51 protein-coding genes and 1 riboswitch (1 of these 52 running past the window's edge) are annotated in these 56,372 nt (G+C 69.7%); of the genes, 20 read left to right on the top strand and 31 right to left on the bottom strand.

Annotated features, from left to right (window positions below):
* A protein-coding gene (locus RBS12_RS17925) for an MFS transporter (protein WP_307967515.1) crosses the window boundary here: on the bottom strand, positions 1-713 show its 5' portion. The gene continues 526 nt to the left of window position 1, outside the view; the window shows 713 of its 1,239 coding nt (coding positions 1-713); its start codon is at positions 711-713; its stop codon lies off the left edge, out of view.
* Between the two features lie 179 nt (positions 714-892).
* Complete coding sequence (locus RBS12_RS17920) at positions 893-1,351, bottom strand: DUF4383 domain-containing protein (protein ID WP_307967514.1); 459 nt, start codon at positions 1,349-1,351, stop codon at positions 893-895.
* A 219-nt stretch (positions 1,352-1,570) separates the two neighbouring features.
* Here RBS12_RS17920 and RBS12_RS17915 point away from each other — a divergent pair, with 219 nt between their 5' ends.
* The 3 genes from RBS12_RS17915 to purN all read left to right on the top strand — a co-directional run bounded on the left by RBS12_RS17915 (position 1,571) and on the right by purN (position 4,874).
* On the top strand, positions 1,571-2,734 hold the full coding sequence (locus RBS12_RS17915; protein ID WP_307967513.1) for a 12-oxophytodienoate reductase: 1,164 nt from the start codon (positions 1,571-1,573) through the stop codon (positions 2,732-2,734).
* Between the two features lie 191 nt (positions 2,735-2,925).
* A complete protein-coding gene (locus tag RBS12_RS17910; protein WP_307967532.1) occupies positions 2,926-4,245 on the top strand; it encodes a DUF6350 family protein in 1,320 nt (439 codons plus the stop codon).
* Positions 4,246-4,286: 41 nt separating this feature from the next.
* Positions 4,287-4,874: a phosphoribosylglycinamide formyltransferase gene (purN, locus tag RBS12_RS17905; protein WP_307967512.1), complete on the top strand. Its 588-nt coding sequence runs from the start codon at positions 4,287-4,289 to the stop codon at positions 4,872-4,874.
* Positions 4,875-4,964: 90 nt separating this feature from the next.
* Here purN and RBS12_RS17900 read toward each other — a convergent pair whose 3' ends face one another.
* On the bottom strand, positions 4,965-5,429 hold the full coding sequence (locus RBS12_RS17900) for a DoxX family protein (protein WP_307967511.1): 465 nt from the start codon (positions 5,427-5,429) through the stop codon (positions 4,965-4,967).
* A gap of 458 nt (positions 5,430-5,887) precedes the next feature.
* Here RBS12_RS17900 and purH point away from each other — a divergent pair, with 458 nt between their 5' ends.
* Positions 5,888-7,561, top strand: a complete 1,674-nt coding sequence (gene purH / locus RBS12_RS17895; protein ID WP_307967531.1) for a bifunctional phosphoribosylaminoimidazolecarboxamide formyltransferase/IMP cyclohydrolase — start codon at positions 5,888-5,890, stop codon at positions 7,559-7,561.
* Between the two features lie 416 nt (positions 7,562-7,977).
* Here purH and RBS12_RS17890 read toward each other — a convergent pair whose 3' ends face one another.
* From RBS12_RS17890 to RBS12_RS17870, 5 genes are all read right to left on the bottom strand, one after another.
* Positions 7,978-8,169, bottom strand: a complete 192-nt coding sequence (locus RBS12_RS17890; protein WP_307967510.1) for a hypothetical protein — start codon at positions 8,167-8,169, stop codon at positions 7,978-7,980.
* 124 nt (positions 8,170-8,293) lie between these two features.
* Positions 8,294-8,485: a hypothetical protein gene (locus RBS12_RS17885; RefSeq protein WP_307967509.1), complete on the bottom strand. Its 192-nt coding sequence runs from the start codon at positions 8,483-8,485 to the stop codon at positions 8,294-8,296.
* Between the two features lie 69 nt (positions 8,486-8,554).
* Complete coding sequence (locus tag RBS12_RS17880; protein ID WP_307967508.1) at positions 8,555-8,746, bottom strand: hypothetical protein; 192 nt, start codon at positions 8,744-8,746, stop codon at positions 8,555-8,557.
* 60 nt (positions 8,747-8,806) lie between these two features.
* Positions 8,807-10,150 (bottom strand): hypothetical protein, encoded by a 1,344-nt coding sequence (locus tag RBS12_RS17875; protein ID WP_307967507.1) that lies wholly within the window; start codon positions 10,148-10,150, stop codon positions 8,807-8,809.
* Positions 10,151-10,314: 164 nt separating this feature from the next.
* A complete protein-coding gene (locus RBS12_RS17870; protein ID WP_307967506.1) occupies positions 10,315-10,506 on the bottom strand; it encodes a hypothetical protein in 192 nt (63 codons plus the stop codon).
* A gap of 302 nt (positions 10,507-10,808) precedes the next feature.
* Here RBS12_RS17870 and RBS12_RS17865 point away from each other — a divergent pair, with 302 nt between their 5' ends.
* Complete coding sequence (locus RBS12_RS17865; RefSeq protein WP_307967505.1) at positions 10,809-11,852, top strand: ABC transporter substrate-binding protein; 1,044 nt, start codon at positions 10,809-10,811, stop codon at positions 11,850-11,852.
* An 89-nt stretch (positions 11,853-11,941) separates the two neighbouring features.
* Here RBS12_RS17865 and RBS12_RS17860 read toward each other — a convergent pair whose 3' ends face one another.
* The 6 genes from RBS12_RS17860 to RBS12_RS17835 all read right to left on the bottom strand — a co-directional run bounded on the left by RBS12_RS17860 (position 11,942) and on the right by RBS12_RS17835 (position 18,453).
* Positions 11,942-13,327, bottom strand: coding sequence for an NtaA/DmoA family FMN-dependent monooxygenase (locus RBS12_RS17860; protein WP_307967504.1), 1,386 nt, complete (start codon positions 13,325-13,327; stop codon positions 11,942-11,944).
* A gap of 10 nt (positions 13,328-13,337) precedes the next feature.
* Positions 13,338-14,453: an LLM class flavin-dependent oxidoreductase gene (locus RBS12_RS17855; protein WP_307967503.1), complete on the bottom strand. Its 1,116-nt coding sequence runs from the start codon at positions 14,451-14,453 to the stop codon at positions 13,338-13,340.
* Positions 14,450-15,583, bottom strand: coding sequence for an LLM class flavin-dependent oxidoreductase (locus tag RBS12_RS17850; protein ID WP_307967502.1), 1,134 nt, complete (start codon positions 15,581-15,583; stop codon positions 14,450-14,452). Before RBS12_RS17850 ends, RBS12_RS17855 begins: the two co-directional genes overlap by 4 nt.
* A gap of 1 nt (position 15,584) precedes the next feature.
* Positions 15,585-16,559 (bottom strand): ABC transporter substrate-binding protein, encoded by a 975-nt coding sequence (locus tag RBS12_RS17845; protein ID WP_307967530.1) that lies wholly within the window; start codon positions 16,557-16,559, stop codon positions 15,585-15,587.
* A gap of 149 nt (positions 16,560-16,708) precedes the next feature.
* Positions 16,709-17,491: an amino acid ABC transporter ATP-binding protein gene (locus RBS12_RS17840; RefSeq protein ID WP_307967501.1), complete on the bottom strand. Its 783-nt coding sequence runs from the start codon at positions 17,489-17,491 to the stop codon at positions 16,709-16,711.
* Complete coding sequence (locus tag RBS12_RS17835) at positions 17,488-18,453, bottom strand: amino acid ABC transporter permease (RefSeq protein WP_307967500.1); 966 nt, start codon at positions 18,451-18,453, stop codon at positions 17,488-17,490. Before RBS12_RS17835 ends, RBS12_RS17840 begins: the two co-directional genes overlap by 4 nt.
* 251 nt (positions 18,454-18,704) lie before the next feature.
* Between RBS12_RS17835 and RBS12_RS17830 the strand changes: the two genes are divergently transcribed.
* Together RBS12_RS17830 and RBS12_RS17825 are read left to right on the top strand one after the other, a co-directional pair.
* On the top strand, positions 18,705-20,648 hold the full coding sequence (locus RBS12_RS17830) for an FAD/NAD(P)-binding protein (RefSeq protein ID WP_307967499.1): 1,944 nt from the start codon (positions 18,705-18,707) through the stop codon (positions 20,646-20,648).
* 20 nt (positions 20,649-20,668) lie between these two features.
* The gene (locus RBS12_RS17825; protein WP_307967498.1) at positions 20,669-21,184 is read left to right on the top strand and encodes a GNAT family N-acetyltransferase; all 516 of its coding nucleotides are present in this window, start codon (positions 20,669-20,671) and stop codon (positions 21,182-21,184) included.
* Positions 21,185-21,527: 343 nt separating this feature from the next.
* Here the strand turns inward: RBS12_RS17825 and RBS12_RS17820 are convergent, their stop codons facing one another.
* The 9 genes from RBS12_RS17820 to RBS12_RS17780 form a co-directional block, all read right to left on the bottom strand.
* A complete protein-coding gene (locus RBS12_RS17820; RefSeq protein WP_307967497.1) occupies positions 21,528-22,856 on the bottom strand; it encodes an LLM class flavin-dependent oxidoreductase in 1,329 nt (442 codons plus the stop codon).
* The gene (locus RBS12_RS17815) at positions 22,853-23,785 is read right to left on the bottom strand and encodes a TauD/TfdA family dioxygenase (protein WP_307967496.1); all 933 of its coding nucleotides are present in this window, start codon (positions 23,783-23,785) and stop codon (positions 22,853-22,855) included. Before RBS12_RS17815 ends, RBS12_RS17820 begins: the two co-directional genes overlap by 4 nt.
* Before the next feature lie 58 nt (positions 23,786-23,843).
* Entirely contained in the window at positions 23,844-24,764 is a 921-nt protein-coding gene (locus RBS12_RS17810) for an ABC transporter permease (RefSeq protein ID WP_307967495.1), read from the bottom strand.
* Positions 24,748-25,629: an ABC transporter ATP-binding protein gene (locus tag RBS12_RS17805; RefSeq protein ID WP_307967494.1), complete on the bottom strand. Its 882-nt coding sequence runs from the start codon at positions 25,627-25,629 to the stop codon at positions 24,748-24,750. The genes RBS12_RS17810 and RBS12_RS17805 overlap by 17 nt, the downstream gene beginning before the upstream one ends.
* Before the next feature lie 3 nt (positions 25,630-25,632).
* Positions 25,633-26,643, bottom strand: coding sequence for an ABC transporter substrate-binding protein (locus RBS12_RS17800; protein ID WP_307967493.1), 1,011 nt, complete (start codon positions 26,641-26,643; stop codon positions 25,633-25,635).
* Positions 26,644-26,851: 208 nt separating this feature from the next.
* Positions 26,852-27,337 (bottom strand): flavin reductase family protein, encoded by a 486-nt coding sequence (locus RBS12_RS17795; RefSeq protein ID WP_307967492.1) that lies wholly within the window; start codon positions 27,335-27,337, stop codon positions 26,852-26,854.
* Between the two features lie 40 nt (positions 27,338-27,377).
* A riboswitch (SAM riboswitch) is annotated at positions 27,378-27,489 on the bottom strand.
* A 112-nt stretch (positions 27,490-27,601) separates the two neighbouring features.
* Positions 27,602-28,354, bottom strand: coding sequence for a hypothetical protein (locus RBS12_RS17790; RefSeq protein ID WP_307967491.1), 753 nt, complete (start codon positions 28,352-28,354; stop codon positions 27,602-27,604).
* Positions 28,355-28,374: 20 nt separating this feature from the next.
* Positions 28,375-29,127: a BTAD domain-containing putative transcriptional regulator gene (locus RBS12_RS17785; RefSeq protein ID WP_307967490.1), complete on the bottom strand. Its 753-nt coding sequence runs from the start codon at positions 29,125-29,127 to the stop codon at positions 28,375-28,377.
* A 231-nt stretch (positions 29,128-29,358) separates the two neighbouring features.
* A complete protein-coding gene (locus RBS12_RS17780; protein WP_307967489.1) occupies positions 29,359-29,610 on the bottom strand; it encodes a hypothetical protein in 252 nt (83 codons plus the stop codon).
* A gap of 291 nt (positions 29,611-29,901) precedes the next feature.
* Here RBS12_RS17780 and RBS12_RS17775 point away from each other — a divergent pair, with 291 nt between their 5' ends.
* The 11 genes from RBS12_RS17775 (at position 29,902) to RBS12_RS17725 (ending at position 41,257) form a co-directional block, all read left to right on the top strand.
* Entirely contained in the window at positions 29,902-31,056 is a 1,155-nt protein-coding gene (locus tag RBS12_RS17775; RefSeq protein WP_307967488.1) for an extracellular solute-binding protein, read from the top strand.
* Positions 31,053-32,063: a sugar ABC transporter permease gene (locus tag RBS12_RS17770; protein ID WP_307967487.1), complete on the top strand. Its 1,011-nt coding sequence runs from the start codon at positions 31,053-31,055 to the stop codon at positions 32,061-32,063. The genes RBS12_RS17775 and RBS12_RS17770 overlap by 4 nt, the downstream gene beginning before the upstream one ends.
* Positions 32,060-32,881 carry an ABC transporter permease subunit gene (locus RBS12_RS17765; protein ID WP_307967486.1) on the top strand — a complete coding sequence of 274 codons (822 nt, stop codon included), beginning with the start codon at positions 32,060-32,062 and terminating at the stop codon, positions 32,879-32,881. Before RBS12_RS17770 ends, RBS12_RS17765 begins: the two co-directional genes overlap by 4 nt.
* A 7-nt stretch (positions 32,882-32,888) precedes the next feature.
* Positions 32,889-34,037: an ABC transporter ATP-binding protein gene (locus RBS12_RS17760; RefSeq protein ID WP_307967485.1), complete on the top strand. Its 1,149-nt coding sequence runs from the start codon at positions 32,889-32,891 to the stop codon at positions 34,035-34,037.
* Positions 34,034-35,668, top strand: coding sequence for an inositol monophosphatase family protein (locus tag RBS12_RS17755; protein WP_307967484.1), 1,635 nt, complete (start codon positions 34,034-34,036; stop codon positions 35,666-35,668). Before RBS12_RS17760 ends, RBS12_RS17755 begins: the two co-directional genes overlap by 4 nt.
* Complete coding sequence (locus RBS12_RS17750) at positions 35,640-36,614, top strand: DUF6454 family protein (RefSeq protein WP_307967483.1); 975 nt, start codon at positions 35,640-35,642, stop codon at positions 36,612-36,614. Before RBS12_RS17755 ends, RBS12_RS17750 begins: the two co-directional genes overlap by 29 nt.
* Positions 36,615-36,816: 202 nt before the next feature.
* Entirely contained in the window at positions 36,817-37,128 is a 312-nt protein-coding gene (locus RBS12_RS17745) for a beta/gamma crystallin domain-containing protein (protein ID WP_307967482.1), read from the top strand.
* A 698-nt stretch (positions 37,129-37,826) separates the two neighbouring features.
* On the top strand, positions 37,827-38,009 hold the full coding sequence (locus tag RBS12_RS17740; protein WP_307967481.1) for a hypothetical protein: 183 nt from the start codon (positions 37,827-37,829) through the stop codon (positions 38,007-38,009).
* Between the two features lie 20 nt (positions 38,010-38,029).
* A complete protein-coding gene (locus RBS12_RS17735) occupies positions 38,030-39,280 on the top strand; it encodes a peptidoglycan-binding protein (RefSeq protein WP_307967480.1) in 1,251 nt (416 codons plus the stop codon).
* A gap of 41 nt (positions 39,281-39,321) precedes the next feature.
* A complete protein-coding gene (locus RBS12_RS17730) occupies positions 39,322-39,999 on the top strand; it encodes an ABC transporter ATP-binding protein (RefSeq protein WP_307967479.1) in 678 nt (225 codons plus the stop codon).
* Between the two features lie 16 nt (positions 40,000-40,015).
* On the top strand, positions 40,016-41,257 hold the full coding sequence (locus RBS12_RS17725) for an ABC transporter permease (protein ID WP_307967477.1): 1,242 nt from the start codon (positions 40,016-40,018) through the stop codon (positions 41,255-41,257).
* 91 nt (positions 41,258-41,348) lie between these two features.
* Here the strand turns inward: RBS12_RS17725 and RBS12_RS17720 are convergent, their stop codons facing one another.
* Entirely contained in the window at positions 41,349-43,232 is a 1,884-nt protein-coding gene (locus RBS12_RS17720) for a sialidase family protein (protein ID WP_307967476.1), read from the bottom strand.
* Positions 43,233-43,644: 412 nt separating this feature from the next.
* Here RBS12_RS17720 and RBS12_RS17715 point away from each other — a divergent pair, with 412 nt between their 5' ends.
* Positions 43,645-45,867 carry an NADP-dependent isocitrate dehydrogenase gene (locus RBS12_RS17715; protein WP_307967475.1) on the top strand — a complete coding sequence of 741 codons (2,223 nt, stop codon included), beginning with the start codon at positions 43,645-43,647 and terminating at the stop codon, positions 45,865-45,867.
* A gap of 412 nt (positions 45,868-46,279) precedes the next feature.
* Here RBS12_RS17715 and RBS12_RS17710 read toward each other — a convergent pair whose 3' ends face one another.
* From RBS12_RS17710 to RBS12_RS17680, 7 genes are all read right to left on the bottom strand, one after another.
* Positions 46,280-47,680: a hypothetical protein gene (locus RBS12_RS17710; RefSeq protein ID WP_307967474.1), complete on the bottom strand. Its 1,401-nt coding sequence runs from the start codon at positions 47,678-47,680 to the stop codon at positions 46,280-46,282.
* Positions 47,681-47,758: 78 nt separating this feature from the next.
* Positions 47,759-48,616 (bottom strand): hypothetical protein, encoded by an 858-nt coding sequence (locus RBS12_RS17705; RefSeq protein WP_307967473.1) that lies wholly within the window; start codon positions 48,614-48,616, stop codon positions 47,759-47,761.
* A 113-nt stretch (positions 48,617-48,729) separates the two neighbouring features.
* Positions 48,730-49,809, bottom strand: coding sequence for a Gfo/Idh/MocA family oxidoreductase (locus RBS12_RS17700; RefSeq protein WP_307967472.1), 1,080 nt, complete (start codon positions 49,807-49,809; stop codon positions 48,730-48,732).
* 241 nt (positions 49,810-50,050) lie between these two features.
* A complete protein-coding gene (locus tag RBS12_RS17695) occupies positions 50,051-51,151 on the bottom strand; it encodes a substrate-binding domain-containing protein (RefSeq protein ID WP_307967471.1) in 1,101 nt (366 codons plus the stop codon).
* Positions 51,152-51,311: 160 nt separating this feature from the next.
* Positions 51,312-52,592: a multiple monosaccharide ABC transporter permease gene (gene mmsB, locus RBS12_RS17690; protein WP_307967470.1), complete on the bottom strand. Its 1,281-nt coding sequence runs from the start codon at positions 52,590-52,592 to the stop codon at positions 51,312-51,314.
* A gap of 26 nt (positions 52,593-52,618) precedes the next feature.
* The gene (gene mmsA, locus RBS12_RS17685; RefSeq protein ID WP_307967469.1) at positions 52,619-54,163 is read right to left on the bottom strand and encodes a multiple monosaccharide ABC transporter ATP-binding protein; all 1,545 of its coding nucleotides are present in this window, start codon (positions 54,161-54,163) and stop codon (positions 52,619-52,621) included.
* Between the two features lie 127 nt (positions 54,164-54,290).
* Positions 54,291-55,484, bottom strand: coding sequence for an ROK family transcriptional regulator (locus RBS12_RS17680; protein ID WP_307967468.1), 1,194 nt, complete (start codon positions 55,482-55,484; stop codon positions 54,291-54,293).
* A gap of 105 nt (positions 55,485-55,589) precedes the next feature.
* On the opposite strand from RBS12_RS17680, the gene RBS12_RS17675 reads away from it, so the two are divergent.
* Entirely contained in the window at positions 55,590-56,114 is a 525-nt protein-coding gene (locus RBS12_RS17675) for a gamma carbonic anhydrase family protein (protein ID WP_307967467.1), read from the top strand.
* Positions 56,115-56,372 lie beyond the last annotated feature (258 nt).

Raw genomic sequence — 56,372 nt, 5'->3', positions numbered from 1 at the left:
GGGAGGAAGCCGACCGCCGCCCCGAGCGCTCCCGTGGCACCCGCAAGGACGAGCGTCGGCCCGAGGAACGATCGGTCCGTGAGCTGGCGCGCGAGGTCGGCGACCGTGTACCGGGTGCGCGGGAGCGGGTCGAGGCGCGGCACCGCGGCCGAAACCCACACCGCCACAGCGAGGGCAAGGGCCGCGAGGACGCCGAACAGGAGCGGGAAGCCTCCCACGAGGATCGCGCCGGCGCCGAGCAACGGCCCGAACGCATAGCCGAGCCCCTTCCACGAACCATAGCGGCCGAAGTATCGCCCGGTGCTCTTGCCGGCAAGCCTTGCCACGCTCGCCGACGACGCAGGGGAGAACGCCGAGGCCGCCGCGCCCTGCCCGAGGCGCGCGACGGCGAGCATGACCACCTGCCCCGACCACAGGCCCGCGAGCGAGGCGAGCGTGAACCCCATGAGCCCGCCGATGATGACCGGCTTCGGCCCGATCCGGTCGGACAGCGAGCCGAACACTGGCTTGAGGAACACCTCGGCGACGTCGTACAGCGCGAGCAGGACGCCGAGCACGAGGAGATCGGCGCCGACGTCGCGGTGTTCCGCGAAGTTCGTCGCGCCCAGGCCAGCCGCGATGCTATGGGCGCCAAACGCCGTCGTAAAGCCCGCGGCGTACAAAGGGACGACGGCGGCACTCGCCGGAGCGGGTTGGGTGCGGGGGAGGCTCACGGTCCGAGTCTACGGATCACGGCGACGCCGGCCGCCCGCCGTCGTCCGCCCCCGCCCGCCGCTGTCTGCCCGCCGTCGTCCGCCCCCGCCCGCCGTCGTCCGCCCCCGCCCGCCGTCGTCCGCCCCCGCCGAGTAGGTCCGCGCCGTCGTTTTCGGAAGGCATCCTGGGTGTCGGGGGACTAGGTCTGATCCTCGACGTTGTGTGCCACGTACCAGCCGGATCCTGCCATGAGCAGGCCGAGGACGATCAGCATCCAGTTGTCCACCATGGTGGACGCGAAGACGTTCGCGGCGGACGTTCCGGTGACGAATCCGTAGATCGCGAGCACCGCCAAGAGGCCACCGAACCACATGAGGTAACGGCGCGCACCCGCAGCCGAGCGGCCCATGACGATGCCGACGACGCCGATGACGAGCTGAACGATGTTCAGCAGCATCGAGGTCTGGAAGACGCTGAACAGCATCGCGTGCGAGTCGGGGCCGAGGAACTTCAGGCTGCTGTAGTCCTGCGTGAGACCCGGAATGAACCCGAAGATCCCGACGAGGGCCCAGACCACGCCAGCTCCCATGGCCAGCAGCTGGATGTCTTTGCGCCCGAAGTGGACACCGTGGTGTGCGTGAGGCGCGGCGGTAGTCATCTCTCCTCCTACTACCTGCTGAGCTGCCCGTGAGGCGAACGCCTCGGGGCGCTGGTGTCACGGCGCGCCACCCCTTGGTCCCACCCCAGGAGCGGGCGGAGGTCGCTGCATCAACACATTAATTCTACGTCCGGTAGTGGACGCCATACGTGACCAAAGTCACTGCGCGAGCGGGAGCGCCGTGGAAATGCTTACCCCGTGCACGGAGTTGGCCCAATCATGACCGTTGAGCACACCGTAAGCCGCGCGGGCCAGGCCGCGAAGTCCTCCGCCCGCCTCGCCGACCTCTTCGGGCCTGTCGAGCTCGGACCGCTCCGGGTCCGGAACCGCTTCGCGATGGCCCCCATGACGCGGGAGTTCTCGCCGGACGGGACCGTGACGGACGAGGTCGCCTCGTACTACGCGCGCCGCGCAGCGGCCGGAGTCGGCCTGCTCATCACCGAGGGCGTCTACGTCTCCGAGGACTCGGGCCCGAGCACGCGCGTCCCGCGCCTGTTCGGAGAGGCCCAGCTCGCCGCCTGGGCGCGGCTCGTCGACGCGGTGCACGCCGAGGGCGGGCTCATCGCGCCGCAGCTCTGGCACCTCGGCGCGGAGCGGGGCGATCACCCGGCCTTCAACGCCGGGCTGCCCACCTTGAGCCCCTCCGGCCTCTCGTCCTCGGGCAAGAGCCGCGGGCGCGCTGCGACCGCCGACGAGCTCGCCCGCATCCGCGACGACTTCGCGCGAGCTGCCGCCGCCGCACGGGAAGCCGGGTTCGACGCCGTCGAACTTCATGGCGCCCACGGCTACCTCCTCGACCAGTTCCTCTGGGAGGGCACCAACAAGCGTGACGACGAGTACGGCGGCTCGCTCGAGGCTCGGACGCGCTTCCCGGCGGAGGTCGCCGCTGCGGTGCGCGAAGCCGTCGGGCCGGATGTCCCCGTCATCTTCCGCTTCTCGCAGTGGAAGTCCGGCGACTACACCGCCCGCATCGCCAACACCCCCGCCGAGCTCGAGGCGATCCTCGGGCGCCTCGCCGACGCCGGCGTCTCGGTGTTCCACGCGTCGACCCGCCGCCACTGGGAGCCCGCATTCCCTGAGGTTGAGGGCCCGGACGGGCGGCTCGGTCTCGCGGGCTGGGCGAAGAAGGTCACGGGCCTTCCCTCGATCGCGGTCGGCTCGGTGGGGCTCAACGAGGCGTTCCAGGTCGCTTTCCAGGCTGGCGGCCGCGCCGGCGTGTCCGGACTCGAGCCCGTGCTCGAGCAGCTCGGACGAGGCGAATTCGATCTCGTGGCCCTCGGTCGCGTCCTCCTGAGCGATCCGGCGTGGATCGAGAAGATCCGCGAGGGCCGCCACGAAGAGATCCGTCCGTTCCGCGCCGAGGATCGCGAAACCCTGAGCTGAACCCCGCGGCGCTGCGCTCCCGTCCGGTTGTAAGTTCCCCATCGGTCGGGAGGGCGGCGCGTCGCGGCCCCGGGGCGTGTTGCGGCCGAAGAAGCGGACGGGGAGCGCGGCGCTCGCCGGCGCAGAGCGCTTCGCGCCTGGACGGTGCGCCTGAACGGGCCGTCGAGCCGCGCATGGCAAAGTGGATCGCGATGAAATTGCGCGCCGACCAGTCCGGGCTCCGAGGCCTCCCGATGCCGCTCTGGCTCCAGGGCGCCGTCGAGTCCTTCCAAGCGGTGGCCATTTCCGCCTTCGGCGTCCTCGTCCCCATCGCGGCGGTCTGGCTCACCGGCGGCTTTGGATCGCTTGCGGTCGATCAGGCCGCGCGGCTCGGCGGGCAGGCCTGGCTCGTCATCCACGGCGTCCCGCTCCGGCTGAGCGGGGCGGGCATGGCGTCCGACGGCGGGGCCGCGCCCGCGTCGAGCATCCTCGAGTTCGTGCCCCTCGGCTTCGCGCTCATCCCGTTCTTCCTCTCGTGGCGCGCCGGGCGCCGCCTCGCCCGCGCGTCCTATGCGGACACCCTGTGGCAGGGTCTCGTCGGCGCGGCGGCCCTCTACTCGCTCGCGGGGTTCGCCACCGCATTCGTGTGCAGCACGCCCGACGTGAGCGCGGGCGTGGGCGTCAGCGCCGGGATCCCGCTCATCCCCGTGGTCCTCGGCCTCGTCGTCGGGGCGCGCCGCGAGGCCGGCTCCTGGGCACGGCTCATCGGCGTCGAGGCTGTCGACTGGATCTCCCGCACGGGCCAGTATTCTCGCTGGGCCGGGAGCTACGTGTGGGCGGTGATCCGGGCCGGCTTCGTCTCAGCGGTCGCGGCGCTCGGGCTCTCGGCCGCGCTCCTCGCGGTCGATCTCGCGGCTCGATGGGCAGATATCGCAACGGTGTACGAGGCGCTCGGGTCCGGCGGAGTCGGCGGCGCGGCGCTCACCTTCGCCCAGCTCGGCTACGCGCCCAACCTCGCGGTGTGGACGCTGGGCTGGTCGTCGGGCGCGGGCGTCTCGCTCGGCGTCGGCTCGAGCGCGAGCGCGCTCGCGACGGCGGTGGGCCCCCTTCCGCCGATCCCCGTGCTCGCGGCGATACCAACCTCGTCGGTGCCGGTCGCGTCGGCAGCGCTCGTCCTGCCCGTCGTCGCAGGGGTCTTCGGCGGGTGGTGGTTCCAGCGCGCCGGTGAGGACCACTTCGACGAGTGGCTCGCGATCAAGGTCCCGGCGCGCTGGTTCACGGCCTCGGTGTCGGCGCTCGTCGTCGGCGCGCTCGTGGGCCTCGTAGGCGGTGCACTGTGCGCGGGCGCGGCGTGGCTCGCGGGCGGTTCGGCCGGAATCGGCCGGTTCACGCAGCTCGGTCCGAATCCGCTCTGGACGCTCGTGTGGGTCGGCGCGGAGACCGCCATCGGCGCGGTCATCGGGTATGCGCTCGCGCCGTGGCTCGAACGCGGCCAGCTCTCCCGCGCGGACGACGTCGCGGCCAAGGCTTAGGTGCGGCGCCAGGCGGCCTGCACACCGAATATCGTTGATCCATGCGCATCGTGGTCCTCGTTTCCGGCACCGGCTCCAACCTCCAGGCTGTCATCGACGCCGTGAAGGCCGGTGAACTCGATCTCGAGATCGCGGCCGTGGGAGCCGACCGTGAGGGGACCTACGGGATCGCGCGCTCGGATGAGGCCGGGTTCGAGACCTTCGTCGTGAACTTCAACTCGTTCCCGACCCGCGACGAATGGGACGCCGCGCTCACGGAACGGGTCGCGACCTACGCGCCGGACGTCGTCGTCTCCTCGGGCTTCATGCGGATCGTGAGCGCGGACTTCATCGAGCGCTTCGGCGGGCGCTACGTCAACACGCACCCGGCGCTCCTGCCCGCGTTCCCGGGCGCGCACGGCGTGCGTGACGCCCTCGCCTACGGAGTCAAAGTCACGGGCTGCACGGTCCACTGGGCCGACGCCGGCGTCGACACGGGGCCGATCATCGCCCAGGAGCCGGTCGCCGTCGAGCCGGACGACGACGAGGAGAGCCTCCACGAGCGGATCAAGGTCGTTGAGCGGAGGCTCCTCGTCGACGTCCTGCGCCGACTCGCCGCGGGCGAACTCGCCCCGCCCGCCGCGGTCTGACGCGGCACGGTTCGTTACGCCACAACTCACGGGCCTTTCGGGCCCCGAATATGCCATTCGGCCCGCGAATTGTGGCCGTAGATGCTCGAGTTACGCCTTGCCGGCCTTCTTGGCCTTCGCCGCCTCGACCGCGGGCTTGGGCGCCTTGCGCCGCTTGCGGTCGAGAAGCAGGGCGAGGCCGATCGCTGCAAGCCACGAATCCTTCGCCATGGCGACGCCGGCGGGAGTGGGGCGGATGCCGTCGGCGTGGGTAAGGCCGGGGGTCCTGGCGTAGGTCACCACGAGGCCTGAGGCGAACGCCGTGAGACCGAGGGCCGCGAGCTTCGTCGGGACGAACGGCAGCACGAGGGCTGACCCGAGCGCGATCTCGCTCGCCGCGACGGCCTTGCCGAAGGTCGCGGCCGGGATCTGCTTGACCTGCGGGATGGCGTTGGCCGCCATGTTCTGGAGGGCCTCGGCCTTCTCCTCGTCGAGCGAGAGCTTGGAGACGCCCGAATTGATCATGTACGCCCCCGTGACAAGGCGCAGGATGGCGTGGCTCGGCGTGAATCCCATGAGTTCTCCTTCAATCCGCTCGCGTCAAGGCGCCCGTCGCGTCGCAAGGCGCGCCTTCAGCCTAGGGAGCCGGGGCGAGATTGTCAGCCCGAAGCTCAATGGGAACGGTCAACCTCGAGCCACTGGGGTGGCTTCCCCGCACTGGGGCTGCCTCCCCGCACTGGGGTGGCGGGCCCGGGCCCCCAAAGCGGGGAGGGGCGCCCACTGCGGGCTCGGGGCCCAAAGCGGGGAGGGGCGCCCACTGCGGGCTCGGGGCCCAAAGCGGGGAGGGGCGCCCACTGCGGGCTCGGGGCCCAAAGCGGGGAGGGGCGCCCACTGCGGGCTCGGGGCCCCAGTGCGGCGATTGCCGACATGGCTGGGACGTGCGCCCATGGGACTGGCGTCGAGTGGGCCTCGCTAGAATGCTGTGGAACCCACCTGCCTGCCCTGCCGCGCGCGAGAGAGACGAGTGCCCCGTGATCCAGCTTGACCGTGTCCCCATCCGACGTGCCCTCATCTCGGTCTACGACAAGACGGGCCTCGAGGACCTTGCCAAGGGCCTCCACGCGGCCGGGGTGCGGATCGTCTCGACGGGTTCGACGGCGAAGCGCATCGCCGCCGCCGGCGTGCCGGTGCAGGAGGTCGAGGAGGTCACGGGCTCGCCCGAGATGCTCGACGGCCGTGTCAAGACCCTGCACCCGCGCGTGCACGGCGGCATCCTGGCAGACCGGCGCGTGCCCGAGCACATGAAGACGCTCGAGCAGTTCGAGATCGAGCCGTTCGACCTCGTCGTCGTGAACCTCTACCCGTTCGTTGAGACGGTGCGGTCGGGCGCGGCGATGGACGACGTCGTCGAGCAGATCGACATCGGAGGTCCCGCCATGGTGCGCTCGGCGGCGAAGAACCACGCCGCCGTCGCCGTCGTCGTCGATCCCGCGTTCTACGGCGAGGTCGTCACGGCCGCCGCGGCGGGGGGATTCACCCTCAAGACGCGCCAGCGCCTCGCTGCGAAGGCGTTCGCACACACGGCGGCCTACGACACCGCCGTCGCGACGTGGACCGCGAGCCAGTTCAAGGACGGGGATGGCGACGGCGTAGTTGAGTGGCCGGCGTACGCGGGCCTCGCGCTCGAGCGCTCTGAGGTGCTCCGCTATGGCGAGAACCCGCACCAGCAGGCTGCGATGTACGTCGACAAGGCCGCGCCCGCGGGCATTGCGCAGGCCGATCAGCTCCACGGCAAGGCGATGAGCTACAACAACTTCGTCGACGCCGACGCGGCCCTCCGCGCGGCGTTCGACTTCGCCGAGCCCGCCGTCGCGATCATCAAGCACGCCAATCCGTGCGGCATCGCCGTCGCGACGCCGGGTGCCGAGGATCCCATCGCGGACGCCCACCGCAAGGCCCACGCGTGCGATCCCGTCTCGGCTTACGGCGGCGTCGTCGCGGCGAACCGGACCGTCTCGAAGGGCATGGCCGAGACGCTCGCCGGGATCTTCACCGAGGTCGTCGTCGCGCCTGACTTCGAGCCCGAGGCCGTCGAGATCCTCTCCAAGAAGAAGAACATCCGCCTCCTCGTGCTGCCCGAGGGCTACGACCGGTACCCGACCGAGTTCCGACAGATCTCGGGCGGCATGCTCGTGCAGGTCTCGGATCGGCTGGACGCCTCGGGCGACAACCCGTCGAACTGGACGCTCGCAACGGGCGAGGCCGCGGACGAGGCGACTCTCGCCGACCTCTCGTTCGCGTGGCGCGCTTCTCGCGCGGCGAAGTCGAACGCGATCCTCATCGCGAGGGACGGCGCGTCGGTCGGAATCGGCATGGGCCAGGTGAATCGCGTGGATTCGTGCCGCATCGCGGTTGAGCGCGCCAATACGCTGGGCGTCGCCGTGGAGTCTGCCGTTGACGCCCCTGGCGGGGCGTCCGGCGCCGCGGCTGCCGCCGGCGCGAGTGGCGCGCCCGAGCGGAGCCGTGGGGCCGTTGCGGCCTCCGATGCGTTCTTCCCCTTCGCCGACGGCCTCGAGATCCTCCTCGAGGCGGGCGTCCGCGCCGTCGTCCAGCCGGGCGGTTCGATTCATGACGATGAGGTCATCGCCGCGGCCCAGGCCGCCGGCATCACGATGTACCTCACGGGTGCGCGGCACTTCTTCCACTGACGCCGCGATGGCACTGACGCCGCGATGGCACTGGAGCTCGCGCTAGGGCTCGCGCCGCGGCCTCCAACCTCTGCGCCGACCTCCCCAGGTCTTGGGCCGAGTGCCCCAACTCTTGGTCTCGGCGCGCGGCGTGTCGCCTGAAGCGGCGGCGTGTTGCGTGGTCGTCCTCGGCGAAGCTGGGGAGGTTGGCCGGGAAGCTGGGGAGCCTGGCACAGAACGGGCCCCGCACAGAACGGGCCCGGCACAGAACGGGCCCGGCACAGAACGGGCCCGGCACAGAACGGGCCCGGCACAGAACGGGCCCGGCACGCGTGAGGAGGGAGGCCCGGGGAAACCGGGCCTCCCTCCTGCTGTCCGGCGCCGCAAGGGGGAGGAACGCCGCCGGGGTAGGGCGGTTTGGGTGGGTGCGAAAACGCTTAGGCCTGCGTGACCGTCACGCCCTGGACCGCGAGGCTGTTCGCGGCCGAGAGCACGGTCCCTGCGTTGACTGCGAACGAGGCGTTGTGCGCGGCGATGAGAGCCGAGTTGAGGTCGAAGAGGAGCGTCTCGCGGCCCGGGAGCAGGTCGACGGTCTCGGCGGACAGTTCGGCGATGGTGAGCTTGGTCATGTTGATCTCCTTGGGTGGTGGCGCCTCGGCGCCGTGGGGTGTGGCTGGTTGAGGTGGGCCGGTCCGGGCGCCGAGCGGGAGTTTCCCCTCCGCAGGGCGCCGGGCCCCGGTCCGTCGGTGGCGGTCAGTGCTGGAGCACGCCGACCATTTGGAGCGCGGTAGCGTTCGCAGTCGACCCGATCGTCGCGGCGTTGACCGCGATCGCGAGGTTGACTGCGACGACGGGCGCGACGTTGATGTCGAAGAGCATCGTGTCCCGCTGCGGAAGCAGCTCGGCATGCTCGACGGCGACGTCCGCGGCAGTGAGTGCCGTCATGATGTCCTCCTGGGTTGGTTTGGTGCCCGGCCCGGAGCTGGGGGACCCGAGCCGGGACAGCCGTCACGATCAGTGCTGGTTGACCGTGATTCCCTGGAGCGCCACGCTGTTCGCGGACGAGAGCACGGTTGCCGCGTTCACGGCGTAAGAGGCGTTCGTCGCGGCGACGAGAGCGGCGTTGAGGTCCCACACGAGGGTCTCGCGTCCGGGGAGCAGCTCCACGTCCTCGGCGGCGAGGTCGGCCATAGTGAGCTTCTGCATGATGTTCACCCCCTTTCAGGGTCTGGTCGGTGACTCTCAACGGGTGAGAGCTGGTCCGGTTCAGCCGTGTCGGCCGATCCGGAGCTTGGGGCGCGGCGCAATGTGCCGCGGGAGGGGATTCGGGAGGCGCGGCGTGAGCCGGCGGATGATGGCCCGCACGATGGTTCCGAGGGCCTGCGAGAGCATGAGCACGGATCCGATCGCGGGAAGCGCGAGCATCCCGATCGCGAGGAGGGAGAGGACGGCGTCGATCGGCTGTCCGGTCGCGAGGGCGAGGGCGAGATGCCGCGCGTGGGCGAGGACCGCCTCGAACGCCGTCGTGAGGATGTAGGGGAGGCTAATGGCGAGCCATACGGTGACGCCGGCCAGGAATGGGACGACGACGAGGACCCAGCACGTCACGATGAGCCGTGAGACGGGCCTGAGCTCGCTCACCCTCGGATCCGCGGGGCGGCCGGGCACGAGGCTCCGCAGCACGGGCCCGACGCGGGCGAAGAGGTCTGGGACTCCCGCGAGGTCGGCGAGGACGAAGTAGCCGTCGAGCCGGATCGCGGGCGGGAGCTGCTGCGCCATCTGCAGCTGGGTCATGATGACGAGCAGGAGCAGGAGCGGGCTGTCCGTCGCGAGGTACACGAGGCCCATCGCGAGTACCCACCACAGGTGGAAGTAGAGCCCGCCGAGATCGGTGCGGATGCGTCCGGCCCGGCTGAGCCTGTACGAGTCCGTGACGTCCGTGAAGAACGCCGGGAAGACGACGTACAGGCCGACGCCGATGACGCCTGGCGTCGCGCCCCCGTAGCGGCACGCGGTAGCGTGGCCGACTTCGTGGACGAGCGCGCCGACGCTCATGAGGACGAAGAGTCCGAGGAGCATCGCGGGCGTCATGAGGACGTCGCCGAGGGCGGCGCCCGCATTCGAGGCGACGAAGATCCGGACGTCGAGGGCAACGAGCGCGAGGCACGCCACGACGACGATCGGGGGAGCGTAGAGCGGACGGAGGAGGCGGGAGAGGCGTTCGACGCCGCGTTTCGGCACGATCGTGGCCTTCGCCCGCAGGGCAAGCAGGGGAGTGGCCGTGGGTGCGGGCGGCGCGGCGGCGCTCTCAGGACGCTCAAGCAGCCCGAGCGGTTCGAGCTTGCCCTCCGCGAGAAGGGTGAGGCCTTCGACGTCGAGCTCCTTGCCGAAGCGTGCGCTCACGCGCCGGGCGAGCTCGCCCGATGCGAGCGGCCGGGCGGCCTCCTCGACGATGCGGTGGAGGAGCTCGCTCAGCTGGACGACCTGCCCATCCGCCCGTCGCACGAGGTACGTCGAGCGGTTGAGGCCGGAACCGGACACGAGGCCCAAGAGCTCGATCCCGGCCACGCGCTGCCAGCGCTGCGTCGGTATCGCGAGTCCTTGCGTCATGGTCGGGGCTCCTCAGGTGGGTGGGGTGTCCAGGTGGGTGGGGAAGCGAGGCCGTGGGTGCCTCGTGCGACGGACGACGACGTCGCTCGCCGTGCGGGCGATCCCCGGCGGGTCTCCGGGGCGGCCGTGCTGGGAGGTGGCCGCCCCGGAATCACCCGGCTGGGTCAGCCCTGCGTGACCGTGATGAACTGGCCGGCGCCGCTGTTCGCGACAGAGGCGATCGTCATCGCGTTGAGGGCGACCGAGCTGTTCGAGGCGAGGATGCCCGCCCAGTTGCCGTCAAACACGAGGGTCTCGCGGCCCGGAAGCAGCTCGACGGTCTCGGCGGTCAGTTCGGTAATGGTCAGCTTCGTCATGGGACTCAACTCCTTGATCGATGGGGTTTTCTTGGTGTGGTTGGCGATTGACTGCCAATCGCTGTAGTTAGTACATCGAATGGATTGTTATTCGCGCGTTATCGTCGCGTTATCGGCCTGACGTGGGCGGATGTTGGCGGGGGTGACGGCCCGAGACGCTCGATGACGGTGCGTTGCGTTGCATTGCCGCGGTTTTCCGCCCGTTTCGGCGTGCGTCGGCCGCTTTGAGAGGCCCTCCTCGGTGCGTGTTCAGTGGTGGCACGTGTGGCCCACAAGGGCCGCCTGAGCCCCGGAGACCCGAGATGACACGATCCCTCACTGCCAGCCCCACCGAACGTGGGACTCATCGCCCTCCCGCTGCCCGCCGTCGGGCGCGAGCCGGGTATGCCGCCGGACTGCCGGCTGTCGCGCTGGCCGCCGTCGCCCTCCTCGGGCTGAGCGCGTGCAGCGATCCCGGCGCGCAGGCCGCAAGCGCCACGACTCAGGCCACTGTGGCCGGAAAGGCCTTCAACCTCTCGCCGCAGCAGGACCGTTTCCAGGCGCCCAAGGACGAGGCGTCAGCGGCCCTCGTGCCCGCTGACGTGAGGGCCCGGGGCAAGCTCGTGGTCGCAACAGCGCCGTGGGCTGCGCCGCTTTCGCTCTATGCGACGGACAACAAGACGCCCATCGGCAACGAGGTGGACATCGCCTATGCGATCGGCCAGACCCTCGGTCTGACCGTCGAGGTCGCCCCGGTCGCGTGGGCCGACTGGCCACTCGGCGTTGAGTCGGGCAAATACGACGCCGTCCTGTCCAACGTGACCGTGACGGAGGCGCGCAAGGAGAAGTTCGATTTCGCGACCTATCGCAATGACCTTCTGGGCTTCTACGCGAAGAGCGATTCTTCGATCAGCTCAGTCAGGGAGCCCAAGGACGTCGCGGGCAAGCGGATCATCGTCGGCTCGGGGACCAACCAGGAGGCAATCCTTGTGAAGTGGGACCAGCAGAACAAGGCGGCAGGCCTGGCTCCTGTGCAGTTCCAGTACTACGACGACGATTCGGCGTCGTCGCTCGCGATCCAGTCCGGGCGCGCAGACCTGACCTTCGGGCCCAACGCCACTGCCGCGTACAAGGCGGCGGTGAACGGCAAGACCAAGCAAGTCGGCACGCTCAGCGGGGGATGGCCGCTCACGGCGCAGATCGCATTCACCACAAAGAAGGGCAACGGCCTCGCCGCGGCAGCGCAGGCCGCGCTCAACAAGCTCATCGACTCCGGCGCGTACGGGAAGGTCCTCGATCGTTGGGGGCTGACGTCGGAGGCGATCACGCACTCGGACCTCAACCCTCAGGGCCTGCCCAAGAGCTGAGACCCTGGCCACGCGTCCGGGAACGATCTGGCCACGCGTCCCGTTTGCGGACGCGTGGCCAGATCGTTCCCGACGCGTGGCCGGTTTCGTCACGCCCAGCTCGACGCCGGGACTTCGAGGCCGAGATGTTCCCGCAGCGTCGTCCCGGCATACTCGGTCGGGTACACGCCCCGCGACTGGAGTTCGGGCACGAGGCGGTCCACGATGTCGTCGAGGCCGCTCGGCACGATCCACGGCGAGACGTTGAAGCCGTCTACGGCGCCGATCCGGGCGTACTCGGCGAGTCGGTCCGCCACCTCGGAATACGAGCCCACGAAGCTCCGCGACGCGCGCGCATTCCGTTGGCGCACGAACTCGAGGATGCTCCACCCCTTCTCAGCGGCTTCAGCCCTCCACGAGGCAGCGAGTTCGCGCGCCTTGGCGCCGTGGAAGCCGCTCCCGCGGGTCTCCGAGGTCGTCTCGACGGCGGGCTCGACGTCGGGGAGCGGCCCCGCCGGGTCGTAGCCTCCGAGGGGGCGCCCCCAGAACTGCTCGAGGTAGGCGATCGCCTGCTGCGGACCGATCTGGAGCTCACGCAGCCACGCGAGCTTCTCGCGCGCGGCCGCGGGCGTCTCGGCGAGTACGAACTCGCTCGCGGGCATGATCTTGAGCGACTCCGGGCGCCGTCCGGCCCGGATGGTCCGAGACACGAGGTCGCGCCGGAATTCGATGGCGTCCTCCAGCCCGGGATGCGCCGAGAAGATGACGTCGGCACGTCGCGCGGCAAAGTCTCGACCCTCGGGCGAATCCCCGGCCTGGAACAGCACGGGCCGTCCCTGAGGGCTGCGCGGCAGGCGCGGCTCGTAGTCCACGGTGTAGTGCTGGCCCTCATGGTGCACGGACCGGACGGAGTCGGGCGCAAGCCAGCGCCGCGCCGTCGTACTCCCGCGCGAATCCGAGGCGAGTGCGCCGGGCCTCCAGCCATCCCAGATCTCGAGCGCGACCTCGACGAAGGCCTCGGCGTGGCGGTAGCGGTCTGCGTGGTCGAGGTAGCCGCCGCGGCGGAAGTTCGCGCCGGTCCATGCGTTGTCCGTCGTCACGACGTTCCACGCCGCGCGCCCGCCGGACAGAAGGTCGAGCGAGGCGAGGCGGTGGGCGAGGTCGGCGGGGTCGTTGTACGTCGTGTTCTGGGTTGCGACGAGGCCGATGCGATGCGTCACCGAGGCGAGTGCGGCGAGCAGGGTCTGGGAGTCGGGGCGGCCGGCGACGTCGAGCTCGTGGACGCGCGCCAGGTGCTCGCGGAGGCGAAGCCCCTCGCCGAGGAAGAACGCCGCGAAGAGGCCGCGCTCGGCGGTCTGCGCGACGCGCCGGAACGACAGGAAGTCCGTCTGCGAGCCGGACTGCGGCAGCTTCCACACGGTGCCCGAGTTGACGCCCTGGAAGAAGACGCCGAACTGGAGTTGACGGCTCGGTGTGAAATCGGGATGGATGCTCATGAGGCGCCTTTCAGATCGTGGAATCGGCGGTGGGCGCCGGGTACACGGGCAGGGGGCCGGCGGCATAGCGGCTGGGCGGCCGGCGCAGCCCGAGGCGATACCGCAGCGAGGTGTCCGGGACAGTCGGGGCGAGAAGGCCGCGTCGGCGCAGCTCGGGAAGGACGAGCTGCGCGAGCTCGGGGAGGTCGACGTCGACCACGGCCGGGTGGAGCCGCACGCCGTCGGCCACGCGGAGGAGCTCGCCGAGGTAGTCGGCGAGCTCGGCCGGGCCGCCCGCGAAGAGTGCGTGCGGAGACTGCCACGAGGACGTCGCGTCGAGCGCCGCCAGCCGCTCGCCCCCCGCCTGGCCGCGAGCGTCGAGGACGAGATCGAGCTCGGCGACGACGAGACGCTCCGGATTCTCGTCGCGCACGAGCGCTGCTTCGGCGAGGAGCAGGTCCCACGCCGGAGCGGTGGTGAGGAGCACATCCGCCTGGGCCGGCGGAACCTGCCCATACGGGGCGAACACCGGGAGCTGGCCCTGCGGGGGACGCGGGATGATCGAGGGCCCTTTGATGGAGAAGCTGCGCCCGCGGAACTCGGCGTAGTGCACGCGCGACGCGTCGAGGTACCGGCCGGCGGCGACGTCGCGGATCTCGGCGTTGTCCTCCCACGTGTCCCACAGGCGCCGCGCCACTTCGACGGCGTCGGCGGCCTCGACGAACGCGTCGTCGGCGGCGAGGGGGCCGCGCCCCACGGCGGCGTGCCGCGGGGCGGAGCCGTCGACGGCGACGAGCCACCCCGCGCGACCGTAGCTCACGTAGTCGAGGCTTGCGAGCTGGGTCGAGACGTGGAACGGCTCGGTCGAGGTGGCCTCGACCTCGGGCACGAGCGCGATGGTCCGCGTGAGAGGGGCGGCGTGGGCCGCGCGCTGGACGGCGTCGAGCCGCCCGTGCTCGTCAGCCCCGCGCGCGGGGGTCGGGTCGGAGAACGTCGCGAAGTGGAAGCCCGCCGACTCCGCGTCGAGAACCCGCCGCAGCGAGCGCTCGGGGGAGAAGGCGGACGACGGCGGGGCGGCGGCAAAGCGCCACCCCGAGGGGTGGGCGTCGTCCAGGTCGAGGCCGATGAGTCCGTTGGGACGGGTCATGATGCGGCTCCTTGCGGGGTGCGTGGTGTCAGGGGTTCTGTCCCCGGCGGTGCGGCTTCGGGTCGCCCCGAATACGGGTCGCTGTCGCCCCACAGCGTGGTGGGTGCCGCCGCTCGGACGGCGGGGACGACGTCGAGCGCGAAGCGCTCGAGCACGGCGAGCTGCTCGTCGAATGGGAGGACGGTCGGAAGCGAGACGGATTGGAGGTCATGCCCGTAGAGCTCGTGGTACGAGAGGATCTTGTCCACGATCTGCTCGGGGCTGCCGACGAGTGACGGACCCTCTGCCACGGCGTGGTCGATGTCCCGGAACGGGGTGTTGTTCCCGGGAACGTCCCGAGCCGCCGTCAGTGCTTCGTAGACCGGACCGAAGCGGCGTTTCGCCTCCTGGGTGGTGTCCGCGATGAAGATCCCGCCCGCGCCGCTGCCTGAGCCGAGATACGCGTGGCGCGGATCGTGGCCGTGGGCGGCGTACTGCTCACGCCAGTGGTCGATGAGCACCTTGTAGTTCTCGCGCGGCTGGATGGCGTTGGCCGTGAAGAGCGGCTCGCCCCACTTCGCGGCGAGGGCCGCCGACGCGATCGATGTCGCACTGCCGTGCCAAATCCTCGGCGGGCCGGCAAACGGTCGCGGGAGCGTCGTCGTCGGCTGGTCGAGGGGCGGCCGGAAGCGGCCGCTCCACGTGACGCCCTCCTCGTGCCAGAGGCGACGCAGGAGCTCGTGCTTCTCAGCGAGGAGGTCCCACTGATCGGCGAGGTCGAGCCCGAAGAGCGGGTACTGGAGCACCTCGTTGCCCTTGCCGATCGTGAGCTCGAGGCGGCCCCGCGAGAGCTGGTCGACGGTCGCGTAGTCCTCGGCGGCTCGAACCGGATCGAGGACGGACAGGACCGTGACTCCCGTGTGGAGCCGGATGCGGGAGGTCGCGACAGCGATGGCGGCCAGGACCGTCGCGGGAGAGGACGAGAGGAACTCGCCCGCGTGCCGTTCCCCGACCGCGAACGAGTCGAAGCCGAGGTCCTCCGCGCGTTGCGCGGTCTCGATGACCTGGGCGAGCCGGTCCGCGGGGCGCACACGCTCGCCCGTGAGCGGATGTCGGTGGTGCGGAATGATGTCGAGCAGCTGGAACTTCATGTCAGCTCCCTGCCTTCTGCGCGAGCGTCTCGGACGTCACGGTCTCGGACTTCTGCACGGCCTCGTCGCCAAGGCCCCACCGGTCCAGGACCTTGCGGTACGAGCCGTCGGCGATCGCCGAGTTGACCGCCGCCGTGATGGCGTCGGCGAGCCCGTTGCCGCGCTTCGTGGTCGCCGCGACGAGCGTCTCCTTGGGCCATCCTGCGTTGACCTTGCCGACCACCTTGAGGTCATCCCGGGTCGCCGCCCGGTACACGACCGAGGGGTAGGGCGCGAGGTTGAGGTCGATCCGCGCCGAGGAGAGCGCGAGGATCGTGTCCGCCTCCGAGGCGTAATAGTGCAGCTCGGCGGGTGCCTTGCCGCGCGATTCGAGGTCCTTGTTCCACGCGAGGAGGATCTTCTCCTGGTTCGTCCCCGAGCCGACGGCGACCTTCCTGCCGGAGATGTCGTCGGCGCCATTGACGGTGAACGTGGCGCTCTTCTTCGCCTCGAAGCCCATGAACGCGGCACGGTAGGTCGAGAAGTCGAAGAGCTTCGCCCGGTCCGCATTGATCCCGACGTTCGAGAACACTGCCTCGTACGCGCCTGACTGCGTCTTGAGCGGCCAGTTCTCCCATGAGGTCTGCTGGAGGTCGAGCTCGAGGCCGAGCTTGTCCGCGACGAGCTGCGCGATGTCGATCTCGGAGCCGATGATGGTGCGGTTGTCGGTCGCCTGGAAGCTCAGGGGGATCGAGCCGGCCGTCGTCGCAACCGTGAGCTTCCCGTCCGCGCCGATCGCGGCGGGGACCTTGGCTGCGGCCGCAGGGTCCTTCTGCGCTCGGATCCGGTTCTGCTCGGGGGCGAGGTTGTAGTGGACGCCGTTCGACGGCGTCGCGGACGCGCTGCCGCCCGCGGCCTGCGCGCCGGGGTCGGCGCATCCGGCGAGCGCGAGAAGGACGACGGCGGCGGGCCCGGCGAGCGTCTTCCAGAATGCCAGCGCGGCGAACGTGCGTCGGGGCGTGCTCGCCTGGGTGCGAGGCGGGGTGTGGGTGGGTGCGGGAGTCAACGGAAAACCTCTCGGGGATAGGACGGCAAGAATCGGCCACCTCTTGACGAACGAGTGGCCACTGCTTGCCAAGCTGGCCGTCAGATCTGGAAGGTGGGTTCGATGAACCTGGAGAGGAACGCGCGCGTGCGGTCCTCGCGGGGTGCCCCGAAGATCTGGGCGGGCGTCCCCTCTTCGACGATCACGCCGTCGTCCATGAACACGACGCGGTCGGCGACGTCGCGCGCGAAGCCCAGCTCGTGCGTCACGACGATGAGCGTGGTCCCGGACGAGGCGAGGTCGCGGATGACGTCCAGGACCTCCGAGACGAGCTCGGGATCGAGGGCGGACGTGGGCTCGTCGAACAGCACGACCTTCGGATCGAGGGCGAGGGCGCGTGCGATCGCGACGCGCTGCTGCTGCCCGCCGGAAAGCTGGCGTGGGTAGGCCTGCGAGCGCTCGACGAGGCCCACGCGGCCGAGCAGCTCGAGCGCCCGCTTCCGGGCCTCGATCTTGGGCCTGCGCTGAGCGTAGACCAGCGCTTCTGCGATGTTCTCGAGCGCGGTGAGGTGCGGGAAGAGGTTGAACGCCTGGAACACGAAGCCGATCTCGGACCGCTGCTTGAGTACCTCGTGCTCGCGGAGCTCGTGCAGCTTCCCCCGGGACGGGCGGTAGCCCACGACCTCGCCGTCGACGGCGACGTACCCGCCGTCGACCCTCTCGAGGTGATTGATCGTCCGGAGGAGCGTCGACTTCCCCGAGCCGGAGGGTCCCAGGACGACGACGACCTCGCCCGGCTGAACTGTGAGCGAGACGCCCTTGAGGACTTCGTGGGTTCCGAAGGACTTGCGGACGTCGACGATCTCGACGAGCCCGCGCGTCATCGGATCCCCTTGGCGTGCACCGAGAAGAACGCCCGCGCCCGCTGCAGCGGCGTCGGCGGGAGCGTCCGCACGGCGCCCTTCGAGAAGTGGCGCTCGATGTAGTACTGGGCGACGCTCAGCACGGACGTGATGACGACATACCAGACCGTCGCGACGAGCAGGAGCGGGAGGACCTGCTGGGTGCGGTTGTAGATGACCTGCACGGTGTAGAACAGCTCCGAGTACGCGAGGACATACACGATCGACGTGCCCTTCACGAGCCCGATGATCTCGTTGAACGCCGTCGGGAGGATCGCCCGCATGGCCTGCGGGAGAACGATCCGGGTCGAACGCCGCCACGCCGGAATGCCGAGGGCGGCCGCGGCTTCGAGCTGACCGTGGTCCACGGAGAGGATCCCGCCACGGATGATCTCCGCGGAGTACGCGGCCTGGTTGAGCGTGAGGCCGAGGACCGCGGCCGCGAACTGGCTGATGAGCGTCGTGGTAGGCGCCTCGAAGAACCGCACGTCCGTGAACGGGATGCCGAGGCTGATCTTCTCGTACAGGTAGCCGAGGTTGTACCAGAGCAGGAGCTGGACGAGGAGCGGAGTCGAGCGGAAGATCCACGAGAACGTCCACGCGACACCTACGAGGAGCGGCGACGACGAGAGCCGCATGAGCGCGAGGACGAAGCCGAGGAGGAATCCGAGCGTCCCCGCGACCACGGTGAGCTTGAGCGTCTCGGCGAGGCCCGTGAGCACGGACTGGGCCGTGAACCACTGGGCGACGACGCCCCACTCCCAGCGGGGGTTCGTCGCGAGGCTCCAGATGATGGCGGCCGTCACGAGGGCGACGACGGCGGTGCCCGCCCAGCGCCACGGGTGGCGGGCGGGGACGACGGCGTAGGACGCGTAGTCGGGCCGTCCGGCGGCTCGCGGCCACGCTGGCACAACGGCGCCGGCGGTCGATGATGCGGCGGACATGGGAGCTCTCTTTCGGCGAGTGGGCGGGCGGGAGTGGTCCTCAATCTAGGAGTGCCTCTGGGGCCTCTCAACGCACCCGTTGCGCGGCGTCACCCAAAGACGTGAAGCGTCACGTTCAGAAATACGACGTCATGGTGACCCTGTGCGACGGGCCGTGACGGCGTGTGGCAGGGCGGTGGAAGACCCGGAGGCGGAGGCCTACCGTGGCTGCTCAACGGCCCGCGCGGGTCGGCCGTGAGAGGGGGACCGTCGTGCAGCCAGCTGTTCTCGCCGTCGTCGGGGGAGGGCCCCGCGCCGCCATGCTCCTCGAACGGCTGGCCGCGAACCTCCCGGCGTCGGGCACCCTCGAGATCCACGTCGTCGAGCCCCACGCCCCTGGATCTGGGCGCATCTGGCGGCAGCATCAATCCCCGCTCCTCGCTCTCAACTCTCGCGCGGCTGATGTCACGGCGTTCACCGATGCGTCCGTCGACTGCGAGGGGCCCGTCGTCGACGGTCCGAGCCTCGTCGAGTGGGCCGCCGCCGTGAGCGGGCCCGGCACCTTCCTTGCGGACGACGCCGAGCTGCGGCGCGCGCTCGACGCCGCCCCCGAGCTCGCAGCCGAGGCGCGGGGCCTCGCGGCAGACTCGTTCCCGACGCGCCGCCTCCAGGGGCTGTACCTCGAGTGGTTCTTCCGCCGGGCTGTCGCTGCGCTGGGGCGCGCGGGAGTTCCGGTCACCGTGCACCGTGACACGGCGGTGCAGGTCGAGGCTCGGCCGGGTCGTGGCAGGCCGGCGCGCGTGCACCTCGCCTCGGGGCACTCGCTCGCGGCAGACGCCGTCGTCCTCGCCCTCGGGCACACGGATGCGGTGCCGTCGCCGTCGTCGTCCGCTCTTGCCGACTTTGCGCTCCGGCACGGTACTGCCTACGTCCCGCCGGACTACACGACCGACGCCGACCTCACCGGCCTCGCACCGGGAGCCGATGTGATCGTCTCAGGCCTCGGCCTCGCGTTCGTCGACCTCATGGTGCTGCTGTTCGAGGGGCGCGGAGGGCGCTTCGTGCCCGACCACGCTGCGGGTCCCGAGGAGGGAGCGCTGACGTACGTGCGGTCGGGCCGCGAGCCGCGCCTCCTAGCCGGATCACGGCGCGGCGTGCCCTACCATTCGAAGGCGCGCGGACCTCTGCGCGGGGACGAGCCCGGGCCTCAGCGGTTCCTCACGGAGCAGGCCGTCGCGCCGCTGCTTGCGCGCCGCGGCGAGATCGATTTCGTGGGCGAGCTGTGGCCGCTCATCGCGAAGGACGTCGAGTACGCGTACTACCGCGAGCTGTTCACGGGCTACCCCGAGCGGGCGAGGGTTCCCTGGGCCGAGTTCTCGGCCCGGTTCGGGGTCGCGGCCCGATCCTCTCGAGCCGCGCTCGACGCCCTCGTCCGCTCCGCCGTCCCCGTCGCCGCGGACCGCCTCGACCTCGCGCGCCTCGACCGGCCCCTCGAGGGCCTCTCGGGAGCGGCAGCGGAGGTGCACGACGCCGTCGTACGCCACGTCCGCGAGGACCTGCGGCTGCGCGACTCGGGGGACCGCACCGAGACGCTGGGTCTGTTCCTCGGCCTCCTGCGTGCCTACATGGATCTCGGTCGGCTCGTGCCACTTGATCGGCTCTCGCCGGAATCGCGCGAGATCGTGTGCGGGTGGTGGCACGGCTTCTTCAGCTTCGTGGACTCCGGCCCCCCGCCTCGGCGGCTTCGCGAACTCCTCGCCCTCGAACGGGCTGGCCTCGTGCAGTTCCTCGGGCCAGACCTGCGGGTCGAGGCGGACGAGTCGACGGGCATGTTCCGGGCACGCGCCGCGGGCGGCGCCGTGGCCGCGGAAGCGAGCGCGTTCGTCGAGGCCCGCCTTCCCGGGCCCGCTCTCGCGGGATCGGCCAACCCCGTGCTGCGCTCTCTCGCCGCCGACGGCCTCGCGCGCGCGGACCTGGCCGGTCGCCTCCGTACCGGCGACGACGCCCGGGTCCTCGGCACCGCTTCCGGCTGGCTCTTCGCCGTTGGGGCGGGGACGACGGGCTGGGGGGCCGGCGCCTTCGCACGCCCCCAGAGCAATGCCGCGCCGTTCCGGGAGACCGACGCGCTCGCGCGGCGCGTCCTTGCCCAGCTCACGTCCGAACCCCTCGGCCGGATCGAATCCGCCGTCGCCCTCGTGCACAGCCTCGCGGGCTGACCCTCCCGAAAGGACCCCCTGTGACCAGCCCGTCCACGCAAGCCGCCCAGTCGCCGTCGGCCGCCCACACGATCCTGCCGCTGCGGCTCGGCGATCCCCGCGTCGCGCCCTTGCTCTCGGGCCTCCTCGAGGAGTACACGGCTCGCTACGGCGACCGGTACGGCGGGGCGACGAACGAGCTCGCACGCTTCCCGGCCGAGGACTTCGCCCCGCCGCACGGGGCGTTCCTCATGGTGCGCGAGGCGGGGACATCGGTCGCGGGTGGGGCCTTCAGGCGCTTCGATGCGCGGACCGCGGAGCTCAAGCGGATCTGGACGCACCCCGAACATCGGCGTCGCGGCCTCGCCCGCGTGGTTCTCGGCGCGCTCGAGGCCGAGGCCGCGAAGCGCGGCTACTCCCGCCTCTACCTCACGACGGGCCCGCGGCAGCCCGAGGCCGTCGCCTTGTACCTCGCGGCGGGGTACACGCCGCTCTTCGACCTCGACGCGGATCCCGAGGAACTCGGTCACCTCGCGTTCGAGAAGCACCTGGGCTGAGGCAGCGCGAGCGGCTCTGCCGGTCTGACCTCCTCGGCTTCCGCGCCAAGTTGCCCACGTTCCGCGCCGGGCTCCCCGCCTTCGGCGCCGGACTCCCCGCCTTCCGCGCCGGACTCCCCGCCTTCGGCGCCGGGTTCCCCAGCTTCTAGGGCACGGCCGACGACGACGCCGCGCCCTTCCGCGGAATACCGGGGACGCACGCGAGACTCAGCTCAGACAACGACACAGAAATCGGGGAACCCGGCGGAAGAACTGGGGAACCCGGCGCCGACGTGACGCGCGAAACGCCGCGCCCCCACCGGTTGGAGAATCCACCAGTCGGGGGCGCGGCGTGTGAGGGGTGCTACACCGCTGTGAGCCGGCTGGCCGGACGCCCCAGGCCGTAGTGCTCGCGCAGCGTCGTGCCGGTGTACTCCTCGCGGAACAGGCCACGGGCCTGAAGCAGCGGCACCACGTGGTCAACGAACTCGTCGAGCCCTGAGGGGAGCGCGGCCGGCATGATGTTGAACCCGTCTGCGGCCCCCGCGACGAACCACGATTCGATCGCGTCGGCGACCTGCTCGGGCGTGCCGGCGAACGTCCGGTGGCCGCGGCCCCCGCCGAGGCGCCCGATGAGCTCGCGCACCGTGAGCCGTTCGCGCCTGGCCAACTCCACGATGAGCGTGTAGCGGCTCTTGGCGCCCTCGATCTCGTCCTCGTCCGGGAGATCGGCAGGCAGCTCCCGGTCGAGCGGGAGTTCCTCGGGCGCCACGCCAAGGGTCCGAGCAAGCTCGATCCGCGCGTACTCCGGCCGGATGAGCTCGTCGAGCTCGCGCTCGCGGCGCAGCGCCTCGGCCTCGGTCCCGCCGAGCACCGGGACGATGCCCGGCAGGATCTTGATCGAGTCTGGATCGCGCCCTGCGGCCACGGTCCGAGCCTTCAGATCCTCGTAGAACGCCTGTGCTTCTTCAAGGGTCTGCTGCGCCGTGAACACGGCCTCGGCATAGCGCGCCGCGAGATCCTTGCCGTCCTCCGAGGATCCCGCCTGGACGATGACCGGGTGGGCCTGCGGAGAGCGAGGGATGTCGAGCGGGCCACGCACCGAGAAGTGCGGTCCGGAATGGTCGACGGCGTGAACCCGCCCCTCGTCCGCCCACACCCCGGCCGCCTTGTCGGCGAGGATCGCGTCGTCGTCCCACGAGTCCCACAGCTTGAAGGCGACATCGAGGAACTCGGCGGCGCGCTCGTACCGGTAGCGGTGAAGGGGCTGGTCGTCGAGGCCGAAGTTCCGCGCGGCGTCGGCCCCCGCCGTCGTCACGACGTTCCACCCGGCGCGGCCCCCGGAAAGGTGGTCGATTGACGCGAAGCGCCGCGCGAGGTTGTAGGGCGAGTTGTAGCTTGTCGATGCCGTCGCAATGAGCCCGATTCGCTCGGTGGCTGCCGCGAGCGCGGCGAGCAGTACGGTCGGCTCGACGGCGCTCACGGGCCGCCGCTCGACCGATCCCCACAGCACGGGGGAGTCTGCGAAGAACACGGAGTCGAGCTTGCCGCGCTCAGCGGTCTGCGCGAGCCGCGTGAAGTGCGCGAGGCTTGTCCCAGCGTGGGGATCGCTCTCGGGGAGCCGCCACGACGCCTCGTGGTGGCCCGTGCTCATGAGGAACGCGTTCAGATGAAGTTTGCGGGCCACGGTCATGCCCCCGCCTGGGTGGAGGCAACCGCCGAGTAGTGCGACGAGTCGCCCTCGATCGCCTGGCTGCGGCTGCCGTCGACTGCTACGGGGATGTCGCCCGCGATCGTGACGCGGTTGAGGCGCCGGGGCTGGTCGTCGTAGTTCGACGGCGCGTAATGCTGGGTGATCCGGTTGTCGAACAGGACGAGCTGGTTCGGCTCCCAGTTGACCCGGACGATGTTCTCGGGCCGCGTGATGTAGGCCTGCAGGAGGCGCAGGATGTCCTTCGACTCGGTGTTCGAGAGGCCAACGATCCGGAGCCGCTGCGCGAAGCCCCCGATGAACAGCCCGCGTTCCCCAGTCAGCGGGTGCACACGGACCACGGGATGCGCGGTCTGGTACTTGACGCGCGTGAAGATCTTGCGGCGGTCCTCGGCGCCCTCGTGCTCGAGATTCTTCGGCACGGCGTAGTCGTAGTCGTTCGTGTGGATCGCCCAGAGCGTGTCCGCGAAGTTCCGAAGCTCGGCGGGCAGGTCCTGGTATGCGCCGGCCGACGATGCGATGAGCGTCTCGCCCCCGTAGCGGGGGACCACGATGCTGCGCAGCGTCGAGGCCTGCGGGGGGTTCAGCACGAACGTGACGTCGGTGTGCCACGTGTTCGCGGACCCGTCCTCGCTGTCCACGGGCAGCACGTTCTCGGCGCCGGTGACCGACGCGACCGTCGGGTGCGCCTTCGTGAGCGGTCCGAAGCGGGACGCGAAGCGCACCTGCTGCTCGTCGGTGCGGATGTTGGCCTCGCGGAATACGAGGGCCTTGTGCCGGTTGAGGGCCTCGCGGATCTGGGCGACAACGTCGTCCGAGAGGTCCTGGCTCAGGTCCAGGCCGCGGATTTCGGCGCCGATGCGGGAGCCGAGCTTCGTGAATTCGAGGCGGGTGTCGATGGCGGCAGTCATGTCGGGGTCCTTTGCGTGATTGAGGCGGCGAGGGTGGGCAGGGTGGTGGAGCGGTGGGCTAGGCGCGGACCTCGACCCGCCACCGCGAGAAGTGGCGTTCGAGGGCGACGAGGAGCGAGTTCACGGCAAGCCCGAGGAGCGAGACGGTGAGGATTCCGGCGTACATGTCTGGGATGAGGAAGCTCGACTGCGCGTTGACGATCAGGTAGCCGAGCCCGGCCTTCGCCCCGACCATCTCCGCCGCGATGAGGACCAGGATCGAGGCCGTGCCCGCCATCCGGATTCCCGTGAAGATCGTGGGCACGGCCGAGGGCAGGATCACCTTGCGGAAGAGCGCGAGGTTCGAGAGCCCGAGCGAGCGCGCGGCCCTCACGAGCAGCGGATCCACCGTCCGCACGCCCGCGATCGTGTTGAGCAGCACCGGAAAAAACGCCGCGTACGCGACGATCGTGATCTTCGATTCCTCGCCGATCCCGAGCAGGAGCGTGAACACGGGGAGCAGCGCGAGCGCCGCGGTGTTGCGGAAGACCTCGAGCAGCGGCGTGATGAACGTGTTGACCGGGCGGTACCACGCGATGAGCAGGCCCGCGGCGACCCCGAGGACGACGGCGACGCCGAACCCAGCGACCGACCGCGTGAGGCTCGAGGCGAGGTGCCCCTCGAGCGCGCCGCTCGCGAGCAGCTTCCACGTTGCGATGAGCACCTCGTGCAGCGGCGGAAGGAACACCCGGGTCGACGGCGGCACGAGCCACAGCGGCCCGGCCTCCCACACAGCGAGGAAGACGACGATCGCCGCGGACTTCCAGAGGGCGGATCGGACGACGGCGCCGGCCCGCCGGAGCGCGCGGCCCGCCTCCCGGCGGTGGGTCGCCGCGGCCTGATCGGTCGAAGCCTGCCCGGCGTCTTGTTGGGCAGCGGCCGTGGCCGCCTCGAGGGCTCGCGGAGTGGACGCGACGCGAGAGCTAGCGAGCACTGACATTGACGAGGTTCCTTTCGTGCTGGTCGTTCACGGCGGCGGCCGGCTCGTCGGGAGCGGAGCCGTCGGGAAGGATCTTCCGGTGGCCGGCCTCCTGAGCGCGGCGGACCTCGTCGTGCAGGAGGTCCCACACCCGGTGGCGATATTCGACGAAGGCGGGGTGCGAGCGGATGTCGGCCTCGTCGTCGTACGCCAGGAGGTCCACGTCGACGATCGCCTTGAGCCGCCCGGGCCGGGAGCTCAGGACGGCGACGCGCTGGCCGAGGTAGACGGCCTCCTCGATGCCGTGGGTGATGAAGACGATCGTCTTGCCCGTCGTCCGCCAGATCTTGAGCAGTTCGCCTTGGAGCTGTTCGCGGGTCTGCGCGTCGAGCGCGGCGAACGGTTCGTCCATGAGGAGGATGTCCGGCTCGTAGGCGAGGCTCCGGGCGATCGCCACGCGCTGCTTCATGCCGCCCGAGAGCTCGTGCGGGTAGCGGTCCTCGAAGCCGGCGAGGCCCACGAGCCCGAGGTAGTGCCTGGCCTTCTCGGCGCGTTCGCGGCGGCTCAGACCCGTTCCTTCGAGCCCGATCGAGACGTTCTGCGAGGCCGTGCGCCACGGGAAGAGCGCGTACTGCTGGAACACGACCGCACGATCCGGTCCCGGTCCCGTGACGGGGCGGCCGTTGACGAGGACCTCGCCGGACGTGGGTTTCGTGAGCCCCGCCAGCAGGTCCAGCAGCGTGGTCTTGCCGGAGCCGCTCGGCCCGACCAGCGTGAGGAACTCGCCCTCACGGACGTCGAGCGTGAGGCTTTCGAGCGCAGTCAGGGTTCCGCCGCGCACCGAGAAATGCTGGCTGACGTCCCGGAGGCTGATTTTCGGGGTCATGTCTCACCCTTTCGCGAGGGAATTGAATTCGTTGGTGTAGTACTTGGCCGGCGTGATGGGGCTGCTCAGAATGCCCGTCTCGCGGAGCCACGAATCCCAGCGGGAGAAATCGGCGTCGGAGACGATTCCCGCGTTCGGCACGCCGACGCTCTTCCAGTACTGGAGGTTCGCGGTGCTCTCGCCGCGATTGCGCTTCTGGATGATCTCCGTGAAGCGCTGGATCACCTGGTCGCGTGGAGTCGTGCGCTCCCATTCGATGGCCTTCGCGACGCCGGTCGTGAACGTGCGCACGGTATCCGGGTTCTGGGCGAGGAAATCGCTCCGGAACACGTATTGGCCGCCCGCAAAGGCCCCGAACAGTCCATAGTCGCTGAAGAGCGAGCGCAGGCCGCCAGCCGCGATGGCGTGGTCCTGGAGGGGCCCGCTCAGCGAGCCGACGTCCACCTGGCCGCGGCGAACAGCCTCCTCCGTGTCATTCGGCGGGAGGACCACGAGCTGCACCTGCTTGATATCGTCCGGCGTCAGCCCGTTCTTCTCGAGCCAGGTGTCGATGACCGCTTCCGAATGGGCCCCGAGCGTATTGACCGCGATTTTCTTGCCGATGAGATCGCGCGCATTGTGGATCGAGCTCTCGTTCTTGACGTAGAAGCCCGAGAAGGTCTTCTCATCCTCGCCGTAGTAATTCACCACGGCTTTTACGGGCGCCCCCGCCTCGACGAGTTTGACGACGGCGCCGGCGAACGCTCCGCCGAAATCCGTCTGGCCTGTCGCGGCCGACTGGATGTCCTGCGGGCCGCTCGTGGTGTTCCCGACCCATTTGAGCTTGACGTCGCCGAGGAATCCGAGATCCTCGGCCAGCTCGGGCAGGGTGACATTGTTCGCGGAGCCTTGGTACCGGAGTTCGGTGACTTGATGCCCGCCGCCCGAGGCTGCGGCCGGGCCTGAGCAGGCCGAGACGGCGAGGGCGATGACGACGGCGGTGGCCGCGCCCGCGATGGACGTGATGCTTTTCATGGGGCTTTCCTAGGGGTTCTGCGGCGCACGAAGGCAGCCGTGTGGAGCGCGCGTCGAAGTGGCCGATGGGCAGTCCGCGCGCAGCGTGAAAGAGGTAGTTCGAGGTAGGGGGTGTGGGTTCGAGAAGGGCGGGCCGAGGCCGCCGCGCCCGGACGTGAGGCGCCTCCGACCGGGGCGGCGGGCTCGGCGCGCTACAGGGCGGTGAAGGCTACTTCGCCCAGTAGACGTGGTTGGTCAGGGGACGGAAGCTCTCCGGATCCGAGACGCTCACTGCCTCGCCGATCAGGATCACGTGGTCCCCTGCGTCCACCCGCTGCCAGAGGCGACACTCGATGCGCGGGACGTCGTCGGCCACGATCGGCGAGCCCAGCGCGCCGGGCTCCCAGGCCAGTCCCGCAAACTTGTCCGTTCCCCTCGCTACGAAGCGCTGCACGAGACCGCGGTCCGACTCGGACAGGATGTGCACGGCGAAGTTGTCGGTCGAGTTCCAGACATCGAAGGACGAGGACCGCTTGTCCACGGCCCACGAAACGAGCGCGGGCTCGAGGCTCACGGAGGTGAACGAGTTGCTCACGAGTCCCGCGACAGTGCCCGCGTGGTCCGTGGTGATGACCGAGATGCCGGTGGCCCAGTGCCCCATGGCGCGGCGGAGCTCCGCCCCGTCGACGGTGTTCTGCACAGTTGTCACGGTCATCGGCTGTCCCTCGGCATTCCCCACCGGACGCCCTTGACGGGCGCCGTACTTGCCGCGGATGGCCACCGCGGCCGGATCCTCATCTGGGGCACCCCGCTACGGGAGAGGGTTGCCGCCCGGCCAGCCAGAGCTTTCCGCCGGGACTCTTGATCCTGGACTCGACCTTAGGCGCCGCCCCGACGGCTGGTCGAGGGCGCCCGTAACACCGCAACGCGGCGTCGCGGACGCCCGTTGATGACCGTGCGTGACGCCGTGTTGCGGCGCTCAGTCCCCGATCTCGACGTCGACGCGCGTGGAGACGTCGTCCGCGCCGGTGTCGTCCTTGATGGCCTGGCGGGCCCGTTCGGCGGACTCATCCGCCGAACGCCGGGCGTCGTCGTGGCCCGACTCGGACGGATCGTCGTCCTTGCGCGCGTTCTGCGCGGACAGCGTGAGGCCGAGCTCCTGCTCGATCCGCTGGATGAGGGCCTTCGTCTGGGCCGAGAGATCGCGCCGAGTGCCGCCGAGGATCACGAATTGGAGCGCGACGGCCGTCGTCCTGCAGCCCGAGCACGCGACGTTGAGGGCGAGGGAGCGGTTATTGGCCTGGACGGCCGCAGCCTTGGGGCCCGTGATGATCTGGACTGACACCGCGGTCGACGAACACCCCGCGCAGCTCGACCAGGCGGTCGCGACGTTGTCTCCGATGGCTGCGGCGCGGCCTGCGAGCGTGACGGTCTGGAGGGTCGTCGCGGTCCCCGAGCACCCGTCGCATCCGCTCGTGGCGACGGCGGTCGCCACCGCCTTGCCTCCTTCGGGGCGGAGGACGGCCTCGGACCGTGCTGCGTCCGTGACGAGGGGGCGGGCGGAGGTGGGGATCGCCGAGGATGCTGCGTCGAGCGACGAGGAGGCCCTCGAATCGTCGGACGGTCCGCGGCCTTCGGCGGAGGCCGACGCGGGAATGGCCGCCGCAAGCGTCGCGGCGGCGAGGGCTGCCAGGAGAACGGCCGAGATCTTGTGCTGGGGGCGACGAGCCATGCCGCCACATCCTTCCGGGGCTAGCGATGGATGAGGACCCGGTCCGCGTGGGCCTTCGCGGCATGCGGTCCGGGAAGGCCGAGGTCGTCGGCCGAGTTTCCCCCGATGGCGGCCTCGAGCCGTCGCGAGGGCGCGAGGCCCATTTCGTCGCGGAGCCTGCGGCGGAAGTCCTCGAGGGTTCGATGGGCTCCCGCCGCGTTCCCGGCGCGGAGCTGGCCCCGGATCACGAGCGCGTGGGCGGACTCCCGGAGCGGTTCGATGGCGGCCGCGTGCATGGCGGCGGCAATCGCGGCGTGCGGATCGTTCTGGGCGAGGCACTGCTGGGCGATCGACTCGAGGGCGGCAATGCGCAGCTCGCGCAGCCGCTCCTGCTCGAAGATGACCCAGTCGTCGTACCAGCCCGGGAGGAGCTCGGCCGAGTAGAGGCGCTCGGCGTGCCGCGCGTCGACCGCGTTGCCCGCGCGGGCCTCCTCCGCGGTTCGGCGGACGCTGTCGAGGTCGACGACGACGCCGGCTGAGAGGGAGACGGGCTCTGAGGCGTCGCCCAGGAGGCCGGGGAGCTGATGGCGGACTTTGAACACGGTGGCCCGGAGACTTCCCGAGGCCTGCTGATCCGTGCTCTCGGGCCAGAGGAGACCCGCGAGGAACGAGCGGGGCTTGGGGCCCAAGAGGGCGAGTGCCGTGATGAGGCGCTGCTGGCGGGCTCCGACAGGGACGGTGGTCCCGTTGCGGAGGAGTTGCCAGCATCCCAAGAGGCGTAATTCCCATTCCATGGGCGGTGACCCTCCATCGAGAAGCGAGAGCCCGCGGGAAATTCGTCTTGTGAGCGATTCTCCCCGCAGATGCACGCCAGCTGAACGTCTACAAGCATGACGATGGGGAGATAATCCAGTCAATGGATTTTCTCAACTTGACCAGATCTTTGGGCTTACCGCGAGTGCACTCCCGAGATTGTGACTGCGGCTGTAACACGGGGCAGTCACCGCAGGGCGGCGTCACACGGGCTAGTTCTCGTTCGAGCCCGCGTCTGCAGTTCGACCCGCGAGCCACGAGCGCACAATGTCGAGTGCCGCGGCGGGGTCGGAGGTGAGCGTCAGCTCGGACGGTTCCCATGCGCCGTCGGACGTGAGGACCCGAATTCGCGGACCGTCCTCCGGCTCGGGTCCGTTCCATACGCGAAGCACGAGGGTGCCGAGCTCCTCGAGACCCGCCTCATGCGGCTCGGAATCTGCGTCGGGCGCCGAATGCTGTGCCATCTTCTCCTCTGTCGTGGCGCGGTGGGGCCAAAGCTGGCGGGTGCACGGAAGTACCCCCACTTATGAGAGGCAGTCTAGGCGGGGAAGTGACGCGTGGTGCGGGATTGAGTCCGTGAGCCGTCCGTATGGCAAGCTTCCGGGTCCGTTCACCCGGCGGAAACCTCGACGTTGACAGGTGGTCAGGACAAAGGTTTGGGATGGAATGTCGGCGTCATTCCCGGGGGAGCGAGGCGCCACATGCCGCCAGAGACGTCCCAGGCAGAGAACCTGCCCGCGTACCAGGAGACCTCCATGAAGCTCAGATTCGCCCTCGGGGCTGCCGCCGCTGTGACCGCGACCGCCCTCGCGCTCACGGGTTGCGCCCAGAGCAGCACGACCGCCGCCAACGCCGGAGACACCGGCGCCAAGACCGTCAAGGTCTTCATCAGCGGCGACACCAACATCCAGAACCTCTGGGAGAAGGACCTCGGCCCGGCCTTCGAGAAGGCCAACCCCGGCTACAAGGTCCAGGTCACGATCGACCTCCACGGCGAGCACGACGCTCAGACGCTCGCGAAGCTCTCGAGCTCGATCGAGCAGAAGAAGGCGCCCGATTTCGACCTCGTCGACGGCGGATTCGTCGCGAAGGCGTCCGCCGCCAACCTCCTCGCAGCGGTCGACGCGACGAAGATCTCCGCCCTCGGAAGCGTCCCGGCGGACGTCGTGAAGGCCGGCGGAACGGGCGGCATCCCGTACCGCGGCTCGTCCGTGCTGCTCGCCTACGACACGAAGGCCGTGGCCACGCCGCCGAAGACGCTCGACGAGCTCCTCGCCTGGATCAAGGCGAACCCGGGCAAGTTCACGTACAACTCGCCCAAGTCGGGCGGCTCGGGCGGCGCGTTCGTCGCGACCGTCCTCGACAAGTACGTTCCCGCGGACGCGCGCCAGAAGATGACTGTCGGCTACGAGAAGGACCTCGAGTCCACGTGGGACCAGGGCTTCGCCGAGCTCAAGGGCCTCACCCCGTACGTGTACCAGAAGGGCGTCTACCCGAACGGCAACCAGCAGACGCTCACGCTCCTCGCGAGCGGGCAGATCTCGATGGCCCCGGTCTGGTCCGATCAGTTCACGACCGGCGTCGCGAACGGCTCGATCCCGTCGACCGTCAAGGCCGTCCAGATCTCCAACCCCTCGTTCACGGGCGGCGCCGCGTACCTCGGCATCCCGGCGAACACGCCGAACATGGACGCCGCGGTCAAGCTCGCCAACTTCGTGCTCGAGCCCGCGCAGCAGGCGATGATCGTCAAGGACATCTCGGGCTACCCGGCCATCTCGCTCGACAAGCTCCCGGCCGAGCTCAAGGAGAAGTTCGCGAACGCGGACACGAACAACCTCCGCAAGGGGTACTTCGACCAGATGTCCAAGGACATCAACAACCTGTGGGACCAGAAGGTCCCGGGCCAGTGACGACCGGCCTCCACACCGGGAGCGGGGCGCCTGCGCGCCCCGCTCCCGCGGCCTCGGGGCCGGTGCAGCCTGACGCGCCGGGCCGCCGTCGTCCTGCGGGAGGCTCGGCGCGCGCGGGACAGGCCCGGGGGTTCGTCATGGCGCTCCCGCCGATCCTGATCATCGCGCTCTTCATCGGCGTCCCGATCGTGCTCGCGTTCGGCTTCAGTCTCGGCTTCACAGGCGGCCTCAACCACACGATCGCCCTCATCGGCCAGAACGTGCACGAGGCCCAGGGCCTCCCGACGTTCGGTGCCTACGGCGACATGTTCGCGGACCGGCGCTTCCTCGGTGACCTCATCGTGACTGTCGTCGTGACGCTCGTGAGCACCGCCGTCGTCGTCCTCCTCGCCGTGGCGATCGGCCTGTATCTCAAGTTCGCGGACGGGGTCATCGCGAAGGCGCTGTCCGCGCTCGCGGTCGTGCCGCTCTTCATCCCCGTCGTCATCGCCTCGTGGGCGATCCTCGGCTTCTACTCCGCGGACGGCTTCCTCCGAAGCGTCGCCGCGCAGTTCGGCGTCGACTTCCCCGTGTGGTCGTTCACGATGGTCACCGTGATCATCGGCTCGGTGTGGACGTCGCTCCCGTTCGCGACGCTCCTCGTGACCTCGGGCCTCCAAGCGGTTCCGCGGGCCATGATCGACGCGGCGCGCGACGCCGGAGCCTCCTTCGCGAGGGTCGTCGCCTCCGTGGTCATCCCCATGGCGGGGGTCCCGATTGTCATCGCGACGACGTTCACGGCCATCGGCATCCTCGGCTCGTTCACCGTGCCGTACTTCACGGGGCCGAACTCGCCGAACATGCTCGGCGTCGACATGTCGAACTACTTCTCGGCGTTCAACCAGCCCCAGCAGGCCGTGGTCATGGCGTTCGTCGTGTTCGCGATCGCGTCCGGGATCGCGGCGGTGTACGTGTGGGCGAACTTCCGCTCGGCCAAGGAAAACGCCGGAAAGCAGGCCGTCCGATGACCGCCGTATCGCGAAAAGTCCTCGCCCGCGCGCTCGCGGCGGTCTTCGCCGTCGCGCTCGCGGTGTTCATCATCGGGCCGCTTGCATGGCTTGCCGTGCGCGCGTTCGCGGACAGCTGGACGTACCCGAACCTCCTCCCGGACGGCTGGACCCTCCACTGGTGGGAGGTCGTGTTCCGCGACCGGAGCCTCGGGATCGCGGTGCAGAACTCGCTGTTCTTCGCGCCGCTCACGGTGCTCGTCTCGGCGCTCGTGTGCCTCCCCGCAGCGTACGCGTTCGCGCGGTTCGAGTTCCCCGGCCGACGGTTCTTCCTCATCGGGCTCTTCGCGGCGAACGCCTTCCCGAAGATGGGCCTGTTCGTCTCCCTCGCGGCGCTCTTCTACGCGTTCAACCTCATGAACTCGATCCTCGGCATCCTCATCGTGCATGTGCTCGGGACGGTCGTGTTCATGACGTGGATCCCGGCCGCGGCGTTCGCGGCCGTGCCGCGGAGCCTCGAGGAGGCCGCCCGGGACGCGGGGGCGTCGAAGCTGCGGGTCTTCTTCAGCGTGACGCTGCCCATGGCCCTCCCGGGCATCCTCGTGGCCGCGATCATGAGCTTCCTCGCGTCCTTCGACGAGGCGCAGGGCACGTATCTCGTGGGCGCGCCGGACTACATGACGATGCCGACCCAGATGTACAGCCTCGTGCTCAACTATCCGACCCAGGTGGCCGCGGTGTTCTCGATCCTGCTCGCCATCCCCTCCGTCGCGCTGCTCCTCGCCGCGCACAAGCACATCGTCGGCGGCCAGCTCGCCGAAGGCTTCCAGATCAAGTAGAGGCGCCATGACCAGCAATCCCACCCTCTCCCGCGCGGCGTCGCACGCCGCCGACAGCGCTACCGCCCCGGCGTCCGACGGCGCCGCCTCCGACGGCGCGCCCCGCACCGGCGGCGCGCCCCGCACCGGCGGCCTCGACATCAAGGGCCTGACCAAGGTCCTCGGCGGGCGGACCATCATCGACAGCCTCGACATGGCCGTCCGTCCGGGCGAGCTCGTCTCGCTGCTTGGCCCGTCCGGCTGCGGCAAGACGACGACGCTCCGCATGATCGCGGGCTTCCTTACCCCGGACTCGGGCTCGATCATGGTGGGCGGCCGCGAGGTCGTGCACCTCGGCCCCGAGCAGCGGCCCAGCGCGATGGTGTTCCAGAACTATGCGCTCTGGCCGCACATGACGGTCGCGAAGAACGTCGCGTTCCCGCTGAGGCTGCGCAATCGCCCAAGACTGTCCAAGGCCGTGATCGCCGAACGCGTCGACGCCGCCCTCGCCCTCGTGAACCTCCTGCACCACAAGGATTCGCGACCCGCCCGCATCTCCGGCGGCGAGCAGCAGCGCACGGCGCTCGCCCGCGCGCTCGTGCAGGAGCCCCAGTTGCTGCTCCTCGACGAGCCCCTGTCCAACCTCGACGCGAAGCTGCGCGTCAAGGTCCGCGAGGACATCCGCGAGATCCAGCAGCGCCTCGGCATCACGACCCTCATCGTCACGCACGATCAGGAGGAGGCCATGTCGATGTCGGACCGCATCGCCGTCATGAACCAGGGCCGGATCGAGCAGTTCAGCACCCCCGCCGAGCTGTACAGCGCCCCCGCGACCGAGTTCGTCGCGACGTTCGTCGGGAGCCTCAACCGCGTCGAAGGGCGCATCGAGGAGGGGCGGATCGTAGCCGGCGGCGGGGTGCTCGGGATCCGGCCGGAGGACGTGGCGTTCGTTGAGGACGGCGACTCTGGCAGCTCCGCGGACGCCGGGCTCCCCGCGACCGTCGAGCGCGTGGTCCCGCGTGGCCATTTCGCCGAGCTCACGGTGCGCCGCGAGGACGCCGTGCTGCGCAGCTTCGCGACCGGTGCGCCGCCCGCGGTCGGGGCCCGGGGCCGGGCGCACATCGCGAAATGGCTCGAGTTCGAGGACGGCAAGCTCGTCCGGAAGGGAAGCGCGTGAACACGGCCCCCGCGGAGATCGCCGGCACCGCGTCCGATCAGGGCGCCAGGACGGCTCGCCCTCTGGCCACGGCGCACCGTCAGCTCACGGCGCACCGTGGAGACGTCGAGCGCTTCCGCGAGAACACGCTCGACGCCGTGCAGGCCGCCATCGAGGCGGGCGCCGACTTCGTCGAGATCGACGTCCACGTCACGCGGGACGGTCACGTCGTGCTCCTCCACGACCGCACGCTCGAGCGCCTGTGGGGACTCAACCGGCTCGTCTCGGAGATCGAGTGGGCCGAGGTCGCGGCCCTCGGCGGCGGAACCGAGCGCATCCCGCTCCTCTCGGACGCCCTCGCGCTCGTGGCCGAAACGCCATCGACCCTGCTCATCGACGTCGAGGATCCGGAGTGCGCGGAACCCGCAGCCGCCGTCGTCCGCGCTTTCGGGCCTGCGGCCCGCGTCGCGTGGTGCGGCGATCTCGACGCGATGCGCACGGTGCGTGCGCTCGACGGCGACGCGAGCGTGTGGCTCCCGTGGAACCGCCGTGACCTCCCGCCTGCCGGGCTCCTCGCGGAGCTGCGCCCCGACGTCGTCAACTCCGAGTACCCCGTGCTGAGCCGCGAGCTCATCGACGCGGCGCACGCCGAGGGCCTCCGCGTCGCGTGCTGGACGGTCGACGACGAGGACGCCATGCGCTGGGTCCTCGCCCTCGGCGCGGACGCCGTGACGACGAACCGCCTGAGCGCCCTGCGCAGGGTCGTGGCCGAGGGCCCGGACGCGTGGTCGGCCGCACCTCGGCCGGCGCGGATCGCGAGCGACGAGCTCGCAGCGGCCATCGTCGTCGCCCACGAGCTCGCCCATTGGGCGGTCGAGTACACGCGCGGCGCGGAGATCGGAATCGTTGGCGCGAAGGCGCACGCGGCCGATCACGTCACGGCCGTGGACCTCGCCGTCGAGCGTCGCGTCCGCGAGGTCATCGCCGAGCGCTTCCCCGGTCATCTTGTGGTGGGGGAGGAGCTGGGCGGCGCCGCGCGGCCGGGCGTCCCGACGTGGTACGTCGATCCTGTGGACGGCACGGCGAACCTCGCGAACGGCGTGCCGTGGACGGCGTTCTCCCTCGCCCTTGCTGTGGACCGCGAGCCGTTCGTCGCCGTCGTCGGCGATGTGTGGCGCGGGCAGGTGTTCGCGGCGGTCGCGGGCCTCGGGGCGGAGGTCGACGGGCGGCGCCTTGACCTCCGGGCCGGGGCCGGCGATGTGCCCGACGGCATCACGGGCACCGTCGTCGGCACGGAGCTCCTGGCGTACGAGCCGTGGCCCGGCCTCGACGCGTTCGTCGAGGGGCTGCGCGGGCTCTTCTGCACGATGCGGATCATGGGGTCGAGCACGCTCACCCTCGCGGGGGTCGCAGCCGGACGCGGCGCGGGCAGCGTGATCGAGCGCTTCAGCCCGATCGATCACCTCGCGGCCGTCCTCATCGTGCGCGAGGCGGGCGGCGTCCTGCTCGACGACGCGGGGAACGCGACGCTGTGGCCCGACGGCGGGATCCTCGCGGCGCGGCCCGAGGCCGCGGCCGAGCTGTACGAGGTGTGGTCGGCGGCGCGAGGCGCTGCGCAGGGCGATGCGCGGGACGCACTGGGTGTGGGCTGAGCCCCCGCGCGACGGGAGTCTGTCCTCGGAGGTTCAGACGTGGAGCCGGCGCACGCGCTTCGAGCTTGTGCGCCGGCTCCCGCTCCGCTTCCCGACGCACCATCCGCAGGGTATGGCGTTCTCGGGCGGGAGGATCTTCCTTTCGACCGTGGAGCTCTTCGAGCGCCCGGTGCCGGTGCCGGAGTCAGGCCCGGATATGGCCTTCCCGGCCGACCCAGCCCTGCGCACGGAGGGCCGCGGCCGCGGGCACGTCCTCGTCATCGACCCAGACGGCACCCTCGTCGCGGACGTTCCCGTGGGCGACGGCGACGCCTATCACCCGGGCGGGATCGACGTCGCCGGGGGAGTCCTGTGGGTCCCGGTGGCCGAGTACCGGGCCGAGAGCCGCAGCATCGTCTACACGCTCGACCTGGGCACCCTCGAGCCGACGGCGCGTTTCACCGTCGCCGACCATGTCTCATGGCTTGCCGCGGATTCCACCGCAGGCGAGCTCTACGGTGCGAGCTGGGGCTCGAGGCGCTTCTATCGCTGGCGCCTCGACGGCCTGGCGGTCAAGGACGGCGGCCGCGAACCCGAGGCATGGGGCAACCCGAGCGCGTTCGTCGACTTCCAGGATGCGCAGTACGACGGCGCGGGGCGGCTCATCGCCGCGGGCGTCGCCGAGCTGCCCGACGCCCGGGGCGACGTCTTCGAGCTCGGGGGCATCGCCGTCGTCGACCTCGTGGAGCGCCGACTCGCGGCAGAGGTGCCGGTGCCGGCGTTCAGCGCGGCGGGCCACACGATCACGCGCAACCCGTTCGTGCTCACGCGCAGCGGCGGTGAGACGCTCCTGCACGTGGCCCCCGACGACGGCGACGAGCCCGCGGGCACCGAGCAGCTCACGTATCGGGTACGACACGATTCCCGGCCTGACCCGCGGCCGGGACGCCTGACGGCGCTCGCGTAGCATCGCGCTTCGGACCTATGGGTGTTCGCAACCTCAGTGGAGATCCGAGGGCGGGAATCAGGGCAGACCGCGGGTACTGACGGACGTCCTGAAGGACCACGGAGATCGCGGATCCTGCGGCCTCTCCGTACTTTCCCTTGGCGCTACAGTGCAAGAGTGCGCGTCTCTTCACGCGCCTGACATGAGCTCACAAGGGGGAGTAATGCGAAAGGTCAGTAGAACGTTCCTTGCGGCAGGGGTCGCCGCGGCCTTGGTTCTTTCCAGCGCGGCCGCGGCGAACGCAATCAACCGGGTCGACTGCTCGAGCTACGAATACCTGTGGCTCCAATCAGGACAGACCACCTGCTGGGCCAACGCGGGCTACGTAGACGTGTACCTTGCTGATGTCCAGGGGCTCTCCGCGGGGAACAATGCCGGGTACATCAAGTTCAGCTCGGGAGGCTGGCAGACGTTCTACCACTGGAGGACTGCTGCCTTTCCGCGTCAGGCAGTCGGCCTGGTCGCTATCTACTGACCGGCCGTCGAGATCCTCTGTTGAACGTGCGAACGTTGGGTTTCTCCTGGCTCGCTGGGATCGTGGTGCTCTGTCTGGCGTTCGGGTGTGCATCCTGCGCTCCGGCACGCGATGAGTCCGTAGCCGCGGCGGAACCCTCACTGGGTACAGTTTTCACGGTGTCGCGACCGGAACAGGTCACCCGTCCGATCGACCGGTATCTCCCGTCGGCGGACCAATACGAGCAGCTCTATGCGGTGTTCACCGCGGCGGCGAATTCGTGCTTCGCCAGAAATGGAGCGAAAGGGACCATCACGGTCGCTGAGCCTGAAAAATTGCGGGCCGGTCTCCGCGGCGAGATCGCGGACCGCGTTGTGCGCTCGGAGCTTTGGGGGTTCTTCGATGTCCAGCGTGCGCCCGCCCTTGGATACAAGGGGCCTCCCGACGTGCCCGGAGGTATGTTCTTCCAACCTCCGCAGGGCGGCACTCCAGATACCACTGAATCGTGCTTCAAGGAGGGGGAATCTGCCCTCGGGGGTCATTTTTGGGGGGCGTTTGCTGGAAAGGGGCTCCTTCCGGACCGCGGTCCCAAGGTGCCCGCGCAGGATTCGCGGTATGTGACGGCCGTAGCCGCGTGGCGGGCCTGCATGAAGGACCGCGGCTTCGGCTATGACGATCCGCGTGCCGCTATCGGAGATCCACGGTGGCGAGGAGTTGGGGTGGCTGATTCGACCGAGATCGCGGCGGCGGTAGCGGACGTCCAGTGCAAGATCTCAACAAATCTCGTCGGGATCGGGGCTGCCCTTCAGACGGCGTACGACCAGGAGTACATCGCCAAGCATCGCGCGGCCCTGGACGCGTTCGCGGCGGATTGGGACGGCTATCTTCGCCGTGCGAAATGACTATTCCCGAGGGGCAGGAGATGGTCCTTCCACGTGAGGAAGGGTTCCGCTCGTTGAGCCGCACGGTGCGAAGGCAGCGGGCGCTGCTCGCAGTGGCCGTGGCCGCCGCGGTGCTGGCCGTGGGTGGGCTCGTGGCGTCATGGTCCGTCAAGTCTCCCGCCCAGTTGGCGTCGGAGCTGTCCCCGCCGCCACCGAGGGTCCTCACGGCGGAGGTCCGCAGCATGCCGCTCGCGCAGACCGTCGCCGTCCGGGCCATCGTCGAGGCGCCCGCCACGTTCAAGGTCCGATCGCTGACAGCGGGGTCGTCGGGGCGGCGGGTGGTGACCGGCAGGCCCCTGTCGAAGGGGGCGGGCGTTGAATCTGGGCAGGTCGTGCTGGAGATCTCGGGACGGCCACTCTTCGCCATGACCGGGGAGGTGCCCGCGTACCGCGATCTCGGACGCGGGATCGAGGGGCAGGATGTCCGGCAATTGCAGAAGGCCTTGGCAGCCACTGGCGATCTGTCCTCCGATTTGGTCACCGGGGTCTTCGACTGGAGGACGCAGAATGCCGTCGCACGGCTCTACGCGAGGGCCGGGTACACGACATCGGGCAGCGGAAACGCGACCATCGTTCCGCTGTCCGAGCTGTCCTTTGTCCCCATCCTGCCGGCCACTATCGCGAGCGTGCCCGCCGCGAGCGGCGCGCCGCTGGAAACGGACACGGACCCCCTCATCGAGCTGAATACCGGGGCGCTCATGGTCCAGGCGATGGTCCCTTCCGGCGAACAGGGTGGGATCAAGGCCGGTCAGAGGGTGCTCATCACCGACGACATCGCCGGCCGGCAGATGGACGGCGTCGTGAAGGAGGTCGGCGCGTTCACCTCCGGCGCCGGCCAGAACGCCCGGCCCGATCAGGGCGGGACCACGGGAGCCCAAGGCAACCTGGGAGGCGGGGGCACGGGAGCGGGCCTGAACCCCGGACAAGGGACAGGCGCCCGGACCGGATACCCGGTGCTCGTGGCCCCGGAGAAGCCGCTGGACCTCAGTTGGCTCGGGCTGAGCGTGAGAGCCCAGATCGTTGGGGCCGCCACTGACGGGCCGGTGCTCACGGTCCCCTCCTCCGCCGTCGTGAGCGAGGCATCCGGGGACACGTCCGTCGTCGTTCTTGCCGGCGACGGGACCCGCACCACGGTGAAGGTGCGCACCGGGATGATCAGCGAGGGACTCGTCGAGGTGACCCCGCACGAAGGCGGGACGCTCCACGCTGGGGACAGGGTCGTCACCGGATGATTCCCGGAAGGACATCGCAGTCGTCGGAGAAGGACCGTCTGGTGCCGGTCATCCAGACGCAGGGCCTTGCCAAGGTGCACGCCGGCCCGCCGCGGGTCCGGGCCCTCGGGCCCGTCGACCTGACGGTCTGGGCGGGCGAGTATCTGGCGGTGCTCGGCCCATCGGGGTCGGGGAAGTCCACGCTGCTTAGCCTCCTGGGCCTGCTCGACGTGCCCAGCGGAGGCGACTACCTGCTCGGCGGCGTGGACACGGGTGGGCTGGCCGAGCGTGAACGAACCGCCCTGCGCGGACGCCGGATCGGCTTCGTGTTCCAAGACTTCCAGCTCCTGAAGCACTACACGGCGTCCGAGAACGCGGCCCTCGGTCTGCTCTACACCCGCGCGCGGGCCAGCCAGCGCCTCTCCGCCGCGCAGGCCGCCCTGGATCGGGTGGGGCTCGGAGCGAAGGCCGACGCGCTGGCGTCGACCCTCTCCGGGGGCGAACAGCAGCGTGTGGCGATCGCCCGCGCCCTCGTCGGAGAACCCAGCATCCTGCTCTGCGACGAGCCGACGGGGAACCTCGACTCCGCCACCGCCTCTGCGGTCCTGGACCAGATTGACGAGTTGCACGCGCAGGGAGTCACGGTCATCGTGATCACCCACGACCAGGCGACAGCGGCGCGGGCCGAGCGGCGCGTCATCCTGCGCGACGGGCGGCTGTTCCCCGAAGCCAGCCCATGACAAGGAGGGCCACCCAGTGAGGTGGAAGAAGCCCTTGGTGCGCCCGCCCGTGGTGAGAACCCGGCTGGCCTGGCGCGACCTGCTGCCAGAGTCCCTGAACAGCCTCACAGTCCGGCCGGGACGCACTGTGATGACCATGTTGGGCACCCTTCTCGGTGTCGGGGCGTTCGTCGTCGTGCTTGGCCTCACCGGCATGGCCGCCGCGCAGATCACCGGTACCTTCTCGGTGCTCCGGGCCACCGAAGTCACCGTCGACGATGTCGGCCCAGCGAGCCTCGACGGCACCCTGGCCTCGTTCCCTGCCGACGCGGACCAGGTCGTCGGCAGCCTGCGTGGGGTCACCGCCGCAGGGGTGTCGTGGCCTCTACCTGGAGGGCCGGCCGATGTTACTACGACGCTCGACCCCCGCGTCATGCCACGGCAGCTCGGCGTCTACGCCGCCTCCCCCGGATACCTCGAGGCGCTCGGAGCCCACACCTCCTCCGGAACACTGTTCAATCGTTTCGACCAGGCCCGCGAGACTCGTGTCGCCGTCCTCGGCAAGGACGCTGCCGCGCAGCTCGGTGTGACCTCTGCCGCCCTGAGACCGACCGTGTTCCTTCACGGAGCCTCCTACACCGTGGTAGGGATTATCGACGACGTGAAACGACAGGCCGGAGCGCTGTCAGCAGTCTTCATCCCCGACACCACTGCGCGCGCAGCCCATGGTCAGCCCTCGTCCACCGGTGCCGCGGCCATGCTCGTGGCCACCGAGCTCGGGGCTGCCGATCAAGTGGCCCGCCAGCTGCCTGTGGCCTTGCGGCCGGACCGACCCGAGCTGCTCCGCGTCAACCCACCGCGCACCGACCGCGCAGTAGAGGAAAGCGTGTTCGCCGCGCTGAACCCCGTGTTCTTCTCGCTTTCCGCGCTCACGCTTCTGATCGGCGGGGTTGGCATCGCCAATACGACGCTCGTCGCAGTCGTCGAGCGCACTGGCGAGATCGGTCTGCGCCGCGCATTGGGCGCACGACCCCGCGACGTCTATGTGCAGTTCCTCGCCGAGGCAATCCTCGTCGGCACGCTCGGGGGACTTGTTGGAACGGCGCTGGCCGTGGCCGCCATTCTCTGTGTGGCCCTTCTTTTGCAATGGACCGCGATCCTCGACCCAGCCGTCACCCTCACTGCGCCCCTCATCGGGACCGTCACCGGTGCGCTCGCTGGTCTCTACCCCGCCATCCGCGCTGCCCGAGTCCCTCCTCTGGAAGCCCTGCACCGCTAGAAGCCAATGCGTTTCCGGCACGCAATCGCGGCTCCAAGGTCCATCCGGACCGTGGAGCCGCGAGAGCGGTGACGAGGCGCCCGAGTGCTGCCTAGCGGCTGAACACTCCCGAGTAGATGTCGGAGTTCCCGAACCGCGAACCTGCGCCGCAGGCCGCGGGCGGGAACGGCCGAGGCGGCGTCGTGTCGGTGCTCGCCGCCGTGGAGCTGTCCTCGCCCCAATCGGTGCCGCTCGACGCGTTGGCGGCCGAGCCCGACGGCGTCCGGAGGGCCGTGCGGTAGGCGTCCACGGCGTTGCAGTTGTCGCCGTTGCGCACGTCGTTCCACACGGGGTAGACCGCGGTGTTGCTCGCGACGGCCGAGTTGTAGTCGCCGATGAACTCGCTCACGAGGCTGTTCGAGGACGCCGCGCGGGCGTCTCCGCTGACTCCGCGGTGCAGCATCGACACCGGGCCGCTGAGATCGCCATTGAGGGCGACGACGACGCCCTCCATGGGCCGGGGCGCGCTCAGGTCGGTGTAGACGGCGTGGAACGCGTCATACACCGCGTAGGCGGTCCGGCCGTCCGGGCTGATGGCCACGGCGGTGAAATCGGGCCGGTCGCCGCGGGCCTGCACAGACACCGGCGTCGACCAGCTTGCGCCGCCGTCGGCAGACGTCTGCAGGAGCGCCTCCTCGTGCCCGAGGCCGTTCCGCGCGTCGCTCCAGCCCAGCAGGATCCGGTCGCTCGCTCCCTGTCCGGACGGCGCGCCGTTCGCGATGTCCACGCTCGGGAAGCTGTTGGTCCGCGCGCCTGCGAAGCCGTCGAACGTGAACCTGTTCGCAAACGCGTCGAGCACGCCGACGTCGGCCACGTCAGCGACCGGCCGCGGCGTGCTGAACTGGCGGCCGCCGTTATCCGAGACGGCCATCATCTGCACGCTCTGGGTCCCGACCGTGCCTTCGAAGAACAGGAAGACGTTGCCCTTGGAGTCGGTGCGGATCGTCGAGCCCTGCCGACCGCCGTTGTGGGCGCTGTCGTGGGCCGGGCTAACCTGCGCGGGCTGCGACCACGTGTCGCCGCCGTCATCCGAGAAGGCCGCCAAGATGGGCTCCGGCTCGGACGGGGTGTGCGTGTTGTTGGCCGCGCGGAACGCGGTCCAAGAAACGTAGACCCGCCCGAAGAAGGGGCTCGAGGCGGCGTTGTCGGTCCACATGCTGCTCTTGTCGTCGAACAGCACGGGGTTGAGGCGCCCGCTCGCGATAGACGGCGCGCTCCACGCGGCGTTGTGGCCCGCGACGGCGCCCTTGACGTCGTCAGTGTGGGAAACGGCCACGGCGAAATTGGGCGTCACGAGGGTGCTCGTCCCCGGGAAGTTGCCCGTCAGGTTCGAGTAGTAGTACCGGCTTCCGTTGCTCCACGAGAAGTGTCCCTGGGCGTCCGGCCGGGGTCCGACGGACACGATGGGGTCGCCGCCGGACACGAGCCCGGCCTCGGCGAAGTTGGGCAGGGTCCCGATCGGGCCTCCCGCCTTGCCGGTGCCGCTGCGAGCCGAGAATCCCGCGTAGGTGGGCTGCTTCCAGGACGCGCCGTTGTCCGTCGAGAAATAGACCCCGCTCAGGCCGACTCCGGGGGTGAACGGACAGGACCCGGCCCCGCTGGCGCGCTGGACACACGGAGCGAGGTCGATCTCGTCATTGACGCCCGCGATCAGGGTTCCCGAGATGGGGTCGCGCGCGATCGACGGCTCGTTCTGCTTGTTCTGGGGGAACGGGACGGCTGGGCTCCCGGACGTGACGATGGCGTCACCGGTAGTGGGAGAGCTGATGGGGGCCGAGCTGACGGCGGGTGCCGCGGCGAGCGCGATGGCCGACGCCGCGGCCAGCGCGACAACGCTTCTCGAACGCAGGGACAGGCGTCCTGATCGCGGGGTGCGCGGCCCGGTCAGGGCTAGCACGACCGCGAGGGAACGCCCGAGGGACGGACGGATTGACATCTGGGGATGCTCCTCATGGGGACCACGGGGCCGCCGCTCGCACACGGACGACGGCGGAGGGTGCCGCCCGTGCGGAGCACAGGCAGGCTGTGTGCGGCCCGATGCCGGCGTCCTCAGCAGCACCGACAACACGCCGCTTCGGCGGCGCGAAACCGCCGAACCAAAGTGCTCCTCCGCCCCTCGGCGGGGCGGAGGACGGAACACGCACAAGGGTAGGGCCGGTGCTGGCCGGCCGACAACGACTCACGGGCCCGAATCCGCGCGCCCTGCGACGGGGAATCTGTCACGAACCGCGCCACGCCCTGGGAACCGGTAAGTTAAGGACGTTGACATAGCATCACGCATGCATGCTGCGGCGAACGCTGACGCACACCGTCGTCGCGGTCTGCTGACCTCCAGGGAGGCGCCACCCATGGCCACGATCATCTATACCCACACGGACGAGGCGCCCATGCTGGCGACCCACTCGTTCCTTCCGATCATCCAGGCCTTCGCCTCGACGGCGGGCGTTGACGTGCAGACCCGCGACATCTCCCTCTCGGGCCGCATCATCGCCACGTTCGGCGATTACCTCGCGGAGGAGCAGCGCACGGCGGACGCCCTCGCCGAGCTCGGCGAGCTCGCGAAGCGCCCCGAGGCCAACATCATCAAGCTCCCGAACATTTCGGCGTCGATCCCGCAGCTCAAGGCCGCGATCGCCGAGCTCCAGTCGCAGGGCTACGCGGTTCCGGACTACCCGGACAACCCCGCCTCCGACGAGGAGACAGACATCCGCTCGCGCTACGACAAGATCAAGGGTTCCGCCGTCAACCCGGTGCTCCGCGAGGGCAACTCGGACCGCCGCGCGCCGCTCTCGGTCAAGAACTACGCGCGCAAGAACCCGCACTCGATGGGCACATGGTCCCCCGCCTCGAAGACCAACGTCGCGACCATGGCCGCCGGTGATTTTCGGCACAACGAGAAGTCGGTCGTGATCCCGAAGGACGACACGCTCACGATCCAGCTCGTCCTCGAGGACGGCACCGTCAAGGACCTCAAGAAGGGCCTCAAGGTCCTCGCGGGCGAGGTCATCGATGGCACGTTCCTGAGCGCCGCCGCCCTCGACGCGTTCCTCGCCGAGCAGGTCGAGCGGGCCAAGGAGGAGGGCGTCCTCTTCTCGGCCCACCTCAAGGCGACCATGATGAAGGTCTCGGACCCGATCATCTTCGGCCACGTGGTCAGGGCCTACTTCTCCGAGCTCTTCTCCACGTACGGCAAGCAGCTCGCTGCCGCCGGCCTGAGCCCGAACAACGGCCTCGCTTCGATCCTCAACGGCCTCGACGAGCTCCCCGAGGACGTCCGCGAGGGCGTCACGGCGCTCGTCGCGAAGGGCCTCGCCGAGGGCCCCGAGATCGCCATGGTGAACTCGGACAAGGGCATCACGAACCTGCACGTCCCCTCGGACGTCATCGTCGACGCGTCGATGCCGGCCATGATCCGCCTCGGCGGCCACATGTGGGGCCCGGACGGCCAGGAACACGACACCCTCGCGGTCCTCCCGGACTCCTCCTACGCGGGCGTCTACCAGGCCGTCATCGAGGACTGCCGCGCGCACGGCGCCTACGACCCCACGACGATGGGCACCGTCCCGAACGTGGGCCTCATGGCGCAGGCTGCGGAGGAATACGGCAGCCACGACAAGACGTTCGAGATCCCTGCCGCCGGCCGCGTCCAGATCGTCGACGGCGCGGACAACGTGCTCATCGAGCACGAGGTCGCGCAGGGCGACATCTGGCGCGCATGCCAGGCCAAGGACGTGCCGATTCGCGACTGGGTCAAGCTCGCCGTCACGCGTGCCCGCGCGTCCAAGACGCCGGCCGTGTTCTGGCTCGACGAGACGCGCGCTCACGACCGCAACCTCATCGCGAAGGTGCGCGAGTACCTCAACGACCACGACACCGAGGGCCTCCAGATCGAGATCCTCTCCCCGGAAGAAGCCACGAAGTTCACGGTGGAGCGCATCCGCCGCGGCGAGGACACGATCTCCGTCACGGGAAACGTGCTCCGCGACTACCTCACTGACCTGTTCCCGATCCTCGAGCTCGGCACGAGCGCCAAGATGCTCTCGGTCGTCCCGCTCATCGCGGGTGGCGGCCTCTTCGAGACGGGTGCGGGCGGCTCTGCCCCGAAGCACGTCCAGCAGCTCCTCGAAGAGGACTACCTCCGCTGGGACAGCCTCGGCGAGTTCTTCGCGCTCGTTCCCTCGCTCGAGCTCTACGCCGAGCAGGCGAACCTGCCGGCGGCCAAGGTCCTCGCCGACACGCTCGACCGCGCGACCGGCACGTTCCTCCTCGAGAACAAGTCCCCGGGCCGCAAGCTCGGGACGATCGACAACCGGGGCAGCCATTACTACCTTGCGCAGTACTGGGCCAAGGAGCTCGCCGAGCAGACGGACGACGCCGGCCTGGCCGCCGCGTTCGCGCCCGTCGCCGAGGCGCTCGCTGCCCAGGAGGAGGCCATCGTGGGCGAGCTCCTCGGGGTCCAGGGCCACGCCGTCGAAATCGGCGGCTACTACCGCCCTGACGAGGCGGAGACCTACGCCGTCATGCGTCCCTCGGCGACCCTCAACGGCATCGTCGACGGCCTGCGCGGCTAGTCAGCCGGCCGCCTCTTGGCGAGGCACCGGCTCCATCGCGGCGCCCCGCGCTCTCCCGAGTGCGGGGCTTCGCCGTTTCTGCGGATCGACCGGCGGACGGCCAGGCTTGGCGCGGCCCCCAGCGCCGCGCCAAGCCAGGTCCGCCCGCAGATGGTCGGGCTTGGCATCCCTCCTCCCTGATGATCTCCTAACGGGTCCGGCTGATCACTACATGGGATCTGGCCAGTTGCCGATGCTGTACATGTCGCTCGGTCCTTTGTCTGAGACTCATTCTGTTGGTCTGCTGCCCTCCCCGGTGCCCGGCACGCGGGGTGTGCCGGGCACCGGGGGCCCGGTCCCGGGGAGGCCAGGCCCCCATCCCAGTCAGCTCTGCCCAGATCGACTGGTCTAGGTGGCCTCCCCGGGCGGGGTCTCAGGGCATCATTGCGGCAGGGAACGTCCTGACGCCGCGGACACCGGCCGAGCGGCCGTCCGCTGGACGGCGGCCGGTGGACCGCCTGCCAGCTGACAGCCCGCCCAGCGCCAGCCCGAGCCCGATCCCGAGGAATGCCGAGAGGGCCACGAGCGCCTCGATGGTCAGCCCGTTCAGTGGACCCTCGCCGACGAAGGAGCTCGGCGCGAGGCACTGCTGCGGCCCGGCGGCGGCGGATCCCGTGCCGGGGGTGCCGTTGCCGCTTCCAGCGGGCGGGCCGCCGTTGTTCGGCACGGCACCCGCCGGGGACCCCCCGTTGGCCGTGGCTGCGCCGCCGGCTGGGGCCTCGGACGTGCCGCCGGACGCGCCGCCGCTGGTCGGTGCGACGAGCGAGCCGACGAGCGGGGCGGTCGAGCCGGATGTGCTTCGGGCACTTGTCCCGCCTGCGGGAGGTTCGTTCGCAGCCGTGCCCGAAGGCGAGACCGCCACGAGCTCCGGAGCCGGTCCTCCGGCGGCTTCATTCGGACCCGTCGCCGAGCCTGGGGCCGCTGAGTTCATGAGGACCGACAGCAGGTCCCCGGTGCCCAGGTCGGGGCTCGGGAGCCCCAGCGAGAGGGCGCTCGCGGCCGGCACGGGGGCGTTGAGGCCGAGAAGGACGTCGAGCGGGTTCGGGTTCCCCGCCGATTCGGCGCCGGGGCCGGCGAGCGCACCCGTGAGGAGGGACGGCGCTTCCGCAAGGGAACCTAGCCCATCGGTGAGCCCGATGAGGTCAGGGAGTCCGACGGCGGGGGCGGTGCCGGTGAGCCCGGTGAGGTCGGGGAGTCCGACGGCGGGGGCGGTGCCGGTGAGCCCGGTGAGGTCAGGCAACGAGATCGTTGCCGAGCCCGAGTCGCCGTTGGTCGTCGTCGCCTCGACGGACGTGAACGGTGTCGTCGCGATTGGCAGCGAGACGAGTCCGCTCACAGCGCCGCCGGCGCCTGAAGAAGCCTGCGCCGCGACGACCGGGGACGGCGTTGAGGACGTGCCAACGGGCCCTGCAACAGCCGGTGCCGTGTCAACGGGCACGCTCCCAACCGGCGCGCTGACATGGGGAACCGTCGGCACCGACACGGTCGGCACCGACACGACGGGCACTGAAACCGCCGGCACTGAAACCGCCGGCACCCCGGGAGTGCCCTGCGCGGTGGATCTGGAGGCAACGCTCACAGGAGCGGTGAGAACGAGGCTTGGGCCAGTCGACGGCGGTCCCGCCGAAGACTGAGCCATCACCGGGATGGAGACAGTCGCGACCGGGTTGGCCGCTGCTGTCGCGCTGTCGGCCATTGCGGCCGCTTCGCCGAGGCCTAGGAGGCCGCCGGCGGCAAGGACGCCGAGAAGTGCTCGGCGCGCAAGGGTGTTCATGGCATTCTCCTGACTAGACAGGGCGCTCGCGAGCGCCGGGACGCATGCGTCCGCCACAGAGGGCAGACTCGTCCCCTGTCAGTCGGGAGTTGATCCGGGATCGAAGGCCGGGGAAGGCGGCATGAGACCGCAGGGCCCACGCATTCGGCCGCTCACGAGCCATGCAGGGGCCAGCAGGAATCCAGCCGCGAGGGTCGCGGCGCCCGGGCCATCGGCGGAGGCGCTCGCGGAACCAGAGCCCGAGCGGGCGGGTTCCGGGGAGAACAAGGGTTCGTCGGGCAGGGCGGCCCGCGGGTCTCCCGCGGCGAGGGCGGCGCCCGACGGCGTCGCGGAGAGGGTGAAGGCCAGCCAGTCGCGGGCTTCCCCCGGAGCGCCGGGCGTGACTGCCTTGCCGTCGTCGCCGACGGGGGGCGCGAGCTGAACCTGCTCAGATGCCACGAGTACGGGGGCAGCCGGCAGCGACACGTCGCCGGATGGCGCCTGCCCGGCCGGAGTGACCAGCGCATCCACGATCGGTAGCGGTGCGGCCACGACCTGGCTGAGCGTATCGCCGGCCGAGGCCACGGTGTGCCCCACCGCGGAGGCGAGGCTTTGGGCGACTGGCGCAGCTGGCGCGAGCGGTCCCGTCAGCACGGGTGCTGCAGCGCTCGGGGCCGATTCCACGCTGGCGGCGAGCGCCGTCGTCGTCCTCTGCACTGTTGCGGCGCCGGCTGCCTGGAGGCCGGGCACCGCCGGAAGCGCCCCCGACGCCGCCTGGACGACGGGAGCCACGGCGGATGTCACGGAGGCCGGTGCAGGTGGCGGGATCGCGGGTCCATTGGACGCGTCGGCCGCTGTGCCCGAGAGGAGCAGCCATCCGAGGCCGAGGCCAGCGGCGGCGACAGCATGGGCCAAGAAGGCGAGGGCGCGAGATCGCGCTGGTGGCGTCAACCGCATGTCCCCTCCTCCCCAGCTTCAGGGCTCGGTTGCCACACAACGCGGCCATCGTAGGACTCGGGGTCCGACCGCACCAGAGTCGGATCAGCGAAAAATAGCGTGAAGGATATGGATTATCGCGACGCGCGCTCGTCGTTGGGGTACCGCACGCCAAGCTGCCGCCGCACACCATCGAAGAGCCGCATCGTGCTGAGCGTGTGCGACCACGGCATCGTCGGACTCTCTACGAGGCCCTGCTGGACGCATCGGGTCGCCTCGCGCAGCTCGTAGACGTAGCCGCGCCCTACGACGTCGAACTTCTCGGTCCGGGGCGGATCCCATCCGCGCCGCACGACGAGCTCCCTCGGGTTGTTGATGCTCCCGACCGTCGTGAGGACTCCCTCGGAGCCGGCCACGGTCGCGGCGCGCGGACCGTGGGCGAGGAGCGAGGACGTGAGCGTGGCCAGCTGGCCGCCGCTGTAGCCGAGGGCAAGGACGTTCTGCTGGTCGACGCCGTCGGCGTTGAGGCTGCCGAGCGCCGTGAGCGAATCGGGGAAGCCGAGCGTCCCGACCGCCCAGAGGAGCGGATACACCGTGAGGTCGAGGAGCGCTCCGCCGCCGGAATCGACGGCCCAGATACGGTTCGAGGGGTCCTTCGGGGCGGGGAATCCGAGGTCGGCGGAGACCCACTGGACCTCGCCGATCTCCCCGGATTCGGCGATCTCGAACGCGCGCTGCATCGAGGGCAGGAACCGCGACCACACGGCCTCCATGAGGAACACGCCGCGTGCTTTCGCGAGGTCCACGAGCTCGTGGGCCTCATGCGCGTTGACCGTGAACGCCTTCTCGACGAGGACGTGCTTCCCGGCCTCGATCGCGGCCTTCGCTACCTCGTAGTGCTGGGCGTGCGGCGTCGCGACGTACACGATGTCGACGTCGGGATCCCGGGCCAGCGTCACGTAGCCGGGCACCCCGCCGTCGTCCGCATAGTGGCGCCGGAAGCCGAATTCGCGCGCGAAGTCCGCGGCCCGCTCGATGCTGCGCGAGCTCACTCCTTGAAGCGCCACGTCCTGGAGCATCGCGAGGTCCCGCACGACTGTCCGGGCGATCCCGCCTGTCGCGGCGACACCCCAGCGCACCGTGGTGCCGGTTGCCGCGAGCGGGTCAGGGTTGTCCTGGAGCAAGAGCCACGGGTGCTGAATGTGACGCGTCATACGCCCCATCCTTTCACGCACGCCTTTCACGGACGCCGAGATCCGGGTCGGTGTTTTCGCCGGGCTCCCGGTCCCGCCCGGTTGTGATTTCCCAATCGGTCCGGAACGCGGCGTGTTCCGTGCAAAACGGTGCGGGCGCCGGAAGAAACGGGCTGGAGCGCCGACGGGCCACAGTCCACCGACGACGACGGCGGCCGCCCCGAGTGGGACGGCCGCCGTATTGCGCGGATTGCCGGCGCGACTAGGACGTGAGCTTGCTCAGGGTCGGGTCGTTCGCGTAGGCCTCCTTGGCGTTGGCCTTCGTGACGATGACCGGCGGGAGGAGGAACGCGGGGACAACCTTGGTGCCGTTGTTGTACGAGTGGTCGTCGTTGATGTCAGGCTTCTGGCCGGCCTGGAGCTTCTTGACCATGTCGATCGCCTTGGCCACGAGGTTGCGCGTGTCCTTGTTGATCGTCGAGTACTGCTCGCCCGCCATGATCGACTTGACCGACTCGACCTCGGAGTCCTGGCCTGTCACGACCGGAACCGGCTTGCCAGCGCTCTTGACAGAGGTGATGATCGCGCGGGCGAGCGTGTCGTTCGGGGAGAGGACGCCGTCGAGCGCCGCGGAGTTGTAGCTCGCCGCGAGGAGCGTGTCCATGCGCTTCTGCGCGTTCTCGGCCTTCCAGCCCTGGGTCACGGCCTGGTCGAACGACTTCTGGCCCGAGACGACCTTGAGCGTGCCGTCGTCGATCTTCGGCTGCAGGACGCTCATGGCGCCGTCGAAGAAGACCTTCGCGTTCGCGTCGTCCGGGGAACCCGCGAAGAGCTCGATGTTGTACGGGCCGCTCGGCTTCTTGGCCTGCATGCCCTGGAGGAGCGCCTGGCCCTGGAGGACACCGACCTTGAAGTTGTCGTAGGCGACGTAGTAGTCGACGGCGTCGGTGTTCTTGAGCAGGCGGTCGTACGCGATGATCGTCGCGCCCGCGGCCTTCGCCTGGGCGAGCTGGGTGCCGAGCTGCGAGCCGTCGATCGCGCCGACGATGATGACCTTCGCGCCCTTCGTCACCATGGACGAGATCTGGTTCTGCTGCTCGGTGACGCCGCCGTTCGCGAACTGGACGTTCGCGGTGAAGCCCGCGTTCTTGAGGCCGTCGTTGAACAGGTTCTCCGCGAGCACCCAGTTCTCCGAGGTCTTCTGGGGAAGCGCGACGCCGATCGTGGAGTTCGCGGCAAAGCCTCCCGAGGCTCCGCTTGTGCCCCCGCTGGAAGGGCTTTCCGAGCGACCGCAGGCGGTCAGCGCCAGTGCTGCAATGGCAGCGACTGCTGCTGCCTTTCCTGCCTTGCCAAACATACGCATGGTGTTTCGCTTTCTGTGGTTTCCGGTGGGGAAATCGTGGGGTGGAGGGTGGTGCACAGGGTGGAACCAGGTAGAAGGGACAAAAAGGGTGGGTTAAGGGGTGGGTCGGGTGGGTTAAGGGGTGGGCCGAGGGGCTGCGGGTGGCGCGAAGCGTGAGGTCCTAGGCCTCCTTCGCGACGACCTCGCTCGTCTTGGTCGTCTCGTCCGGCTGTGCCGGGACGCCGCGGCCGCCGTTGCCGCTGATGCCCCGCATGAGGAGGCCGATGATCGACTTCTTGCCCTGCGTCTTGTTGTAGACGTCGAACGCGACGGCCGCGAGGAGCACGGCGCCCTTGATCATCTGCGTGCGGTCGGCACCGATGCTCAGGAGCTGGAGGCCGTTGTTGAGGACGGCCATGACGAGGCCACCGACGATCGATCCGATCACGGTGCCGACGCCGCCCGTGACGGCCGCGCCGCCGATGAACACGGCCGCGATCGCGTCGAGCTCCCAGCCGGTGCCGTCAAACGGGCCCGAGGCCGTCGAGCGTCCGACGAACACCATGCCGGCGAGGGCCGCGAGGATCGCCATGTTCATCATGACGAGGAAGTTGACCTGCTTGGACTTGACGCCGGAGAGCTCGGCCGCGTGGCGGTTGCCGCCGACCGCGTAGACGTGGCGGCCGACGATCGTCTTCGCGGAGACGAAGCCGTACAGGAGGACGAGGACGCCGAGGATGATGCCCGGGATCGGGAAGGACGTGCCGGGGCGGCCCGTCGCGAAGAGGTACGTCGCGTAGAGGATCGCGGCGGCGATGAGCACGAGCTTCGTGACCGTCACCCAGAGCTCGGGGACCTCGGCGCCGAGCGCCTTCGCTGCGCGGCGGCTCCTGAGCTCGAAGTAGACGACGGCGGCCGCGCCGACGAGGCCGATGAGCAGGGTCAGGTTGTTGTAGCCCGTGTCGGGGCCGATCTCGGGCAGGTAGCCGGCGCCGATGTACTGGAAGTCCTTCGGAACGGGGATCGTGTTCGACTGGCCGATGAACTGGTTCAAGCCGCGGAACATGAGCATGCCCGCGAGCGTCACGATGAACGCCGGGATCCCGACGTAGGCGACCCAGAAGCCCTGCCAGACGCCGATGATCGCGCCCATCACGAGGCCAAGGAGGATCCCGACCCACGTGGGGAGGTGCCAGTCGCGCATCGTGATGGCCACGATGATGCCGACCGCCGCGGAGACCGAGCCCACCGAGAGGTCGATGTGGCCCGCGATGATCACGAGGACCATGCCGATCGCGAGGATGAGGATGTACGAGTTGCCGTTGAACAGGTTGATGACGTTGTCCGGCGTGAGGGTCAGCCCGCCGGTGAGGATCTGGAACAGGACGATCAGCGCCACGAGGGCGAAGATCATGCCGAACTGGCGGGCGTTGCCGCCGAAGAGCTTCTTGAGGGCGTCCATGGTCTTTCCTAGGCTCTCTTCCTGCTTCAGGCTGCGTTCTTGCGGGCTTGGGTCATGAACTTCATGAGGTTCTCCTGGGTGGCCTCCTCCTTGTCGAGGACGCCCGTGATGGAGCCTTCGAAGATGGTGTAGATGCGGTCGGAGAGGCCGAGCAGCTCCGGCAGTTCCGAGGAGATGACGATGACGCCCTTGCCCTGGCTGGCGAGCCTCTGGATGATGCCGTAGATCTCGTACTTCGCACCGACGTCGATGCCGCGCGTGGGCTCATCGAGGATGAGGAGTTCGGGATCGGTGAACATCCACTTGGCGAGGACGACCTTCTGCTGGTTGCCGCCCGAGAGTTTTGAGACGCCCTCGTCGACGTTCGGGGCCTTGGTCCGGAGCGACTTCCGGTATTCCTCGGCCACCTGGTACTCGCGGTTCTCGTCGACCACGAGGCCCTTCGTGATCTTCTTGAGCGCGGCGGAGACGGTCGTCGACTTGATGTCGTCGAGCAGGTTGAGGCCGAGCGTCTTGCGGTCCTCGGTCACATAGGCGAGTCCGGCATCGATAGCCTGCGGGACGTTGTGCATCTTGACCTCCTTGCCGTGCATGAAGGTCTGGCCCGAGAGGAACTTGCCGTACGAGTGGCCGAAGATCGAGCGTGCGAGCTCTGTGCGGCCAGCGCCCATGAGGCCCGCGAACCCGACGATCTCGCCTTGGCGCACGAAGAAGTCCGAGCCCTTGCACACGAGGCGGTCGGCGACGGTCGGGTGCTGGACGGTCCAGCCCTTCGCCTCGAAGAGCACCCCGCCGATCTTCGGCGTGTGGTCGGGGAAGCGAGACTCGAGCGTGCGCCCGACCATGCCCTTGATGATGCGGTCCTCGTCGACGCCGTCGGCCTTGACGTCGAGCGTCTCGATCGACTTTCCGTCGCGGATGATCGTGATCGAATCCGCGATCTGCTCGATCTCGTTGAGCTTGTGGGAAATGATGATCGACGTGATCCCGCGGCCCTTGAGCCCCAGGATGAGGTCGAGGAGGTGCTGCGAGTCGGTCTCGTTGAGCGCCGCGGTGGGCTCGTCGAGGATGAGGAGCTTGACCGACTTGTTGAGCGACTTCGCGATCTCGACGAGCTGCTGCTTGCCGACGCCGATCTCCTTGATCGGGGTGTCCGGGTCCTCCGAGAGCCCGACGCGCGCCATGAGGTCGAGCGAACGACGGCGGGCCTCCTTCCAGTCGATCACGCCGCGCTTCGCGGGCTCGTTGCCGAGGAAGATGTTCTCCATGATCGAGAGCTCGGGGATGAGCGCGAGCTCCTGGTGGATGATGACAATGCCCGCGTGCTCGCTCGCGCGGATGTCCTTGAACTCCTGCACTGAGCCCTGGTAGACGATGTCGCCCGTGTAGGTGCCGTGCGGGTAGACGCCCGAGAGCACCTTCATGAGAGTTGACTTCCCAGCGCCGTTCTCGCCGCAGATCGCGTGGATCTCGCCGGCCTTGACGCTGAGGTTCACGTCCGAGAGCGCCTTGACTCCCGGGAATTCCTTGGTGATGGATCGCATCTGCAGGATTACAGGTTGGTCAGCCATACGCCCTTCGCCTCCTGGTCGAACCCCGTTGTCCGGCCATCCGCTCGAGCGAGGCCGTCTGACAAATGAGTAAACAGTCTCGCTCAGGTTGTCGTCAAGGCTTTAACGCAATCGATACAAACGCTTCCTACGCGTGGTGCGAAATGTCCGCATGCTGGAAGACGAGCGCGACGGCCCCGAGCACTTCAGCGCGCGTCCCGAGGGACGACATCGCGACCGTCGTCGTCTGCCCGATGACGGGCACGGCGTGGCGTCGGAGGCCGCGGCGGACGGGGTCGAGCAAGAGGTCGCCGAGCTCCGCGAGGGGCCCGCCCAGGACGATGACCTCGGGGTTGATGAGGTTTGCGACGTTGCCGAGGGCACGTCCGACGGCGAGCCCGGCGTCGTCGATCACGCGCAGCGTCGCCGGGTCGTGCGCGAGGGCCTGACTCACGATGTCGTCGGGGGTGATGGGCTCTTTCCGCCCTCGGCTCAAGAGCTCGACCATCGTCGTCGTCGACGCGACCGTCTCGAGGCATCCCCGATTCCCGCAGCGGCATACCAGGCCGTGCTCGGCGATCGTCGCGTGGCCGATCTCGCCGGTCACACCGACATGCCCGTAGAACGGCTCTCCGTTGAGGATGAGGCCGGCTCCGATGCCCGATCCGATCTTGACGAACATGAGATTTGCCACGGAGCTGTGTGGCCCCCACGTGACCTCGCTCAGGGCGCCGAGATTGGCGTCGTTGTCGACGAAGACGGGGAGCCCGAGGGTCTCCTCGAGATGGCTCAGGAGGTTGAAGCCGACCCATTCGGGCAGGATCGCCCCTTGGGCCACCGAGCCTGTCCTGTGGTCGATCGGCCCAGGGATGCCGGTGCCCACGCCGAGGATGTCCCGCCGGTCGATTCCTGCGTCGTCGAGCAGGCTGTCGAGGACGTCGACGGCGGCGGCGATCCCGACGTCCGCGCGATGGCCGAGGGGGAGGGACACGGTCTCCTCGGCGAGGATGTCATAGCCGAGATTGGCGACGACGACGCGCAGGTGCCGCCGGCCGAAGTCGATCCCGACGGCCACGGCGCTGTTGCTGTTGAGCCGCACGCTCAGGGCCCTTCGGCCCGAGCTTGTGGTCGGCTCAGTCGCGACGATCGAGGCCTCCTGGAGGACCTTGACGATGTTCGAGACGGTCGCGGTCGAGAGCCCCGTGGCACGCGAGAGCTCGGCCTGGGTGGCGGGGCCCGCCATGAGCGCTTCCACGATGCGCTGCTCGTTCAGCCGCCTGAGTGCAGACTGAGAGCCGGGGTTGTCGGAAGCGCTCGCCGTCGAACGCAGGGTGGAGACCATGGCTCACAGCATGGTCCCGAGCACGCTTGCCGTCAAGAAGTGAACACAAAAGTCCAAATTGTGGCGCAAAGACGTGGCTCGTCAGAGGCCAATTAGTCTTGGCCCATGGCACCAGTCATCGACTTCGGGGGCAAGAGCCCCGACATTCATCCGAGCGCCTTCGTTGCCCCGACCGCGAGCATCATCGGGGACGCGCATCTCGCCGAGCGGTCGAGTGCGTTCTACGGCGTATCCGTTCGCGCGGACACCGCAACCATCATCGTGGGCGCGGGCAGCAACCTGCAGGACAACGTCGTGCTGCACGCCGACGCGGGCTTCCCGTGCACGGTGGGTGCGGGCGTCTCGATCGGGCACAACGCCGTCGTGCATGGCTGCACGGTCGAGGACAACGTCCTCGTCGGCATGAGCGCGACCATCATGAACGGGGCCGTCATCGGCGAGGGTTCGCTCGTGGCCGCGGGCGCCGTCGTCCTCGAGGGCACGATCGTCCCGCCCCGCTCCCTCGTCGCGGGCGTGCCCGCCAAGGTGCGCCGCGAGCTCACCGACGACGAGGTGCAGAGCGTGCACCGCAACGCCTCCCACTACGTGGATCTCGCCCGAGCCCACCGCAAGGCGGTCGCCGCCCTCTGACCCCTCCGGTTGCGCCGTCACCTCCCGTGGGTGGCGGATCGTTTGGGGGTCACCTCCCGCGGGTGGGTGAGCGTTTGGGGGTCACCTCCCGTGGGTGGCGGATCGTTTGGGGGTCACCTCCCGTGGGTGGCGGATCGTTTGGGGGTCACCTCCCGTGGGTGGGGGAGAGTTTTGGGGGTCACCTCCCGTGGGTGGCGGATCGTTTGGGGGTCACTTCCCGTGGGTGGCGGAGCGTTTGGGGTCACTTCCCGTGGGTGG

The sequence above is a fragment of the Sinomonas sp. ASV322 genome, from assembly GCF_030908245.1.
Lineage (GTDB): Bacteria > Actinomycetota > Actinomycetes > Actinomycetales > Micrococcaceae > Sinomonas.
This window is presented reverse-complemented; position numbering and strand designations above follow the sequence as displayed.

Excerpts from the sequence above, each read along its gene's own strand:
- RBS12_RS17920 (WP_307967514.1), bottom strand. The coding sequence starts at position 1,351 with ATGACTACCGCCGCGCCTCACGCACACCACGGTGTCCACTTCGGGCGC.
- RBS12_RS17915 (WP_307967513.1), top strand. The coding sequence starts at position 1,571 with ATGACCGTTGAGCACACCGTAAGCCGCGCGGGCCAGGCCGCGAAGTCC.
- RBS12_RS17910 (WP_307967532.1), top strand. The coding sequence starts at position 2,926 with ATGAAATTGCGCGCCGACCAGTCCGGGCTCCGAGGCCTCCCGATGCCG.
- purN (WP_307967512.1), top strand. The coding sequence starts at position 4,287 with ATGCGCATCGTGGTCCTCGTTTCCGGCACCGGCTCCAACCTCCAGGCT.
- RBS12_RS17900 (WP_307967511.1), bottom strand. The coding sequence starts at position 5,429 with ATGGGATTCACGCCGAGCCACGCCATCCTGCGCCTTGTCACGGGGGCG.
- RBS12_RS17890 (WP_307967510.1), bottom strand. The coding sequence starts at position 8,169 with ATGACCAAGCTCACCATCGCCGAACTGTCCGCCGAGACCGTCGACCTG.
- RBS12_RS17885 (WP_307967509.1), bottom strand. The coding sequence starts at position 8,485 with ATGACGGCACTCACTGCCGCGGACGTCGCCGTCGAGCATGCCGAGCTG.
- RBS12_RS17880 (WP_307967508.1), bottom strand. The coding sequence starts at position 8,746 with ATGCAGAAGCTCACTATGGCCGACCTCGCCGCCGAGGACGTGGAGCTG.
- RBS12_RS17875 (WP_307967507.1), bottom strand. The coding sequence starts at position 10,150 with ATGACGCAAGGACTCGCGATACCGACGCAGCGCTGGCAGCGCGTGGCC.
- RBS12_RS17870 (WP_307967506.1), bottom strand. The coding sequence starts at position 10,506 with ATGACGAAGCTGACCATTACCGAACTGACCGCCGAGACCGTCGAGCTG.
- RBS12_RS17865 (WP_307967505.1), top strand. The coding sequence starts at position 10,809 with ATGACACGATCCCTCACTGCCAGCCCCACCGAACGTGGGACTCATCGC.
- RBS12_RS17860 (WP_307967504.1), bottom strand. The coding sequence starts at position 13,327 with ATGAGCATCCATCCCGATTTCACACCGAGCCGTCAACTCCAGTTCGGC.
- RBS12_RS17855 (WP_307967503.1), bottom strand. The coding sequence starts at position 14,453 with ATGACCCGTCCCAACGGACTCATCGGCCTCGACCTGGACGACGCCCAC.
- RBS12_RS17850 (WP_307967502.1), bottom strand. The coding sequence starts at position 15,583 with ATGAAGTTCCAGCTGCTCGACATCATTCCGCACCACCGACATCCGCTC.
- RBS12_RS17840 (WP_307967501.1), bottom strand. The coding sequence starts at position 17,491 with ATGACGCGCGGGCTCGTCGAGATCGTCGACGTCCGCAAGTCCTTCGGA.
- RBS12_RS17835 (WP_307967500.1), bottom strand. The coding sequence starts at position 18,453 with ATGTCCGCCGCATCATCGACCGCCGGCGCCGTTGTGCCAGCGTGGCCG.
- RBS12_RS17820 (WP_307967497.1), bottom strand. The coding sequence starts at position 22,856 with ATGACCGTGGCCCGCAAACTTCATCTGAACGCGTTCCTCATGAGCACG.
- RBS12_RS17815 (WP_307967496.1), bottom strand. The coding sequence starts at position 23,785 with ATGACTGCCGCCATCGACACCCGCCTCGAATTCACGAAGCTCGGCTCC.
- RBS12_RS17810 (WP_307967495.1), bottom strand. The coding sequence starts at position 24,764 with ATGTCAGTGCTCGCTAGCTCTCGCGTCGCGTCCACTCCGCGAGCCCTC.
- RBS12_RS17805 (WP_307967494.1), bottom strand. The coding sequence starts at position 25,629 with ATGACCCCGAAAATCAGCCTCCGGGACGTCAGCCAGCATTTCTCGGTG.
- RBS12_RS17800 (WP_307967493.1), bottom strand. The coding sequence starts at position 26,643 with ATGAAAAGCATCACGTCCATCGCGGGCGCGGCCACCGCCGTCGTCATC.
- RBS12_RS17795 (WP_307967492.1), bottom strand. The coding sequence starts at position 27,337 with ATGACCGTGACAACTGTGCAGAACACCGTCGACGGGGCGGAGCTCCGC.
- RBS12_RS17790 (WP_307967491.1), bottom strand. The coding sequence starts at position 28,354 with ATGGCTCGTCGCCCCCAGCACAAGATCTCGGCCGTTCTCCTGGCAGCC.
- RBS12_RS17785 (WP_307967490.1), bottom strand. The coding sequence starts at position 29,127 with ATGGAATGGGAATTACGCCTCTTGGGATGCTGGCAACTCCTCCGCAAC.
- RBS12_RS17780 (WP_307967489.1), bottom strand. The coding sequence starts at position 29,610 with ATGGCACAGCATTCGGCGCCCGACGCAGATTCCGAGCCGCATGAGGCG.
- RBS12_RS17775 (WP_307967488.1), top strand. The coding sequence starts at position 29,902 with ATGAAGCTCAGATTCGCCCTCGGGGCTGCCGCCGCTGTGACCGCGACC.
- RBS12_RS17765 (WP_307967486.1), top strand. The coding sequence starts at position 32,060 with ATGACCGCCGTATCGCGAAAAGTCCTCGCCCGCGCGCTCGCGGCGGTC.
- RBS12_RS17760 (WP_307967485.1), top strand. The coding sequence starts at position 32,889 with ATGACCAGCAATCCCACCCTCTCCCGCGCGGCGTCGCACGCCGCCGAC.
- RBS12_RS17750 (WP_307967483.1), top strand. The coding sequence starts at position 35,640 with ATGCGCGGGACGCACTGGGTGTGGGCTGAGCCCCCGCGCGACGGGAGT.
- RBS12_RS17745 (WP_307967482.1), top strand. The coding sequence starts at position 36,817 with ATGCGAAAGGTCAGTAGAACGTTCCTTGCGGCAGGGGTCGCCGCGGCC.
- RBS12_RS17735 (WP_307967480.1), top strand. The coding sequence starts at position 38,030 with ATGGTCCTTCCACGTGAGGAAGGGTTCCGCTCGTTGAGCCGCACGGTG.
- RBS12_RS17720 (WP_307967476.1), bottom strand. The coding sequence starts at position 43,232 with ATGTCAATCCGTCCGTCCCTCGGGCGTTCCCTCGCGGTCGTGCTAGCC.
- RBS12_RS17715 (WP_307967475.1), top strand. The coding sequence starts at position 43,645 with ATGGCCACGATCATCTATACCCACACGGACGAGGCGCCCATGCTGGCG.
- RBS12_RS17710 (WP_307967474.1), bottom strand. The coding sequence starts at position 47,680 with ATGAACACCCTTGCGCGCCGAGCACTTCTCGGCGTCCTTGCCGCCGGC.
- RBS12_RS17705 (WP_307967473.1), bottom strand. The coding sequence starts at position 48,616 with ATGCGGTTGACGCCACCAGCGCGATCTCGCGCCCTCGCCTTCTTGGCC.
- RBS12_RS17700 (WP_307967472.1), bottom strand. The coding sequence starts at position 49,809 with ATGACGCGTCACATTCAGCACCCGTGGCTCTTGCTCCAGGACAACCCT.
- RBS12_RS17695 (WP_307967471.1), bottom strand. The coding sequence starts at position 51,151 with ATGCGTATGTTTGGCAAGGCAGGAAAGGCAGCAGCAGTCGCTGCCATT.
- mmsB (WP_307967470.1), bottom strand. The coding sequence starts at position 52,592 with ATGGACGCCCTCAAGAAGCTCTTCGGCGGCAACGCCCGCCAGTTCGGC.
- mmsA (WP_307967469.1), bottom strand. The coding sequence starts at position 54,163 with ATGGCTGACCAACCTGTAATCCTGCAGATGCGATCCATCACCAAGGAA.
- RBS12_RS17680 (WP_307967468.1), bottom strand. The coding sequence starts at position 55,484 with ATGGTCTCCACCCTGCGTTCGACGGCGAGCGCTTCCGACAACCCCGGC.
- RBS12_RS17675 (WP_307967467.1), top strand. The coding sequence starts at position 55,590 with ATGGCACCAGTCATCGACTTCGGGGGCAAGAGCCCCGACATTCATCCG.